Here is a 54,315-nt window from a genome sequence, read left to right as displayed (position 1 = left end):
GGGAGTCAATAAAGATGGGCCTGTCATTTCTGATAATGGGAATTTCATCCTTGACGCTGATTTTGGAACGATAGAGGACCCGCTTACCCTGAGCGAGAAGCTTTCGCAATGTTCCGGCATCGTGGAGCACGGGATATTCACAAAAATCGATATTGTCTATGTCGGGAAAAAAGACGGTTCAGTAGAAATACTTGAAGATTAGGAGCCTTTTATCTCGTTCCCGAAGTCCTCATTTCCAAGGTTCTCCGTGACCCTGGTTCCATTCTTTACTCTTACTTCCGGCCATATCCTCACCTGCGAGTTAACCGTGACATCATTCCCGATTATTACCCGCGGACCGATGACAGTACCGGTTTCAAGTATACAGGAATCCTTTATCTTGGTGGCATTATCGATGGTCGCACTGGAAACAGCTGTGTTTTCGCCGATTTCCACATTATCATAGATATACGATGAAAGTATCCTTGAGTTATTGCCGATTTTACAGTTTGACCCGATGGACGTATAAGGGCCTATCAATACATTATCCCCTATGGAGGTGTTCTCTCCTATCACTATCGGCCCGACAATGGAGGAATTCGAGCCCAGCGAAACATCATGGGCGATGTCTATCGGCCCAGTCACTTTTGCGTCCTTGATATTAAATCGCCCGGATATCTTTGTCCCGGGCATCTGCTCAAGCATCCACCTGCATGCTTCCCTGTAAGCCTGCGGGTTCCCGATATCAGTCCACCTCCCATGCACAAGGAAACCGTTGATTATCTCGCCTTTTTTCATGATATCAGGGAAAAGGTCTTTTGCAAAATCGTATTTCTTCCCGGGTATCAGATCAAGGATCTCGGGATCGCAGACGTATATGCCTGTGCTTGCAAGGTTGCTGAAAATTTCACCTGGCCCGGGTTTTTCAAAGAACCGGTTGATCCTGTTATTGACATCCATATCCGCGATGCCGTATTCGCGCGGGTCGTCTATGGGGATTAAACCGATCGTCACGATGGCATCGTTCTCCTCATGGAAGCGCACGAACTCCCGCAATCCAAGGTTCATGACATGGTCTCCCCCGACCACCATGAAAGGCTCGCCCTCGAAGAGTTCCTCTGCATTCTTTACACCGCCTGCGGTTCCCAGTTTTTCTATTTCATGTACATATTCGATATGAACACCGTACATACTCCCGTCGCCCAGCGCATTTTCTATTTCCCCGCCGAGATAACCCAGGGTGAGCACAATGTCGTTGAAACCTTCCTTGGCAAGGTGTTCCACCAGATGCACGACCGATGGCTTGTTCAAAAGCGGGATCATTGGTTTTGGTCTGTCAAAAGTAAGAGGCCGAAGTCTTGTTCCCTCGCCGCCGCACATTATGCATGTCTTCATTTCAGGTACCCAGTTGAAATTAATCTCACAGTATATAGAGGTAACGAAATTATAATATGTTAGATTAAGGAGTAGGGGTAAAATAACCTCGGATTTAAAACATTAAACCTCCAAACCATCTAATTTTGTTAGGTATTTGGCTTCCTCAATTTGGTATACCCCAAAGATGAACAAAACATTAAAAACCAACACTGAGTTAAATAAAGTTTATGCAGTATATTATATATACAAAAAAGAAGTAATGATAATAAAATGAAAATTCCTGAAAAAGAATATTCAGTGGGTGAGTTTTTAGATTATCTCATGGAACACTCCGATGAAATATTTGAAGAGGAAAGAAAGAATTGGCTTAAAATTTATTGCATTCTTGTTTCGGATAATTCATGGCAAACCACCTTGTTTAAAATAGATGAGATTACGCAATTAGGCGCAATTTTTAAAGTTACACCAGAGGTAGAATCTTCTGATGAAATTGAAGAAATATACTATGCTTTGGAATATAGTCCGGGTTTATTATTATTATTCACAACAGCAAATAACGAGAGATATAAAAAATCTGTAGAAAATAAAATAAAAAAGTCAAGAGGCACCACTCCTATGTGGATAAAACCAGACTTTTTTAGACGTTTTTGGAAAGAAACAATTGAACAGAATAATGGAAGTTTTGTGTATAGATTCACTAGTAAGAGAAAGTTATTGGATGATACACCAAGCAGAATTAGGCCTAATTATGAAAGACGATTCAACTATACAGGTGATGACGGTACGCAAACAATGTTGGAAATTGAAGAATTATATGGGGTTTTACCCACTTCCATTTATATCCAAGTGAATGAAAATTTGAAACTTCATCTTACAAATGAGGGTCTATTCTCAGCACAAGAACCATCATCCCCCGCGCTTTCATTATTCTTCAATTACTTAGATGAAATAAAAGACCCAATTTTAAAAATGAGAAACATCTCTAAATCGTTGAACTTTAACATCGCTTCTGGAGAATCAAATCTAAAATCTGCATCAGTCGATGTCGGAGTAATTAAACTCCATAAACGAGAAATTGACGCTTATACTGTAGAGAGTTTAGCAAAGGAGCTTAAAGATTTTTCATTTATTGATAAAAATATTGAAATCGGGTCATTGAGTTTTACTTCCACAGTAATTGATGAAATTAAAGGTTCAGTGTTTGATATTAGCGCAAGCGAGTCTGAAATCCTTATTGTACCTAAATATCGAATGACTTTTGAGTCACTTTTGGGTTTCTATCGAGGAATAGCAGAATCTATTGATGAACAAGCAGAACTCTCTACAATCGATGAAAGACAATAGGAGAGATAATTTTTGGACGACGAGGAATTTATCAAGTTCCTACACTCTCCAAGTCTAATAGAAGCATATAGAGAAGAAAAGAAACACCTATTATACCAAGTGGAACAAAATTTCAACTCTAAAAGAGATTTTCTCGAGAAAGCTAAAAAAAATGCCATAGAAATTGACCGAAAACATAGAGTGATGATAAATGTTTGTGTTGCTCCGTTTACTGAGAAGGGAACATTAAGAAGTATTGATTATCGGTTTATTCGAGCCAGCCCTTTGGCTGAACTTAGTATTCCAAACGTAGATTTTCTTCTTTATAAATCGACAGAAAGAGTAAGAATTGCAATTTTCGGAGAAGCAAAAGGAAGTATTTCAAAAAATCCTGATAAGATAATAAATGAGTATAAGGATAGAATTATTACAATAACTCAATACACGGATTACATAAAAACCAAATATCTCAAGATACCTATAAATGAAATGGTATATTTCGAATATGTAATCGCAGTACCTTCTATAGATGCGCCAAACATTTTAAGAAAAACAATTGATAAAGGTGGCGGAATTGTTGTTTGGCATGCTCCTATTACAGGATTAGAAGGTATTTCTATAGCCTTCCCACCAAAAATAATTCCACCCACTATAAAAAATAGTATGATACACCGAGACCATGAACTCAATAAAAGAATGAAGAATCGTGTTTTATCAAATAGAAAGATGTTTAATTTTTTCCCACAAAGTCATCCAGTTTCTAAACTTGATTCTCTTATATTCGCTGCAAGAATTGAGGAAACCGGACTCACTGTGAGCGAAGATGAATTGATAGAAAATTTATCAAAAGAGCTTTTCTATCTGGATGATGGAGTGATAAAAAATGAAGCAAAATCAATTTTAAGTTTGGGTTTAAGAATTGATTTCTTAGAAAAAACAACTATAGAACCCAATCAATATCGCATAAAAGCTAAAAGCTATAGAGCAGATAAACTGGCACAGATATTTGAAGAAAAATGGATAAAAAATCAATTGGAAGAAGAACTTGATGGTATGAAGGAGACTGCTATTGAAGAAATTCAATCAAAGTATAAAACAGAGAGGCAAAAAGATAGAGAATTAGGTGATTTTGGTTTTGAAGTAAATTAAAAAAAATTTTTATATTTTTGAGAACTTTAGATAGTATTTTACATACTCATTAACTTAACAGTACCCGAAATTATAATATGTTAAAGCCATGTAAGTCATTGAACATTCAGGGGAAAATGACCAGAATAGTGATTGCAATTGGTGGTAACGCGATATTGAATCCCGAAAAGGGAAGTCCGGTTGAGCAGCAGCGAATGATCGATGAAGCCTGCAGGGAGATCGCGCAGATCATCCAAAATGATTTTGATGTGGTTGTGACCCATGGCAATGGCCCTCAGATAGGGAATATCCTTGCGATGCAGGAAGAGTGCGGTCTTGTTCATCCGCAACCCCTTGATCTTTGCGGGGCCCAGACGCAGGGGATGCTTGGATATTTGCTTCAGCAATCCCTTGATAACCGGCTGAAAGAGGAGGGAATAGAGAAAAAGGTCGTGACGATCCTCACGCAGGTGATTGTGGATGAGTCATGTTGCTCGGTTCCCACCAAGCCGATCGGCCTTTATTATCCCGAATTCAGAGCAAGGAAGATGATGGAGAAAGGCATGAAAATGATAAAGGATAAAAAAGGTTACAGGCGGGTCGTGGCTTCACCACTGCCCAGACAGATAGTTGAGGAAGAAATTATAAAAAAACTGGTTGAGGAAGGTGTCGTAGTTATAGCCGGAGGAGGAGGCGGGATCCCTGTCATTAGAAAAAACAATTTGCTTTCTGGCGTCGAAGCGGTCATTGACAAAGATCTTACGGGCAGCCTGATAGCGACCGCGGTTGGGGCAGAGATCCTTCTCATACTAACCGATGTTGAGAAAGCGGCCCTGAATTTTGGAAAAGAGGATCAGATAGACCTTGATAAAATATCTGTTTCAGAGGCTGAAAAATATATTGAGGAAGGACATTTCGGAAAAGGCAGCATGGAACCAAAGGTACTTGCAGCGCTCTGGTTCGTCAGATCCGGAGGGAAGACTGCCATTATCTCAAGCCTGGATAAGGCGCTGCCTGCTCTCGCGGGCAAAACAGGTACAAGGGTAGTAGCATAACCTCCCCGGCAGCAACTCAAAAAATTTTTAATCCCGCAGATAATTCATCAGAATTCCACACGTAGCTTATGCCAAAAGATTATTTCTTTCTCGCCGATATGACCTTATTCAGGTCTTCCACCAGCGCATCCACGTTTATCCCGTGCGCCGATGCACCATCTTCTATGCTCTCGAACGCGGATACGTGGCATCCCACGCAATGGAGGCCGTGCCTCATAAATACCATCATGGTCTCAGGATACTGGCTGACTACATCCTCTATTGTTGTATCTTTTGTTATGGTCATAATTTCTCCATTCATTCGTATATTAACGAACATTAATAAAGCTTTCTAATAGCTCCATTACTGTCTTTTTCCAGACATAAAGCCTCTCAATGATGCGTCCCCTCGACGACCTTCACTCCTTTTTTAAGTATCATCTGCTTTATCTCGTCTATATGGGGGCATTTTGGATAACCGCCTTCCATCAACATGCATGAACTTATGTGAATCGCATCCACGCCGTGCTTCTGAAGACTGTCCACAAGCCTGAAGACCCGCCTGCCAGGGCATCCTCCGCATGTGAAAAATCCAATGATCTCAGCTTCGCCGTACCCGCTGAAATGAACTTTCCTTTTATTGAAAGCCTTGAAGCATGCCACGCCGGGGCAGGTCTCACTTACGATATCACACCTGACCACAGCAATCTTCTTTGCCTTTTCATCCTTTTCCATTAAAGCGCCAAAACGCTCCGCAGCTTCTTTAACATCGCCCAGGGTTACAATGTTTTTTCCCTTCTTTTCTACAGATGCTTCGATACCCATTTTTGCCATTTTTCGTACATGCTCGGGTACTTTCTCAAGCTCTCTGGCCGCATCGGTTTCCCATTCCATTTTATCACTTACAGCTTTATTCTTTGACAATATATTGTTTACTTCTGGACTCATTTGAACGCGTATGTCGTGACTTCCATATCTGCGTCCATCAGGTAATCAAAATCGACCAGCTTATCCCATCCTGCTTTCTGGAAAACCCCGCCGATGCAGACCCCAAGTATCTGCTTTCCGGAATGCCCATCCGTGACCTCATTGATCAGTGTCTTGAGATCATTAACATCAACTTCCATCTTGGGCATCGCAAGGCCTCCAAGAAGTACCACCGTGTCAGAGGAAGGATCGGCTTTCTCTCCGAGCTGCATGCCGTAATCTGTCATTATTACCTTTACAGCCATACCTTTCCTCAGGTTCGGAATAAAGACCATTTCTTTCCCTGCATCGCGCAGGACATAACCAAGCAGCTCAGCGAAAGGGTTGCACCAGCCCGGGCAGCCTATGAAGGTTATCTTTTCCCTGCCCCGTACAAGTTTCCTGAATGCCGTGAGCATGCCGCCTATGCCTGAGGATTTTTCTATCGGTATCATGGGGGATATGGATTGTTGGAGGGGGGATATAAGAGTTTATTATATCGATGCTAAAGTCTGTCGGTCACTTTTGGCCAATAGTGACCTCTGAACCTGAGCAAGCTATTAGAATAATAAAAGAATTATTGATATTATAAATGATGGATTTAGAAGAACTCAGGAAAAAAGTCAGGGAAACCACAGAAAAAGAACTGGTACGCGATGCATTCAGGGCAAGGAAATTCTCTGGTCTTGCAACCCTTCGTCAGGGGATGGACCTGATCGATTTCGCCTTGCGAGTAAAGAAGGCCCAGCATGAGGAAAATTGAAGACATTTTAAATCTGGTGTGTAATTTCCTGGACGAGAATAGCATAGAATACGTCATCGTAGGAGGGATAGCAGTCCTGTTCTATGGCAATCCTAGGACTACAATGGATATTGATTATGTTATTCAGTTTTCAGATAAAGATATACCTGTCCTAATGAAGTTCCTGCAAGAAAATGGGTTCTACGCATCTGAAAATGATATGCGAGCTGCGCTTCTGGAAAAATCTCACAGCACAATTGAAGATAAAGAAACAATGCTCAGACTGGACATTAAGGGAGTTTACAGCGAGTTGGATGAAAGAGTGCTCAGAAATAAAAAGAAAGTAAGGCTCGATGATACTGTGATTTACATAGCCTCTCCAGAGGATACAATTGCAAACAAGTTACTTTTTTCAAGGGAACAGGATATCAAGGATGCTCTTGGTATTTACATAAGACAGTATAATTCTCTTAAAATGGAGTATCTTGAGAGGATAAGCAAAAAAATTGGGGTTTATGAGGGCCTTCTGGATTTGAAGAAGATGTACAAGAAGTATGAAGAAAAATGATAATGGCAATCACGATAACTTAAAGCCCATCAACATCGGCCATCTCTCAACCGTCTATCACACCTCTTTTATCCTGATGGGCACGGACTGGCTCGATAAAGCTGGCATCCGGGCGAACTGGAAACTCTTTGCCTCAGGTCCTGATATCGTGAAGGCTTTTGAGAACAAAGAAATAGATATAGGATACATCGGTCTCCCTCCCGCAATCATAGGCATTGACCGAGGCGTGCCGATAACATGCGTGGCAGGGGGACATGTCGAAGGCACGGTGTTGATAGCCCAAAAGGAATACAGGATTTTTGATGACCTGAAGGATTTCAATTCTGCACTCTCGCAGTTTAAGGGAAAAATCATCGGCTCCCCCCCCAGAGGCTCAATTCACGACGTCATTATCCGAAATGCTCTGGAGGAAGCGAAACTTGACATTGGGGTGAAGAATTTCGCTTGGACGGACTTTGTGCTGGAGGCGCTGGCGGATAGGGAGATAGATGCCGCTGTCGGGACGCCATCACTTGCTGTGGCAGCAGCGCGTGCGTGCGGGGCTAAGATAATCATTGCACCGTACGTTCTCTGGCCCAATAACCCAAGCTATGGGATAGTAATCAGAAGGGAATTGATGCAGGATCCAGATTTGATATTGGGATTCCTGAAGCTGCATGAAAAGGCGAGTAATTTTATCCGGAAAGATCCCATGAAGGCGGCAGGGATAGTATCGAAACTCACAGGTATCGTTGATGCGGATTTTGTTCTTGATGCTTACTGTGTCTCGCCCAAATACTGCGCTGCATTGTCGTGCGAGTTTGTCGCCTCAACTATGGCTTTCGTGCCCGTGCTTCATAGCTTAAAATATATTTCAAGAAGATTACCTGAACAGGAAATATTTGAGTTCAGGTACATCAAGGAAGTCCATAAAGAACCACCGCATTATGATAACCTGTCAGAATACTTTTTTAACCTTCACCAGTAATTAAGATAGCATGATATTGTTCGGTGTCCTTGGTGACCCTGTATCACACAGCCTTTCCCCGGTCATGCATAATGCTGCCTTTAAAGCCCTGGGATTGGAGTGCGAATACCATGCATTCAGGGTGAGTCCTGAAGCCCTCCGAGATGCGATACACGGAGCATGCGCTCTTGGGTTTGGCGGGTTGAACCTGACCATTCCACTGAAGGAAAAAGCCCTGGAAATAGTAAAACCATCAGATCTCGCAAAGCAGATAGGCGCCGTGAACACGGTGGATTTCAAAAATGGGATCCAGGGATATAACACTGACGGCATCGGTGCCAAAATGGCTCTTGAAAGCAACGGCATCAAGGTCAAAGGGAAAAATGTACTTCTCCTTGGCGCGGGGGGCGCTGCGCGTGCAATTGCGTTCCAGCTGGCAAAGGATGGCGCCAGTGTCACGATCGCCAACAGGACAGTCGAGAGGGCGGAAGCTCTTGCGAAAGATGTAAGAAATGTTGGAAAAGCCAGGGGTTGTGGTATTGATGATCTGAAGGAACGGATTTCAAACTGTGATATTCTCATAAACTCCACCGCTGTTGGCATGCTTCCGAAAATTGAGGAGACCATGGTAACTTCGGAAATGATGCATAGCAGCCTGGTGGTTTTCGATATCGTCTACAATCCGATGAGCACGAAACTGCTCCAGGAAGCCAGGAAAGCGGGTGCAAGAACTATCGACGGGGTAATGATGCTCGTATACCAGGGTGCAGAAGCATTCAGGATATGGACAGGGAAGACACCGCCAGTTGATGTCATGGAAAAAGCAGTAAGGGAGAGACTGGCATGAAAATATTGATCATTGGCGGTACGGGCGAAACGGGACGGTGGTTCGTTAAATTTTATAGCAAGCATGGTTTTGAAGTCGTGATATGGGGGATCAATAAGAGAAAAGATATAGCTGAGGCTTTGGGTGTTCGGTTTGCCGAGGATATTGACAGTGAGATAAAAACAAGCGATATAGTGATGATCTCGGTCCCGATAAATATAACCGGAAAAACCATAAGTGAAATAGCTCCGAAAATGTCTGCTGGTAGCCTGCTTATGGACATAACATCAATTAAGAAAGGTCCTGTTGAAGCAATGCTAAAATACGCGCCTGTGGATATTGAGATACTTGGAACGCATCCCATGTTCGGGCCTTCAATACCTGATATCAGGGGACAGATAGTCATTTTTACTCCTGTTGAAGGGAGAAGTTCCAGGTGGTTCCCGGTCATAAGGAGCCTGTACGAGGATAATGGTGCGCATATCGAGATAATGGATTCGGCGCAGCACGACAGGACGATGGCTGTGGTGCAGGGGCTCACACATTTTGCATATATCTCAATAGGCTCGGTTTTCAGGGAGCTGGAGTTCGATGTGGCAAAATCCAGGCGGTTCATGAGCCCGATGTATGATATAATGCTTGACCTTGTGGGAAGGATACTGGCCCAGAACCCGTATCTTTACGCCATGATCCAGATGAATCCAGAGGTGGCGAAGGTTCATAAGGCCTATATAAATCAGTGCAACCAGATGGCTGAGATCGTAAGAAATGGGGATATCGAAGGATTTGTGGCTCTCATGAAAAAAGCCGCAGTCCATTTCGGGGATACCGAATCGGCCCTACGGGGCTCAGAAAAACTCATCGGCTCCAAGATAGCGGAGCATGAAGAACTCGTCCGCTCTATAGGTCACGCGCGCGCGCTAAGGCACATTTACTCTGGCGTGATACATTTCGGTATTGTAAAAAAAGTAACACCAAGAACGGTTTTTTTAGAGAGGGCCGGGAAGACCACCGAGCTTTTGATCGAGAATGTGAGACTCTTGAACGAACAGGAACTTCTCACCTGGAAAGCATCCAATCTGAGAAATGTGACACGTGACATCTCAGTTTTTATTCCACAGGATTCAGACCCGGATATTATAAAACACGTTGTCTGCAGGTCAGATGGTGTGGTCTCGGTTGAGATCGTGGATATTTATAATAAACAGAATACAAAAAGTGTTACATATAGGGTCACAATATTTGGGGATCATGATGCTTCGGTTGTCCAGGGAAGTGTTGAGGGTATTCTAAGAGGGATTGGCTGTACGATCAGGTAAGATTTAATATTAATGAACACACGCAGACAGGAATAGTGATAGTATGGTGGAGAAAACAACGAAAAGACCGGATCTCAGAGGTTTGAAGATCGGAGACGTTCTACATGTTGGAACGGAAGATAAGGGCGAGATATTTAAAGTGACAAAACTAGGCGAGAATACTTATATCCTTGACCGCGGAGGAGAATTGATCGAATACGGCAGGGCTGTAATGGCAAAGAATATCTACGGTTTTGCGGAGCGGTTTAAAGCGCTTTACTGGATAACCCGCGAAGAGGAGTAATCCTCCCAGCATTACTTTTTCACGTTCTCCATCGCAGCTTCAACAAGTTCCTGCCTGATTTCAGGCAGTTTCCTGCTTATTCTCTTAGGCTTCCTGGGTTTGCAGTTCTCAAGGGCATAAGCGAAAATTATTGGCACACCAACAGTTGCGTCAATGTAAGGTATTACATTCCCTTCCCCGGCCTTCGGGATCTTGCCCCATGATTTGCCTTCATTTATCGTGGCTCCTGAGAGACCGCCGACATCAGGTCGGTCCACGGTTACCTGGATGACATAATTCTCACCCGGACATTCCATACCCAGAATCTGGGAAATCGTGGGGGCTGTCTGCTGGAGGAAGTTCTTTGGCACGCCTCCACCTACCTCAAGGACACCGCGCGGGATATCTTCCATCATGCTGTGGTACACGATTGCAGCGCTTTCCAGAACATCCATCGTGGGGCTTGGGTCCATGAAATCCAGGGGATCAAGTTCCTTCGAGCCTGATTTTGCGCAGGCTATTATCGGGAGGTAGCTCGTACCCATCCCCACAGAGGAATCAGCAAATGCGGGCACAAACACCGGAATATCATTTTTTGATGCCGATGCGATGAAAGATAACTCAGGAGCATTCGCTGTTTCCAGTATTCCTTCACCGAGAGTTTTATAATAATGTGCGGATGAGAATTTCTTAGGGAATTTATTTTTTTCAATAGCTTTCTGGGTCAGTGCCTGGACAATCTTATCCTGGGCAATAAGCGTTCGCTGCATGTCGATGTAAACATCATAGATCCTGACCACATCGTTGTCTGCAAGTTCATTATCATCTGCTGTGTAATCTCCCTGATGCACGGGTAGCTTATATGCAAAATGCATATCATGATAGGTATTGGCGCCTGTCGTTACTATCCAATCTATGAAACCGCGCTCGATCATTTTAATGATTCCTCCACCCATACCTACGGGGCTCATCGCACCGGCCAGCGTCAGGCACACTGTCGAGTTATTATCTATCATGGTCTTGAACAGATGACATGCCTCAGCCAGTCTTTTTGCATTATATCCCATCGCATCGAATACATCGTCAACCAGCTCGGTAACGGTCATATTTCCGGCAAGAGGTATGGGAGAAATGGGCTTCCCATCCCAATAATTATGTTTCATATAATGCATGGTGTTATCTCCGGAATTTAAATTTGACCCATATTTTTTTGATTTCATTTCAATACGCTATGGAATATTTAAGAATTTGCTAATGTTTTTTCTTCAACCTGGGCAGGATTTATTCCTGTGATTTGGGTGCCTGAATTGATATGCCAAAGTTCCAATGGGAAGTCCATGCATAATTTCCAGGTGGATGTTTCTTAAACGGCTATCTCGCTCTTGGAGCCTCGATTCTGCAAAAAAAAGATGATGGCTATATGAGAACTTTGATATCTTTCAATTTTTGGTGAAATTCCAGATCAGGATATCTTTTCATTTCTCTGGTTCATCTGTCTCATGGCCTCTTCATACTCAAGAGGATGTTCATGTTTCATCTGCTCCTCAGATAGGTTCCCCGTGATCCAGGCTTTTGACATTGGAAATACCTCGGGACTATAATGAACATTCCACCAATGGACTATGAAGATGAAAAGGGTCGCCAGCAGCGCCTCGTCGCTATGTACGATGGTTGAAAGTTGCACATACGCATAAGGAATATATTTCATTGCCACGAAAGGGAACATCATTATCAATCCGGTAACGCAAAGCATCACCATTCCCCAGAAAGCTCCCCAGTAATCGAATTTTTCCTTCCAGCTATATCTTCCATATTTGGGGGGCTCTGCTTTTCCGATGTAAAAGAGTATCGTTTGCCAGAAATCCGTTGCATCCTTCACCGTCGGCCAGACTTTGCGCTCAAGCAGAGATTCCTTATCCACAAAAATATGATATGTAACATGGTATATCCCCAGAAGAACCATCCCAATGCCCGCTGCATGGTGTATCTGCGTCCGCATTTCAAATCCGCCAACAAGGCCTATGATCATTGGAGACCACCATGAGTCAGGGAATTTGACAGCCATACCTGTGACCACTAAAAGCATGAAAGTACCTATCATTACCCAATGCTGTACAAGCTGGTTGAATGTGAACCGCTTAAAGAAAACTTCACCCATAGTACTATCTCCTGCTAAATCGTTAGGAACTGAGACTTCCATTAGCTTAAGTCTTGACATCAGTTACCATCTCTTTTGAATCTTGAATCTTGAAAAGAAATCCAGAAGCACCATGCCCGCAAATATGCCTATGACGCCAGTTGTCAATATCTTGAAAAATAGGGCTATCCAATATGCAAGATCAAATGGCCCCAAGAAATATGAATCCATCTGTGGGTCCATGCCTGTCTTATTGAAACTGAGTTCTCCTGTGTGCAGTGACTCCTTATCATGAACCAGACCAGCGGCGATCTTGACATCTAATATAGCTCCAGGATGGCAGTTCGCTTTACCACAGGTCTTGGGGAGATTTTCAGGATAAGTGCTTGAAGTGGGATCAGTTGTAGATTTCGTGAGATGGTTGTTGTGGCAGTCAGCGCATGTCGCCACTACATTATATCCATTGCTTAAAGCCTTCCAGTGAAAGGATTCCTTATAGGTATCCAGCCGGTCTGTCTTGATTCCATAATACCATGCGCTCATCATCTCTTTGTTGGAATGGCATTTTGCACATGTTGCCGGGCTGTTCTGATGGTTTGAAGAGGAATTGGGATCGCTTATCGCACGAATTTCATGTATGCCGTGGCAATCGGTACACGTTGCGGCTTCGGTATGACCTTTTTTGATCTGTTCCCAGTGTATGCTCTGCATGTAGTCATTGGCTTCCTTGATGTGGCACTTTGAGCAAACATTCGTTATATTCTCGCGCGAGGGCCTGCCTATGAAATTCCCGGACATTGCCTCCACAGATACAACAGAAACATTTGATTGGGCATTCCCTCCATGACAATTCGCACAGGTGAAACCCATCTGGTAATGGATATTATTTCTGAATTCACTGACCACCTGCGTGTGGCAGTGGTAACAGGATACGTCCTGCTGAGCAGAAACAACAGGAACCAATAAAAAGAATGCTGCGGCTAAAATACATACGTATTTGTTTTTCATTTCAAAGCCAAAGCTGTGCCATGTAGATGACATTGATCGTTGCCTCACTAAATTCATTTCAGATGTTGCCTATCCTATATAATACCGTACCCCGTTTTTGTCCCGTTTTTCGGGCAATCAATGTTCTTATCCCTGCAGGCTTAAATAATTTGTGATATATTGCGGCGATTTTGACTATTTAACCATTACAATTTCCATTGTAGAGATGTTTGATTCTCATCTTTCCGAAGGCATTTTTTCAGTGCCAATCCTTATTTCCTTTATAATGGCTTCGGTCAGGAACCTGTTCCGTGTTACCTCAGCTACATCAACAGCTCTTGATATTGCCCTTCCTCTTGATTTAATGGTAACTTCTCTGGCACCATTATTGAACTGCGTAATCACTGCGAGAACATAATTAATCACAGGTTTGTTCCCGATAAGTACTACATTATCCTCTGTCATTCAGTCATCTCTGAATTCACAAAATGATTACAATCAATCCAGATATATTTAACGAATCTATTGTCTAGAATATTTGATTCGCATATCCATACCTGAAAAATGGGCAGTTTCATATACCAGCACGGCGAACAGACAATAAATGATAGAAGTCGAAGTGAAAGCGTATGTGGATGACCCCAAGCACTTAGAGAGGTCTATAATCGCACTTGGTGCAGCACCTATAGGAATAGAGACCCAGGCAGACACTTATTACAACGCACCATACCGTGATTTCGGAAAGACGGACGAAGCATTGAGAATAAGGGTCAAAGGCAGTGAATATTTTTTGACCTACAAAGGCCCCAAAATGGACAAGATATCCAAAACGAGAAAAGAATTCGAGGTGGGGATAAAGGGCGGTCATAACATGGGAGAGATTTTAACATCTCTTGGTTTTTGTCCCGTTGCGACCATAGTGAAGAAAAGGAAAAATTACAGGCTCGGAGAATTTTTTATTGCCCTTGATGAGGTAAGGAATCTTGGAAATTTCATTGAGATCGAGATATCCGCGATGAAATCAAAGAATCATGAAGAAAAAGTTGAGAGTATCTTTAGATTGCTTGAAAAGCTGAACATAAGCAGGGAATCGACCATCCGCAAATCCTATCTGGAAATGGTTCTCGAAAGCGGAAAAGACGGCAATTGTTCGTCTGTAATAGAATAGATATAAATAGTTTTATTTTCTTTTCACGTCCATGAGCGTGTTCAGTCTACTCAATCCCCGGATCCAGGATGCACTCGCTAAACAGGGATTTAATACCCCGACTGAGCCCCAGGTAAAAACAATTCCGGCAATTCTTGCCGCAGAACACGTATTGCTCATTGCACCCACAGGCTCGGGCAAAACCGAATCTGCAGTGCTCCCGTTATTTGATAGCATCATGCAAAAAAAAGAAGAAGAAAGACGCGGGATATCTGCGCTATACATCACTCCGCTGAGAGCACTTAACCGTGATATGCTTTCACGTCTTGAATGGTGGGGGAAAGAGCTGGGCATAAAGGTGGCAGTGAGGCACGGGGATACAACCACATATGAGCGGCAAAAGCAATCCCTTAAGCCTCCGGATCTCCTTGTCACCACACCTGAAACGCTCCAGGTAATGCTCACCGGTAGACGGCTTCGCACTAACCTCAGAACAGTAACGCATGTGATTATTGATGAAGTACATGAACTGGCTACTTCTAAGAGGGGAGCACAACTATCCATCGCCCTTGAACGTCTTATCGAAGTGTGCGGGGAGTTCCAGAGGATAGGTCTATCTGCGACTGTGGGGGAACCTGAAGAGATCGCACATTTTCTTGCAGGGACGAACAGAACAGCCCGCGTTGTCGAAGTCTCCCTCATAAAGCAGCTTGATTTCAATGTAGTATGCCCAAAACCCGGTTCGCAGGACCACGATTTTTCAAAAAAACTGATGTGCACGCCGGAAATGGCTTCACATCTTCGGGTGATCTCTGACATTGTTGGAAATCACAAATCCACACTTATATTCGTGAATACTCGAGAATCCGCTGAGATGCTGGGTTCTAGGTTCAAGATGCTGAATATTCCCATCGGGGTGCATCACGGCTCTCTTTCCAGGGATACGCGCATTGAAGCAGAAAATAATTTCAAACAGGGTATACTTTCAGGTCTTATATGCACTTCCTCCATGGAACTCGGGATAGATATCGGAGATGTGGACCATGTGATCCAGTACATGTCCCCACGGCAGGTCACCCGACTTATCCAGAGGGTGGGAAGGGCAGGACACTGGGTCGGAGAACCTTCGAGCGGGACGATAATAACAACAGGTGCAGATGATGCAGCTGAAACCAGCGCGATCACGCGGAGGGCAAAGGCCGGTGAGATTGAGAAAATAGATATTCATGAGAACAGCACGGATACATTGGCGAACCAGGTATGCGGAATGGTGCTGGATTTCGGGGAGATTTCAATTGAAAAAGTTTATTCGATTGTTAAAAGGGCATATCCGTATCGCGATCTCAAGATCGAGTTACTGCGTGAGGTTGTCAAACAATTGAACGACAACAGGCTCGTGTGGTTTGAGAACGACACTGTGGGAAAGAAACGGAAGAGCTGGCAGTATTTCTATGAAAATCTCTCCATGATACCGGATGAGAAGCGTTTTGAGATATTTGATATCGTGAGCGGAAAGACGGTGGGTGCACTGGACGAAGCATTCGTGGTGGATTTTGCGGAAGCAGGCGCAGTATTCATTGCAAAAGGCGAGATGTGGCGCATCATCGAGATAATTACTGATAAAAGCAGGATAAAAGTGGAGCCGATATCGGATCCGGGCGGTGAGATCCCGAACTGGGTGGGAGAGGAGATACCCGTGCCCCATGAGGTAGCAGAGGAAGTGGGAGGGATAAGAAAGCGCATAGCTGCGAATCTAACGAGCGGATTGAGTCCAGAAAGAATTGTAGAGGAATATAGAAAGGATTATCCTGCTGATAGCGAGGCAGCAGGCGAGATACTTGAATTGATCCAGAAACAGCAGAAGGCGAAACTCACGGTGCCGACCGATGAAACAGCAATCATAGAACAGGATGGGAAATCCATTGTGATCAATATCTGCGGCGGTCATAAAGTGAACGAGACCCTGGGGCGCGTGCTCACATCCCTTCTCACCGCGAGGTTCGGCTCAAGCGTGGCAATGGAGATAGATCCTTACAGGATAAAGCTTGAACTTCCCCGGATGCTCAATGCAGAAAAGATAAAGGAAATGATACTGACGACCAGCCCGGATCACATAGAGCCGATAATTGAAATGACGCTCAAGAATACCATGCTGCTCAAATGGAAGATGGTGCATGTGGCGCGGAAATTCGGCGCGCTGAGCCGTGACGTGGATTATGACCGCATAAGTATGAGAAGGCTGCTTGAGGTTTTCGAGCATACGCCCATGTACGATGAAGCGGTGCGGGAGATATTCCATGATAAGCTCGATATAACACGTGCCAGGTCCGTATTGAGCGCGATCCAGAGTGGCAGCGTGAAGCTCATCGTTCAGCCCGTAAGCCCGATAGGCGAGGCGGGTTTTATGGGAGGGCGGGAATTGATGGCGCCTGAGAGGGCGGACAGTTCCATAATAATGGCGCTGAAGAGCAGGATAATGGATGACCATGTTATCCTTTTCTGCGTGAACTGCAAGAAGTGGCGCTCCCATACTGCGGTTAAAAGAGTCCCCGAGCGCCCGGAATGCCCATTATGCAGCAGTCGTTTGATCGCTGCGCTCAAGCCTTGGGAAGAAGATGAGATAAAACTCGTGAAGAAACCTGATAAGGAAAAAACAGAGGAGGAGAGAAAAAGAACCGCGCGGGTTTATCGGAATGCGAACATTGTGCTCTCACACGGGAAGACTGCGGCTATTGCGCTTGCGTCGAGGGGGATCGGGCCTGAGACTGCTTCGCGGGTAATCGGGAAAATGAGGGAGGATGAGGAGGAGTTTTACAGGGATATTCTGATTGCTGAGAGGAATTATGCGAAGACCAAGAGGTTCTGGGAGTAGTGGAAATTTCAGGGATGGTAAAGCTTTATCCCATCATATAATCTATAGAGCTATAGATGATAAAATGGTAACAACCATTCAGGTGCATGAAGACCTCCTGAAAGAACTCAGCGCTTTGAAAAAGGAGCTGAACCTCAAGAGCTATGAAGAAGTTATCCGGGAGCTTATCAAATCCAAGAAGAAGTTTAAGAAATCGTATTTTGGAGCATTTCCGGGACTTAAGGAATTTAAGAGGCACGAGGAAGAAGATGACCGTCTTGGTTGATTCCTGGGGCTGGATAGAGTATTTTAATGGAACCACTCATGGCGAGAAAGTAAGGGAATTAATTGAAAATCCCAGAGAAAAAGTGATAGTAAGCGCCATCAATATTGCTGAAGTATATAATTCATTCCTGCGGGATTTTCCTTATCCTGATAACGAGCGTCTTGCTGAAGCTTCACGGGAGGCGATGAGGCAGAGGTCATACATCTTTGAAGTGGATGAAAATATCGCCGTTGAATCGGCGAGGTTGAAACATAAGATGAAATGGGGTCTTGGCGATTCTATCGTTTATGCAACTGCAAAAAGGGAGGGCGCCATGCTCATGACAGGTGACCCGCATTTTAAAGGCGTGAAGGATGTCGTGTATTTGGGGGAGTGAGGAAGGTGAAGGTTTTCCGATGATTTCAAGTTCAGTCATTCTGATACAGAAGTTCTGAGGAGTTTTGCAGGGGATATTCTGATCACAGATGGAAATTATGCGAGGACGAAGTGGTTCTGGGGAGTAGGGTTTGAGGGTTGTTATTGACAATTAGAGAATTAAGACTTACGATATATTTATCAACTATAGAATTAATGATTTAGACAGAGGGATAAGTATGGTCGAAGAAATTGTTAAGAAAACTTTAAGCGAAACTTCAAGATTGTCTGGTCTGGGAATAGAAAAATTTCTAATGCCGAATGAAAGCGTTGTATATATGACAAAAGGTAGTCTATATGTTGGCAATATAGCAGGCTTCAAAGGCTACGTAACGAACAATCGAGTTATTTTTTATACACGTAAAAGTAATTTAATTGTTTTCAAATCTGATGTACTCAATGAAATACCAATTGACCAAATAAAATCTTATAAAATGGTTGAAACAGGTACTATTTTAAAGAAAATGCACCTTGATTTAAATGAATTCAAGGTCAATGGGAATAGATCAGACATCTTAGAGTTATATCGTGCTATACAAGCTGTAAAACAAAAATGAATAGGCAACAGCATTTAACTATAGGTGCTATCGCCTTTATAGTGTACACTTATCTCATTTATTTAATCATTAGAATTTCTACAGATGTAGTCGTATATGCATTTATAGCTGTTGTTTTAGGTTCTATTATCCCAGATATTTTAGAAGCTCCTGCAAGCTGGATGCACAGAGGTTTAGGTCATAGCAAAAGAGCTTTAAAATTAATGGGTAAGATATTGATTATAACAGCTTTGATAGGTTTACTTATTAATATCTTTTATATTATTTCGAGTTTTTTCCTCGGCTATGTATTTCATCTCTTGGCCGATGCAACAACCGAAGTGGGGCTTCCAGATTAATTCAAATACCACAAGTTCTTCGCCGCCCCCCTGCGCCCATCCCGCAGCCTCCGCAACAGGAAAGCGCGCCGCCCATGGGCACTCAAAGAACGGCGCCGATTCAACCCTCGAGATAACTCAAATCATAACATCGTATTGAATTCTTCAACAGAAACGCCTGCCTGCTTCAAGATCTTCCTTAAAGTCCCTTACTTTAAAGGATTATGAAGGTACTACAAACACTCGAAAACCTTTCTTGAGAACAACATGGTCACCCCTTCCCATTCTAACCTCAAACACCAATTTTACCAGCACTTTGACTGTCTCTTTTCCAGAGATAACAGGCAGCTTTTCAGACACTTACTTCCACCGCAGATATTTCAGCAGCATTCCCCAGTGTCTTTACTTCTTCATTAATCACTTCCAGAACCAGCTCTATCGCCTCTTTAATATTTCGAAGTGCTTCCTGTTTTGTTTCACCCTGGCTGATGGCGCCAGGCAGCTCAAGACACTGGGCAGAGTAGCCGCCTTCTTCCTCTTTTTCAAGTATGATTGTGTATTTCATCGTCTGGAAATATACCGTTTATGAGTTAAAATGTTTTCCCAGCATGAGATGCAATGCTACCCTTTATGTTGCACTGAATCCTGTCCAGAATACACCGCGTGCCGCCCATGCGCATTCAAAGGACGGCGCCGGTTCGGGAATAAACCACGCCGAAAGCTCTGGTCACTTTTTATCTAAAAGATCCTCAAACCTTCCGGCATCCGCGCTGCACTCAATCGCTCTATCAAGCAGCTTTTTATCCTCGGTTACAAGGACATCCTTCATTGAAATTGATGCATAGAGATACGAGGCGTCATAGTAACTCAAATTGTTATCCACCGCTACCTTGAGAACTTCATTCTTGATCCCGATTTTTAAAATCTCCATCAAAGAAATGACCTTCGAGATAAATTTTATCAATTTTGCTCCTTCGCTTTCTGATATTTTCTTTCTTGTAACCTCTTTCCAGACCACGTTCCCAAGCTCATATTGCGCTAAATCCAGAGTTTTTCCTTCCAGCAGCTTATTAAAATCTCCAATTTCGATAGCTCTATAAATGGAACTTGCATCATAAATCATCTCTCCCTATCCTCCCGAATTGATTTTGCAACCTGTTCGCTCTTGATTTTATTGATAATTGGTTTTAGCAATTCTGATTCTTTTTTGAGGTTCATAATCTCAAATTTTTTAATTTCATTCTGTATAGCTTTTCTTATAACTTCGGATGGTTTTATTCCATACTCTTCAATTTTATGCTTGACTTCTCTTGGTATCTTTGCTGAAACAGTCGTGTAATCCATATATGTAGTTATTATATGTAGTACATATAAAGATTACTAAATGTAGTAACAGCCTGAACTATTTCACCTGCTGAGAAACATCCGAACTCATTCGCCCTCGCGCCCATCCCGCAGCCTCCGCAACAGGAAAGCGCGCCGCCCATGGGCACTCAAAGAACGGCGCCGATTAGGGCTGGTTGGCTGCGCTGGAAGCTTTTCGAAAAGCTATTTAAAGTCTCGTCTCCAATTGTAATTCAGTGATACAAAAATGGAAGCATTAGACTATCCGGATATAAGCGAAGAGCTTGATATTCTCGTAAAAAAGGGATACTATCCTTCAAAATCCGATTTAATGAGGGATGCTTTCAGAGCATTATTAAATACAAAAGCAGAATTGAGGATTTCTTTAGCTATCGAACTGTACCTCAAAGAAAAAGTCTCACTCGCAAGGGCTGCCGAGCTTGCAGGCATGACAACAATCGAGTTTAAAGAAGTCATGGCGGGAAGGGGTATAGTTAGAAGAACTGAAGGTAAATCGGTTAAAGAAATTGACAAAAAACTAAAAAAGCTCGGGTTAGTTTAATGTTTTTTGCAGATGCGGATATTCTGAGTGCCTTTGCCAAGGCAAATGCGGTAAAGTATCTTAAGGAATTCTTCAGAGAACTGGGTATTTCTCCCTCCATTTACGAAGAACTCATGCGCTCAAAGCGCGCCGGCTACTCTTTTGTAGATGAAATTTTCCAAAATGTCGAAATTATCCTTCCTTCTGAAGATGAATTCAAGGATTTCAGGAATCTGCTGGAAAGCAGGAAAGACCTGCATGAAGGCGAATGCCAGTTGATTGTGCTGTGTAAATCAAGAAATGGAATTTTGCTCACAAACGATAGATTCGTGAAAAAATTTTGCAGACAAAACAACATTAATTTTCTGGATATGGAAGACATTTTAAGGGCTTTGAAACTAAGAAAAATCCTTAAGCACGACGAACTGAAAAAACTTATTGCAGATATTGAAAAGAAAGATTTTACGATAATAAAATCAAAAGAGGCTATTCTTGGAGATTAACGTTTTGTTCCAGAAGAAGCTATTTGGCTCCAGTCGCCCAAACGCCTCATCGGCTTTACTCATAACGCCGCCTCCGCAGCAAGAAAGCGCGCCGCCCATGCGCACTCGAAGAACGGCGCTGATTCACAGTAACCATATAAGTACATATATGCAAAATAAACACCATGAAATTTAAAGTCGTTATCACAGAAGGCGAAGATGGCTGGTACGTTGTCGAAGTTCCTTCGCTTCCGGGCTGCATTTCTCAGGGAAAAACAAAAAAGGAAGCTCTTGAGAACATAAAAGAAGCCATAGAACTCTACCTTGAACCTGAAGAAGATATTTCCCTCATGGGTGCAGGACAGGTAGCAGAGGTAACGGTTTGAAGTTGCCTGTTATTTCTGGAAAAGATACAATAAAAGCGCTGGAAGGCGCTGCGCTGGAAAATACAGACACCGCCCAAAGCATTTATATACTTCGTCTTCGTTTAAAGCGGAAAGTACGATGCGTGTATCATAACGCACGTTGAAGTCGATCAAAGTCGGATTTGATGAATTGCAGGGGCCAATGCGGTTTTCGTAAGCCCGTAAATGCATGTAAGTCAAAATCTATTTGTGAAGACCTATTGCAGACATTCTGCAGCGTGTAAACATCCTCGTATCAGTATCATATATAGTCGATAAAGGAGAAACAAAATGTCTCATCCACACAGACCAAGGCGCGGGTCTATTGCATACAGTCCGCGCGTAAGAGCACGAAGTGAAATCCCCCGTGTGAGAGCATGGCCCATCAAAAAAGAGGCGAAGCTAATGGGATTTGCGGGCTATAAAGCGGGAATGACGCATGTAGTAATGACAGACAATGTCCCGAACAGCCTGACTTCAGGGATGGAAATCTCAGTCCCTGTAACCATTCTCGAGGCTCCACCAATGAAGGTCGCAGCTATACGGGTTTACAAGAATTCCACTTACGGTGCCAGTGCAGTCGCAGAGGCATGGACGACCGAGCTTGATAAGGAGCTCAACCGTGCTATGGCCGTTCCAAAGAAGCACGACCTTCCCAAAGCTTTAGCGAAGATAGACCAGCTTATTAAAGATGGTTTCGCCAGCGATCTCAGGGTCGTTATGTACACACTACCTGAAAAGGTCACAGGTATTCCAAAGAAAAAACCTGAGATCATGGAAAATAATATCGGCGGCACTGACCTGAAGACGAGGTTTGAGTATGCCAAGACCCTTCTTGGAAAATCCGTCAATATAAGCGATGTGTTCAACAATGGCGATACCATCGATTTGATTGCTATAACCACGGGAAAGGGATTGCAGGGGCCAGTGAAGCGCTGGGGTATACAGCTCCAGAAATCCAAACACTCAAGGGCAGGAAGCGTGCGAGAAATCGGGACGCTCGGGGCCTGGCATCCCTCGCATGTGAGCTGGAGGGTACCGCAGCTTGGCCAGACCGGATACCACCAGAGGACTGAGTTCAACAAACAGATAATGCAAATAGGTAAGGATGGCAAGAATGTTACCCCCGATGGCGGAATTTTAAACTACGGCATTGTCAGGAACGATTACATTATCATCAAGGGCAGCGTGCCAGGCCCGGCGAAGAGACTTGTTCGCATGCGCCCTGCTATAAGATCAAAGAAACAAATACCGGCTCCGGAGCTAACGTATATAAGCCTCGAGTCAAAACAAGGGTGATCCTAATGGAAGCGAACATAATAGATTTAGCAGGAAATTCAACTAAAAAGATCTCATCAAAGCTATTCGATGAACCTTACCGCCCTGATCTTATTAAGAAAGCGGTTCTTGCTTCCCAGGCGAACCGGCAGCAGCCATATGGACCACATATGTATGCAGGTCTCCGGACATCGGCTGAAGGGTGGGGACCTGGAAGAGGCGTCTCGAGAGTCGCCAGGCTCAAGAACGGCAGCAAGGCTGCCAGAATCCCTCAGGCGGTCAAAGGCAGGGAAGCACATCCTCCAAAGCCGGAAGCCGACAGGACAGAAAAAATCAATGATAAAGAACGAAGCAAAGCCATAAGATCAGCCATTGCGGCAACTGGAGATAACCAGCTGGTCCAAAATCGCGGCCATAAGTTCCAGGCACAGTTACCGTTGATCGTTGTTGATGAACTTTCCTCACTTACAAAAACAAAAGATGTCAGATCCTTCATGGAAGCGGTCCGTGTATGGGATGATATAGAGAGGGCAAAAGATAAGACCATAAGGGCAGGAAAAGGCAAACTCAGAGGCCGGAAATATAAGAACACGAAGAGCATATTGATTGTCACAGCCGAGGATAAGGGGATTGGAAAAGCCGCCCGCAACCTTGCAGGCGTAGACATCGTAACCTCTGACCAGCTAAACACCGAATTGTTAGCCCCGGGAACTTCAGGCGGGCGTCTGACGATATATACAGAATCTGCCATAACAAAACTCGAGGAGGTATTCCAGTGATCCAGCATCCATACGTGACAGAAAAAGCTACGACCCTGGCTGAAGCGAATAACGCTCTCCAGTTCATCGTTGATGTCAATGATACGAAAGATAAAGTGAAAAAGAATATCGAGGCCCTCTATAATGTAAAGGTTGCCAGCGTTAACACTATGATGACACCTAAGGGTAAAAAGAAAGCCATCGTGGTTTTCCAGGACCCGAACACTGCAACGGAGTTAGCCTCAAGGTTAGGGATATTTTAAGGTGATAATATGGGACATAGAATTATTTCTCAAAGCAGGGGAAAAGGTTCTCCTACATACAAAGCTCCTTCTCATAAATTCAAAGCGAACCTTGAACATCTGAAGGTCACCGAAGGAGTGGTCACAGGAAAAATACTTGAAATCATACATGATACAGCACGGTCAGCCCCAATAGGACGTATATCTTTCAGCAATGGGGAGGAGAGGCTGATGCTTATCCCGGAAGGTGTATCGGTGGACCAAACCATCCAGTGCGGAATATCAGTTCCCGTGGAGCCAGGAAACACATTGACACTTTCCGAGATACCAGAAGGAATACCAATCTGTAATATAGAGTCACAGCCAGGTGACGGCGGGAAATTCGCAAGGGCATCAGGGATGTACGGGATACTTATAGCACATGACGTAGGGAAAACCGTAGTTCAGCTTCCAAGCGGTGAGATGAAATGGCTCAATCCCAAGTGCAGGGCTATTATCGGCGTTGTCGCAGGCGGCGGGCGTACTGAGAAACCCTTTGTAAAAGCAGGAAAGAAATTCCATAGAATGAGAGTGAGAGCGACCAAATGGCCAAGATCAAGAGGCGTGGCTATGAACGTCGTGGACCATCCTTTCGGAGGCGGCGGGCAGCAGCACCCGGGAAGGCCAAAGACCGTAGCCCGCGGTACACCCCCGGGCAGAAAAGTCGGATCAATTGCAGCACGAAGGACAGGAAGAAGGTGACGTAGTATGGCAAAGAAATTATTATCAAAAGTACCCAAAAGGAAAGGTGAATTCACATATCGTGGAAAGACATTGGAGGACCTCAAGAAGTTGAGTCTTGAAGAGTTCGCAAAGCTCGTACCCGCAAGGCAGCGCCGCACAATACTGCGGGGATTCTCTGAAGAGCATAAAAAATTATTACATAAAGTTAAGATAAATGACCCGAATATAAAGACGCATCTGCGGGATATGATAATCCTGCCAGAGATGGTAGGGATGAAAATTGCCATTCATAGTGGCAAGGAGTTTACACCGGTAGAGATGATCCCGGAGATGGTGGGTCATTATATGGGTGAGTTCGTACTTACCCGTAAGAAAGTATCCCACGGTGCAGCAGGTATCGGCGCTACGAGATCGAGCAAATTCATTCCATTGAAGTGATGCACATGAAATTAAATTACTCTATTGAACCAGTCCCTGAAAAAACCGCGAAAGCCATTGGTAAAGAACTTCCGATCTCAAGAAAACATGCACATGAGATATCATCCGCAATAAGAGGTATGAAGATCGATATAGCACGGGGATTTCTTGAGGATGTCTCCAATCTGAAGCGGGCCGTGCCGTATAAGAGGTTTACACGAAATGTTCCCCACAGGAGAGGGATGTGTACCGGCAGGTACCCGCAGAAAGCAGCTAAAGAATTTCTCAAAGTGTTAACAAATGTCGAGAGCAATGCGAGGTACAAAGGGCTTGACTCGGAAAATATGAGAATAATACACGTAGCCACAAAAAAGGGCCATACATACAGGGGAAGATTCCCGAGAGCCCAGGGAAGAGCTACACCTAAAGACCATGAAACAGTCAGTGTTGAAATGATACTGGAGGCGCAATAATGGGAGTAGAACGGAAATTCGTGAAGAACGGTCTCGATAAGGCGCAGATGGCTGAGTACTTCCAGAAACAGTTAGAACGGGCTGGTTACGGAGGTATGAATATCAACCGCACTCCCATGGGTACCCAGGTTACCATATTTGCTGAGAAGCCCGGTATGATCATAGGCAAGGGTGGAAAAACGATACACAAACTCACCCACGACCTTGAGGTAGTTTTCAAAGTTGACAATCCCCAGATAGATGTCCAGGAAGTAAAAGTCCCGGAACTGAATGCACAGATGATGGCTTCAAGGCTGGCGGCCGCAATCGAGCGCGGGCTGTACTTCAGGAAAGCGGGTCATAACATGCTCCGCAGGATAATGGAATCCGGTGCACTTGGCTGCGAGATAGATATCGCGGGGAAACTAACAGGTCCGAGAAAAAGGACGGAAAAGTTCGTCGCGGGTAACATGCTCCATGCAGGAAATCCGGCAATGGAACTTGTGGATAAAGGATTTGCAATAGCGATAAAAAAATTGGGAATAATCGGATGCCGTGTGAGAATCGTTCCGCCCACTATCACACTACCAGGTAAGTTCAAGACGGTACAGGTTGCTGCCGCTGCAGCACCCGAAGCAATGAAACAGGCAGGTATGGAGGAAATTGTGAAGGCATCAGGGGAAAAGAGACCTGAAGCAGCACCTGAAACACCTGCCCCTGTCGTTGAGATAAAACCCGAAGCTCCAGTGTCGGAACCTGAAACACAGGATTCAGAGATTGCCGGAATTCACGATGAGAATATAGAAGAAAGGATGCATGGCGATGTCATGGAACACAGGCATTCAGGCTATGAGTACTGGCACCCAGTACCGCGTATCCATAAGAAGGAGGAAAGCTGATGGCCATACTTCGTGCGGATGAAATCAGGAACATGAATCCTACAGAAAAGCAGGAAGAATTAGACAAACTCAAACTGGAATTAATCCGGGAGCGTGCGATCGCCTCAGCAGGCGGGGCTCCTGAAAATCCCGGCAGATTGAAAGCGATCAGGAGAACGATCGCCAGAATTAGAACGATCCAGAAGGAACCTAAAGAATAATGAAGCTGACACCACACAATATCATACACCATGAACTCATAGGTCTCGATACAAAAGTAGTGGACAGCACAAATAGCTCCCTCATTGGAATTGGGGGACGGATAGTTGATGAAACAAGAAATATACTGACAATAGAAGCTGGTGAACGGATAAAAAATATTCCTAAATCCCGTTCATCTTTCATATTTACTCTTCCATCTTTTGACGGCAAACGTTACTTACCGTTGAATATTAAAGTTGATGGAAGATTATTGCTCTCGCAACCCGAAAATAGAATTCAGACTAAGTTCAAAAGGAAATTCAGGAAATAAATGAGGTAATGATTATGTCACGCGATATCGGGCTGGATGTTCAGCCACCCACAAAAGAATGCACAGATCCAAATTGTCCATTTCATGGAGAACTGCCTGTTAGAGGGCAGGTCCTCAGCGGAGTGGTTGTAAGCGATAAAATGGATAAAACTGTGGTAGTGCAGAGAACATTTGAGAAAAAGATTGTAAAATACGAGAGATACGAAAAGAGAAAAACCAAAGTACATGCTCACAATCCTCCCTGCTTAAGCGCAAAAGAAGGCGATAATGTGACAGTTGCTGAATGCAGACCGCTTTCCAAGACAAAGTCTTACGTGGTCATAGAGGTGGCAAAATGAGAGGAATGAAGGCAAAAATCCCGCGCTCTATGAACTCTGCTGCCAGGATGGAATGTGCCGATAACACAGGTGCGCGTGTGGTTGAGGTGATTTCAGTGTTAAAATACCGCGGTGTGAAGAACAGGCATCCCAGGGGCGGTATCGGGGATACTTTTATAGTGAGTGTCAAGAAGGGAACCCCGGAGATGAGAAAACAGGTCTTCAGGGCGGTTTTGATACGCCAGAAAAAGGAGTTCAGGCGGCCCGATGGTTTGAGGGTCTCATTTGAAGATAATGCATGCGTGATAGTTGATGAGGAAGGCGTGCCAAAAGGCACAGAAATAAAAGGACCGGTTGCACGGGAAGCCGCGGAGCGTTATTCAAAAATAGCATCTGCGGCCTCGGTCATAGTGTAGGTGAAATTCATGGTATCATCACAACCAAGAAAACAGAGAAAATCCAGATATCAGGCCCCGCTTCACTTAAGGCATAAATTAATGGGTGCGATGTTAAGCGATGAACTTAAAAAGAAACATGGCGTAAAAACCATACCAGTCCATACAGGAGATACTGTCAAGGTATTGCGAGGCGACCATAGGGGCACAGAAGGTAAAGTGGCGGCGGTAGACCTTAAGAAAATGACCATCACAGTTGATGGTGTCAGTGTGACCAAATCGGATGGCACTGAAGTACCAAGGCCGATACAGCCCTCAAATGTAATGATCACGAAATTAGAACTCAAAGATGAAAAGCGCCTGGGTGATTGAAAATGGGAAGACATCAAATTAGAGTGGCGGCCCCAAGGTCATGGCCAATTACAAGAAAGACACATGCGTGGGTAGTTGGCGCGAATGCAGGGAGTCACTCAAAAGAAACTGGAATTCCACTGCTCGTGGTCGTCAGAGACATGCTCAAAATAGCAAATAACAGCAGGGAAGCAAAGAGGATCATTAACGAAGGGAACATTTTAGTTGATGGGATAGCGAGAAAAGATTACAAGTACATGACAGGGCTTTTTGATATAGTATCCCTACCAGCGGTGAATGAGTATTATCGCCTCCTTCTCGATGCTAATAACAGGTTCAAACTCTTTAAAGAAAGCCAGGGTGCACTCAAACTATGCAGGGTCAACAATAAGACCGTCCTGAGAAAAGGCGGGGTTCAGCTCAACTTGCATGATGGAAACAACTTGCTTGCGTCCAATGAGTACAAAACGTTTGACACTATAATGCTATCCTTGCCGGATCGAAACATCGCAAAACACATAGCTTATAAAACAGGAAATCTTGCCCTGATCGTGGGAGGAGAACATTCCGGAGAGATCGGGAAGATTAAACAGATCCGTAAGGTCCGGGGTTCAGGAACAAACATGGTCGTGCTTTCAAACGAAAACGAATTTGAGACAATCGAGAATTATGTCTTCATGATAGGTGAATCAACGCCTGAGATCAAGGTGGTTTAAATGGAGCCAATGAGAACACCTTCAATTGACAAGATCACCGTTCATATTGGCACAGGAGAGAGCGGAGAACGATTGACGAACGCGGAAAAATTGCTCGGAACAATCGTCAAACAAAAAACGATACGTGCGGTTGCAAGAAAAACGATACCAACCTTCTCCATAAAGAAAAAGGAACCCATCGGATGCAAGGTAACATTGAGATCAACTAAAGCAGGCGAGTTCCTGAAAACTGCCTTAAAGATCGTCGATAATAAATTGAATGAATCTCAGTTCGATGATAATGGCAACTTTTCATTTGGGATTGAGGAACATACAGATTTTCCAGGGATGAAATACGACCCTTCCATTGGCATCTTTGGAATGGATGTCAATGTGGCTTTAAAAAGACCCGGATACAGGATAAGCAGGCGAAAGATCGAGAAACACAAGATACCGCAGAACCACAGGCTGACAAAAGAAGATGCGATCTCTTTTGTAAAAAGTAAGTACAATGTGGAGGTAATTTAGATGGAAAGAAGTAACAAAAAATTCGGTAGGGGCGCTAATGTCTGCAAACGCTGCAGCAGAAAACAGGGACTTGTCCGAAAATACGGCATATACCTCTGCAGGCAATGCTTCAGGGAAATTGCATACAACATGGGCTTTGAGAAATACACATAGGTGATTCATATGTTATTAGATCCACTCGCAGATGCGATGTCAATAATAAAAAATGCAGAAACTACAGGTAAACCTGAGTGCACGATTAGCCCGGCATCCAAACTCATAGGAAGTGTGCTTAAGGTCATGAAGGATAAAGGATACATCGGTGAATTCGAATTCATCGATGATGGTAAATCCGGCCATTTCAAGGTACAGCTTAAAGGAAAGATCAACAAATGCGGAGTAATCAGACCAAGGCACGCAGTCAAGAACATCGAATTTGAAAAATGGGAAAAACGGTTCCTGCCTGCAAGGGGCTTTGGATCCATAATCATAACCACCCCGGATGGTGTTATGACCCATGATGAAGCAAGAGAAAATGGTATTGGCGGGGAATTACTCGCTTATGTATATTAGGTGAATGTCATGGAAACAAAGAGAACGGTAGGGATTCCAGAGGGCGTGAATATCACTATCAGTAACACTACTGTGTCTATTTCAGGCCCTCTCGGATCACTCCAGAGAGAACTCTGGTATCCCAGAGTCAGTATCAAGAAAGCTGATTCAGAAGTGATTATTGAGACCGATGAAACGAGAAGAGAACAGCTTGCAATACTGGGCACGTTTGAATCCCATTTGAAGAATATGATAACTGGAGTAACCAAGGGATATGAGTATAAGATGAAAATGGTTTATTCGCATTTTCCTATCCAGTTAAAGACCGAGGGGAACCAGCTATTAATAGCCAATTTCCTTGGCGAAAAGAAATCAAGAAAAGCAAATATCCTGGGAAATACCAAGGTCACAATAAAAGGGGACCAGGTAATTGTCAACGGGATAAATAAGGAAGAAGTCGGACAGACGACCGCCAATATTCAGCAGGCCACAAAGATCAGAAGATTTGACCCGAGGGTGTTCCAGGATGGAGTATACCTCGTTGAGCGGTCCGGACGGTGAGAAATATGGAAGATGATGCGATTAAACAGCTCACGACCCTCGATGGTGTGGGAAAAGCGAAGGCCAAATTACTCTTCGATGCAGGATTCACCACTATTAAGTTGATCAAGAAAGCAGATGTGGATGAAATTGCTGGTATTAAGGGAATAGGCGAGAAACTCGCACACAAAATAAAAGAGTCTTCTGATAAAATCGTTATCGAAGAAGAGAAGCCCGAAGAGAAAATGGAAGCACTGGAAGCTCCAAAGATCACTATCGCTATCGATGAAGAAACAAAGAGACTACTTGAAGTGAGGAAGAAACAGAAAAGCAAAAAGCCGACCTTCAAGCAAACGGATTCCCACAAGAAGAAGAAACTCGCTGATTACTGGAGAAGACCCGACGGTATTCATAATAAAACGCGCTATGCTGTTAAGGGGAAATGCCCGCTTGTGGAAGCCGGATACGGCAGCCCGGCGCTCGTCAGGGGTCTGCATCCATCAGGATTTGAAGATGTTATCGTGAACAATACTAAGGAACTCGAGTCCCTGAAGGCAGGGAAGCAGGCAGCCAGGATAGCCCGTACTGTGGGATCGAGAAAGCGTATACAGATAGAGGCGAAGGCCGCCGAGTTAGGGTTGAAGATTTTGAACCCCTCAAGGAGGGAAGAATAATATGACAGACCTTGCAAACCAGCGACGATTGGCTGCTGAAGTAATGGATATCGGAGTAAACAGGGTATGGATGGATCCGGATGCCTCCAAGGACATAGAAGCAGCCTTAACGAGGGAAGATATCCGTAAACTGATCGAAGAAAAAAAGGTCGGTAAAAGGGATATCAGAGGGGTCAGCCGCGGAAGAGCCCGAAAGGTGGATGAGACCCGGGCTTACGGGCACAGAAAAGGGCATGGCTCCAGAAGCGGCGCAAAAGGTGCTCGAAGACCAAAGAAAGAACAGTGGATGAAAAAGATCCGGGCGCTGCGCAGCCGGCTCAAGGAACTCAAAGATAACAACACTATAGATGTGCCGACATACAGGAAATTATATCTCAAAGCAAAAGGCGGAGAATATAGAAGCAGGGCGCACCTGAATGCTCATATTGAGCAGCTCAAGGAGGCTTGAATTTTATGGCGACAGGAGCACGATACCGGGTACGGTTCAGACGGGCCAGGACGGGCAAGACGGATTACAGGGCTAGAAAACAGCTTCTCATATCCAGAAAACCCAGGCTCGTAGTCAGGAAAAGTCTAAAGAATACGATCATACAGTTAGTTTTACTTGATAAAAAAGGCGATGTTACCATCGCTTCAGCGAACACCAGCGAGTTAAAGAAATACGGGTATGACGCAGGTACAGGAAATATTCCCTCGGCTTACCTCACAGGGTTATTGCTGGGATACCGTGCGAAGAAAAAAGGACAGACCGAGGCAATACTTGACCAGGGCATTTGTCATACCACGAAAGGCGGCAGGATATATGCTGCTTTGAAAGGAGCAGTGGATTCAGGTCTGGAAATACCGCACAGTAAAGAGATTTTCCCATCAGAGGACAGGATAACGGGAAAGCATATCGATAAATACAGAAAGACCAACATATCAGGCCAGCTTGAGGCGGCGAAACAAAAGATTCAGGGCGAGTTCAGGTGAAAAAATGAGAGACAGAGAATTCGAAGAAGGACGGGTTGAATGGATACCACAGACAAGACTGGGTAAACTCGTCAAGGAAGGACAGGTAACAACCATGAGCGAAGCCCTTGAGTCCGGGTTGCCGATAAGAGAATCCCAGATAGTGGACGCATTGATCCCGGAAATAAGGGATGAAGTCCTGGATATAAACATGGTCCAGAGGATGACAGACTCCGGAAGGAGGGTGAAGTTCAGAGCCACGGTAATAGTAGGTAATGGAGATGGCTTCATAGGCCTGGGAGAAGGAAAAGATGTCCAGGTCGGTATCGCAATAAGGAAGGCAATAGACGCCGCAAAAATGAATATGATTGGCATCAAAAGAGGATGCGGTTCCTGGGAATGCGGCTGCGGTCAGGGGCATACGGTGCCGTTCGGTGTAAAGGGCAAGTCCGGAAGCGTTGAAGTAGAACTCATACCTGCTCCCAGAGGTCTTGGTCTGGCTTCAGGGGGAACCGCCAAAAAGGTCCTTGAAATCGCCGGTATAAAAGATGTATGGGCAAGAGCAGCGGGCGAGACACGAACAACGGTCAATTTTGCGAAAGCGACATACAACGCGCTTATGAGAACCACTACTATGAAGGTGAAATAAATGTACGCAGCAGTCAGACTCCGCGGAGGCGTGAAAACAAGGCGGGATATAAAGGATACACTCTCCATGCTGCATCTTGACAGGATAAATCACTGTGTCATACTTCCTGATACCCCAAATTACAATGGTATGATACGGAAAACTAAAGATTTCATTGCATGGGGCCCCATTGATCCTGAGACACTTGCACAGATGCTGGAGAATAGGGGAAAACTGGAAGGTGGAAAGGCATTGACCCTGGATTACCTTACAAAGAACACGAAATTTAAATCATTTCTTGAACTGGCAAAGGCTATCTGCGAGGGAAAAGCCTCGATATCTGATATTCCGAAATTGAAACCGGTTTTCAGGATGCATCCGGCGAGAAAAGGTCTCAAGGGAACCAAGAGGAACTTCCTGGAAGGCGGAGACCTTGGATTTCATGGGGATGAAATAAATACTTTGCTTAACAAAATGAGGTAACTATTATGCCCAAAACGAAAACAAAGAAATTCAGGGGAAAAAGAACATTCGGCGCAGGCACACATAAGAATAGAAGAGGTGGAGGAAGCCGCGGCGGACGAGGCAATGCTGGCACATGCAAGCATCATTTTGTCAGGTCAATGCAGCGGGGTTTAAGCTTCGGGAAGCATGGATTCAAGAGACCGGAAGTTGTATCTCATGACAAGTTCATCGTGAACGTGGGCGAGCTCGATGAAGCTATCGAGCAGCTTGTGGCAGACGGCCTGGCTGAGAAGAAAGGCGAGGCTTTCCATATCAATCTTTCAGGCATTGGGATCGAGAAAGTTCTTGGCAATGGAAGGGTTACAAAATCAATCTTTATCACGGCCGGCGAGTTTTCCTCCGCAGCAAAGCAGAAAATTGAAGAAGCCAAAGGAAATGCGATAGTTCTGTCCGAAAAGACAGCGGATATACCTGAGTAAAAAATATGGCTTTTGAAAGTTTTGCCCCACTGCTGAACCGCCTTCCTGCAGTTTCGCGCCCCGAAGGCCATGTACATTTTAAGAAAAAACTGGGATGGACGCTGGGAATTCTTGTCCTTTATTTCGCTCTTGCGAACATCCCCCTGTTCGGACTTGATAAAAGCTCCATAGATCTTTTTGAGCTTTACCGTGCATTCTTTGCAGGCGCATCGGGTTCGCTGATGGTCCTGGGAATAGGACCGATTGTGACAGCATCAATAATTCTGCAGTTACTTGTAGGGGCGAATGTCATCAAGATGGATCTTAGCGATCCGCATCAGCAGGCTATCTTCCAGGGGTTGCAGAAGCTTCTTGTCTTTGTAATGGTAGCTCTGGAGGCCCTCCCGCAGATCCTGGGAGGTTACATGCGTCCGGATGCGGGGCTGGCCGCACAGCTCGGGGTAAATGTCAGTTGGATCACTTTATTGTTGTTTATCCAGATATGCATTGGAGGCATATTGATCTTATACATGGATGAGATTGTTTCCAAATGGGGTATAGGATCAGGCGTAGGGCTTTTTATTATTGCAGGTGTTTCGCAGCAGATCGTTACAGGAATATTTAATTGGAAAGCGGACGAGACGGGTTTCCCTATAGGGCTTATCCCGAAATGGATATATATAGCGAGCCCATCATCGAATATCGGACTGGATTATCTCCTTACGGGGGACGGGATGCTCTTTTTGCTCGTTAAAGGAGGAATACTGGCCCTTTTCAGTACAGTTCTCATATACCTCATGGTCGTGTATGTGGAAAGTACGCGAATCGAAATACCGCTAGCTCATGCCGCAGTGAGAGGCGCTCGGGGCAGGTTCCCAGTCAAGCTCATCTATGCCAGCGTTCTGCCCATGATACTTGTCAGGGCGCTCCAGGCAAATATCCAGATGATAGGGCTTATTCTTTCAAGCCGTGGTATTACGATATTAGGTCTATACAAACAGGCGACCCCTGTGAGCGGCCTGATGTATTACCTCTCCCCTATCAGCAGCCCCAATGACTGGATACCTTCGCTTGTCTCGTCAAAGTTCACCAGCCTTGGTGTGGCAGCGCCGCCGGGCTGGCAGATCGTGCTTCACGTATTCACGGACGCAACTCTCCTCATCGTAGGCGGCATTGTATTTGCACTGTTCTGGATCGAAACCACGGGCATGGGAGCAAAGAGCGTGGCCGAGAAGATACAGAAATCAGGCATGCAGATACCGGGATATCGCAGGAGCAGCGGAACGCTTGAACGCGTGATGCAGCGGTATATCCCCAAGGTGACGGTGATTGGCGGTGCGTTCATTGGATTGCTCACGCTCATCGCAAGCCTTCTCGGAACTCTGGGAGGCGCGGGCGGAACGGGCTTGTTGCTCACTGTAAGCATCATGTACAGGCTGTATGAGGACATCGCCAGCCAGCAGATGATGGAGATGCACCCGATGATGAGGAGCTTCTTCGGGAAGGAATAGAGGCGAAACCCTGAATGGCCTTGCTTTTGATGATCTTGAAGAACAGTTGAAAGTATCAGAGCATGAAGATTCTGAAAAATGGGACGACTATATTGAATGGAAAGCCTGCTTCAAGGCACATTCTTACTGGAAATCCATTCACGAGGAGTCGTCCCGATGGTTGTGGCCAGAACCATGACAATCCTGAGAAGCCTCAGTGTTGTGGCAGAGCTGCATATTTTAAAAACGCTTGTTGATTCTGATATCAAGATGATTAAAAAGCATAATCCATAGCTCATAGTTTATAATTCAATTAATTTTCTGCGCCTCTTGCAAACTTATTCAGCAATCTTTTCACTCGATGTCCCTGCAAAAGTATAGTCATATTTCATAATAATCGAACCGCGGATAAACGCAGATGAACGCAGATTGATGGCCAGTGAATCTGCATTCATACCTATTCGTCCCCTGGCTAATATGCACAATATTAGATAAGTTTTGCTTGGATCATGTATACCGTAGAACTCAATTTTTTTAACAATCATAATTAATTCACATGAACAATTTCGAAAGGATTAAATAACTTCAAGTTTCACCCCCTCCATCAGTGGGACTGCTTGAGATTCATCGTTGCGGTCGTCATGCATAAAGGACAGGTGGTTAAAAATGGATTCAAATAAAATATCTAGAGGGCATGCCCTACTCGGAAGAGTATTCGGAATAACTATATTGTCAATTATATTGCTGGCAAGCAATGTGTATGCGGCTTATACAGAAGTTCAATTGACAACTAATCCTGCTAATGACAATAATGGAGTATGGTCACCAGACGGGAAAAAAATAGCTTTTGTTTCTGATAGAAGTGGCACTGATGAAATTTGGGTAATGAATGCAAATGGTAGTGGACAGACTAAACTAACAAACCTTGGAACGGCAGAAAAGCCGGCCTGGTCCCCTAATGGAAATGAGATTGCATTTTATACAACAAATCCCTATAATATATGGAAAGTCTCTGCAGATGGCTCTGTTGTATCTCAATTAACTAATACGGCAGCAGATGAATATGAACCGGTATACTCTCCAGATGGAAAAAAGATAACCTATCAATATGGTTTTGGTGGATAGCCCCATGTCTGGATAATGAACTCAGACGGGACTTCACAAACACCAATGGCAACAGATCATAATATGGACTTATATGCTTCTTGGTCGCCTGGAGGAACAAAAATATCATATGAATATGGTTCAAATTATAATGCGCCATTAAGTTTGGCATTAATGAATCCAGATGGATCAGGGAAAACAACAATTGCAAGTGCTCCAAATACATATGGGGATTTTCAAGCATGGTCTCCCGACTCCTCAAAAATTGCTTTCGCATTATCCTCTGACCCCGCACAGCTCTTTGGTAGCCGAGGAGTGTATGTTATAAAAGCTGATGGAAGTGGTTTAACAAAAATAGCGAATGGGGATATTGCCGAGCAAACGCAATCCTGGCAGAGCGAGGTCTGGTCACCAGATGGCTCAAAAATTGTATATTTCTCTAAAGATTCTGGCAATATTGATATTTGGAGGATGAATCCAGATGGAAGCGGTAAAGAGCAGTTAACTACAAGTTCTGGAGATGATGTTAATCCTTACTTTTCTCCTGATGGCAAGCGGGTAATATTTGAGTCAAATCGCAATGGAAATTTTGATATTTATGCGATTGAGCTTCAGCAACAAGGTAATGGACTTGTAGCTGAATATCATTTCGATGGAGATGCAAAGGATTCAAGCGGAAATGGGAATGATGGGACGATTTATGGTAATGCTACCTTCGTTCAGGGAGTAAGCGGGCAGGCTTTGAGGTTTGATGGCGTGGATGATTACGTTAAAAAAATATCAGCTAATGGAGTTCCGCAAGGTCGTAACCCCATTACTATCAGTTTTTGGACTAAACCACCTAATCAAGATACAGATGGATATTTCGTTCTGATTGGGCAAATTTGGGACTCTAATGGGATGAATGATGGGCAGTATGCGGTATATCAATATCATTCAAGTCCAAGGTTAGGTTTTGTCGTTGGTATAACTCAATTATTAACACCTTTTCCAGTACTTACAGCAAATGAGTGGAACTATATAAGCGCGACTTATGATGGAACATATAGAAGATTATATTTAAATGGAGAAGAGATTGCAATGGATATTCCAATTATTCCTAATATAAGGGTATCGAATCTATATGTTGGAAACGCTGATTCCAGTCTACAAAACAATAAATTTAAAGGTGTCATTGATGAAGTCCGCATTTACAACAGCGCTTTAAGTGCTGATGAAGTTAAGGCAGAGTATGAAAAATACGGACCATCAACCATCACATCCATCACAGTATCCCCCTCCTCCGCAACCGTGGTCGCTGGCAAGACCCAGACCTTCACAGCCACAGACCAGAACGGCAACCCTGTGAGCGTGATTTGGAGCGTCAGCGATGAGAGCGTGGGCACAACAGATGCGGGCGGGGTGTTCAAGGCGCTGAAGGCGGGCACGACAACGGTGAAGGCGGCGAGCGGAGGGGTGGTGGGGAGCGCGAGTGTGACGGTGGAGCCAATTCCATTAGAAGCTACTGCGTCAGCCAATCCTACTGAAGGGAACGTTCCTCTAGAAGTATTTTTCACAGGTTCTGCAAGCAGTGGAGTATCGCCATATTCATTTTCATGGAACTTTGGTGATGGAGAAGCGAGCACGCTACAGAATCCAACTCATAAATATAAATCCACAGGCGTGTATGACGCTACGCTTACCGTTACAGACTCTCAAGGAAATAGCGTATCAGCTTCGCCACTTCAAATTAAAGCTTTTACTCAATGGGCTGTGGTTATTGGAATAAACGAGTATACGGATGATGAGGGGGATAAAAATTCGGGTACACATTGGAATAATTTAGATTTTCAAATTGACAATGCCAAGAGAATCTATTCAACGCTCACTAAATACTATGGATTCCCTAAAGAAAATGTTCATCTTTTGAAAGATGAGGTAAAAAATTCAAAAGACAACATTGAGCCTGAAGACATATTAAAAGAAATGCAATGGTTAGCTGATAATGCAAAAGAGAACGATGTTGTCACATTTTATTTCGGAGGTCACGGGAGTGGGCCAGTAAATGGAGAACCAGAATATCTAAGAGCCCATAGCAATCGATTGTATGAAAATGAATTCTCAGCGGTATTAAACCAAATCAAATCTAAAAAGCTGGTGGTAATTTTAGATGCCAGTTGGTCTGGTGGTTTCATAGTAGATAATGGCCAATACTCAGACTTAGCCTCAAAAGATTCTAACGGCAATTATCCTGCAGGAAGGATAGTTACTACTGGTTGCACCGAAAACACAGGCATCACAGATGAAGACTGCGCAGAGTGGGGTCTTTTGAAATTCTATACAACGGAAGATGGATTATCCAACGTATTCACAGGAACAGGCGGAGTATTCACAGGTTTATTTGACTTAGGTTTAAGAGGTGGCATTTCCAAAAAGTTCGGAAATCCAGACTTAGATAATAATGGGAGAATAAGCGTGGAAGAAGGATTTAAATTTGCTAAGAGAAACGTCGCTATTGTTGATCTCATGGGGCATGAACTCTTACCATCGCCTACACATTTTCATCAAAAACCGCTTATATATAATGGCATAGGAGAAGATTTTATTCTCAACCAAGCATACCCACCGACTACTGTAAAAATCACAATTTACTCGCCTGCAAACCCATTAGTTATAGATGATTCAGGTTTCAAAGTGGGCTTCGACCCAATGTCCGGCTCATCTTCAATTGAAATACTTGGCGCATCTTATACTGGTTCGCAGACAGAGCCGCAGGTTCTGACAATTCCAGGAGCTCTTCCGGGAGATTATACAGTTCAACTATTCGGAACCGCCACTGGCACATATACAGCAGATTTAGAACTACTATCAACTTCAGGAGAAATCATCTCATCTAAGACTTACAAAGGCTCGATTCTTCCAGGCCAAGTCCAAACAGCTAGTATGAGCCTCTCAGGAACGGAAATGCAATCAGTAGCCCCAATCAGAATGCCTCCATTAATAGCAAACGATAAACTTGCTTTGGCTAAGTACACAAAACTTGAACTTGTATGGCTGAAAAATACAATTGCTCAGATGAATATTCCACAAGATGTTAGGGATGGTCTGAATGATAAGCTTAATAGCGCTATTGCGAAGCTAGATAAGATAATAAGTGAGCTTGAAGCCGGGAATGATTCTAATGCGAAGCAATCAATAATCCCAGCAAAAAATATAATTCAGGCATTTACGAATCAGGTAAAGGCGCAGCAGGGTAAAGATATTTCGACTGAGGATGCGAATGCACTTCGGATTAATGGTGCCAACATACTTCAAGACCTTGAAGCTCTGAAAAGTCTACTGGTATAGGGATGCTTAAAGCTTGAACATCAGGTCATATTCAAACCTGATGTTCTCGGCTGTGCTTTGCGTTCTTTGCGAACTTTGCGGTGATGAGAGCTTCAATCTTCTGAAATGGTATGGTTTTTTGTTTCAGGTAGTAGCGCATGTACCCTATTGGCGCCGAGGGTTTAATATTTAAAGAGTGATAAATCTGCGTTTTTCTGGATTCATCTGCAGTTTTCATTTGAACATGGTCATTTTATTTGATGCGTATTCACCCCTCAGCCTGAGCGAATGAAATCTCAACTGGTAATTCGATATGTTCTTCTTTTAATTCTTCGAACCTTTTTTTAAAATTTAAAATCGCAAATCCCAGGACATTTCCTGTGCTATCCACTCTTTCCCAAATATCGTTTCCCACATCTTTAAAGAATCCTTTCTTAGATGGAACTGTGGTCACCTCAAGAAAATCTCCTTCCTCGTCAAACCAGATATTTACTTTTCCCATATTGTTGTACCTTTCTTAATTCTGTCTGTATAGAATGCTGTTATTATGAATCCATTGCCATCGAGTAATCTTACCGCAACGAGCAAATACTTTTCCGTTACAGGCGTTATGTTATAAAAGCGATAAAAAAGCCATACGGAGCTGTCTTGGTTGCTTTCTTTTATAAGATCCGGGTTTGCTAATGTTTCTTTGATTCTTTCAAGTTGCCTGGACATTTCTGGTCGTTTTAAAATATGTTCTAATCTTTTTTCAGTTAATCTAATAGATTTTTCAAACACATCAATTACATCAACCAGAAAATCACCTACTTCTTTGATGCTTACTTTAAATATAAAATCCTTGTATAGATATAAATGCACAGCGTAAGCATAATGTACAGAATATATTTCCTATCTCGCCACCAGCACCGAGCACCTTGCCTTCTTCACCACGGCGAGCGCCACGCTCCCGAGCTCGGGATTGATCTCGCTCTCTCCCTTGCCTCCAAGCACGATGGTATGCGCCTTGTACTTCTCCGCAGCATCCAGAATGGCACGCGCTATCGTGTCAGCCATCGCTCCCTGCTGCGGCATCCGCTGCATGCTCACCCCGACCAGCAGCTTGTTCACCTCAACGCCCATGGAAGCGCCGGTCTCCACCACGCGGTTCAGAACTTCCTCGCCTTTTGCCACGCGCTCCTCGCGCTCCGAATCCTTGCTGCCCACCGCGACATAGATGGCAGCAATGCGGATATTATATGACCTAGTTATCTTCATCGCTGCTATTTCCGCTTTCTTTCCATATTCAGAGCCGTCCGTGGCTACCAGTATCTCGTACTTTGTCATGCCTTTACCTCCATTTTCCTAATCTTCTGATCAAGCTTGTCAAGAGCCACCATGAGCCCGAATATCACGGCCTGTGGCCTGGGCGGGCATCCGGGAATGTACACATCCACGGGAATAAATCTGTCCACGCCGCCTCCGCTAGCGTAAGTATCGCCGAAAATACCACCGTTGCAGGCACACGATCCCATGGCAGCCACGAGCTTCGGTTCAGGAGTGGCATTATAGGTCTTCAGGAGCGCAAGTTCCATGTTCCGCGTCACGGACCCGGTCACGAGCAGCATATCTGCATGGCGGGGGGATGCCACGATATGGAGACCGAAGCGCTCGATGTCGTATATGGGATTGGATAAAGCGTTCACCTCCACTTCACAGGCATTGCACGAACCCGCATCCACCTCGCGTATATGCAGCGATCTCCCAAATATTTTTTTTATCCTCTCGTTGAGGTGCTGACCCATAATCCCGATTTCAGCTTCGACCGTCATAACTTCCTCGATATACTTGTTAGAAGATCATCTTTGGTCTTTGACGCCAGCTCATATTCCTGCGTGAGCCTGATGGCCCCGTAAGGGCAGACCTCTTCGCATCTTCCGCAGAATATGCACCCGCAATATGATAGTATGAGCGTTTTTCCACCATTTTCTTCTTCAAGCCAGATAACACCCGGAGGGCATACCGTTGCGCATTCTCCGCAGTAGGTGCATTTGTCAGAGAGAAGCTGCGGTTTTCCGCGGAACCCCACAGGCGCTATGTCAGGTTTCTTGGGATAATTCCTAGTTACGGTGCCTGTTTTTAAGGTCTGTTTCAGGATCTCGAACATCTTTCCACCTACATATCATTGCCAGAATACGATAAACTTAAGCTTTTATTGATTATCGGAAAGTCAGGAACGATGTTGTCCAGAACCGCATACTCTATGGCGAGCCAGTTGCAAAACGACGGGTCTCGCACCTTGCATCTCTCTATTCGGTTATTCTCGATCATTACCCAGTAGAGTGTTTCTCCCCTTGGCGCCTCTGCATATCCCAGGGCATACCCGTCAGGGATTTCTTTTACCTTTGATTTAATATCACCATCAGGGAGACGGGAAAGCGCCGTCTCGATCATGCTTATTGATTCATACACCTCATCAGAGCGTATTCTCGTCCTGGCATTGACATCGCCTGCCTTGAGGACAGGCACCTTGAAATCCAATTCGGCATATGCAGCATAAGGATGGTCGCGCCTCGTGTCCCTGTCGATCCCGGAGGCACGCGCCACAGGGCCCACTACGTGCAGCTCTCTTGCTATATCATTGTAAAGGCGTCCCGTAGTTTCTATCCTGTCCGCAACAGAAGGCGAGCCAAAGAGAAGCTCCATCAAATCCCTGAAATCGTTCCTGAAGGATGAGAGTTTTTTTGAAATTATCTCTTTTTTGTCACCGATATCGCGCCGAACGCCGCCTATGGCATTCATACCCCGCAGAAGCCTGCTCCCTGTAACTATTTCATTCAATTGTAATATCTCTTCCTTGAGCAGGTTGGCATGCGCTGCCCCGAAAGCATACGCCACATCGGTCGCGATCCCTGCCATATCCCCGATGTGATTATACAACCGCTCAAGTTCCATTAGGATTACCCGGATGTACTTTGCGCGGGGAGGAATATCTACACCAGCGATCTTTTCCACGGCCTGACAGAAAGCCACAGCATGCGCAACGGAGTTATCGCCAGATATGCGCTCGGCAAGGAATACAGCTTTGTCGAGGGATATATTCTCAAAGAGTTTTTCCACGCCTTTGTGTGTATAGAAATGCCTTATCTCGAGATTGAGTACGGGCTCTCCGGCCACACTGAACCTGAAATGCCCAGGTTCAATCACTCCTGCATGCACTGGTCCCACCGGGATCTCATATACCCCTTCACCTTCCACCCTGCGGTACGTATATTCTCCTGTAACGCGCTCAGGTTTTGTCCTTATGTCAAAATCCTTCCGCAGTGGATATAATTTAGGAGGCCAGTCCTCAAAATTGACGAGCCTCCTCGGGTCGGGATGGCCTACGGGTGTCAAACCGAACATATCCTGGATCTCCCGCTCATACCAGTTGGCTGCAGGAATCCTGGGTGTAATAGAGTGGAAATGCGGCGCCTTCTCATCGATATTTATCTGTATTATTAAGAATGCGTCTGCCGTCTTGGGGTCATCCTTTCCAGAGGGGTTGATCAAAGAGAACACATAATATATTTTGAAGCATCCTTCCTTTGTTCTCCGGTCCGTGGCGAAGATGGAAACAAGGGCAGCGCCAAGGTGGTGGTACAAATGATCGCAGATTCTCACGGCCGCATTTTCTTTTACTGTGAAATAGGTCTCGTTGCCTGAAACTTTTTCATCCAGGATATCACTGCCGAAATCTTTTCTTATCCCATCTATTAACTCATTCATACTCTCATCTCACAATCTGTACGACTTTCATTATCATCTCGTAGAATGAAGGCGGGATGTAAACCCCGAGCACGACAACGAAAACAATCAATATAGCCATTGCGCCCAGGGTCCATCTGCTCACCTCACCTTTTTCAATTCCGGGTTTTGGTGTCCCGAAAGCCATTTTGCTCACGTTGTTGAAAAAGCCTGCGAATATCATTATTATAAAAAGCAGGAACAGTACTGCGGCAATTATGTGCCCCTGTGAGAACCCTGCCGCAAGTATGGTAAATTCGCTTATGAATATGGAAAAAGGCGGAGAGCCCGTGATGGCAAGCCCCCCGATCACGAACATGGCGCCTGTGTATGGCATTGATTTTACAAGTCCGGTCACATTGAATATCTCTTTCGTATCATGTTTTAGCAGCACATTCCCCGCGCCAAAGAACATGAGGGATTTCGTCATGGCATGGTTGAACATGTGCAATATCGCCCCGAAGATTCCAAAAACACCTCCGAAGCCTATGCCGATCGCAATGATTCCCATATGTTCCACGCTTGAGTATGCAAGGAGCCGCTTGTAGTCTTCCTGAAGGAGTATGAAAGGCACGGCGATGCCAAGCGACAGGAGCCCGAATATGATCAGCAGATTGCTGGTAAAAACTGCACCCGTTGATTTCGTGGCGATCGTGTAGAACCTGATAATGCCGTACATGGCGCAGTTAAGCAGCACGCCTGAGAGAAGCGCGCTTACAGGCGTGGGAGCTTCACTGTGGGCATCGGGAAGCCAGGTATGCATGGGTGCAAGGCCTGCTTTTGTGCCGTAACCTATGAGAATGAAAATAAAGGCAAGCTTCATGATCGTCGGGTCGAACTGGTCAGCGACAGCGACTAGTGATGTCCAGTTGAGCGCATCTCCGCTCTCGCCCAGGATCTTGACAGCAGCAAAGTAGGTGAGTATGGTTCCGAAAAGCGCGAACGTTATTCCTACGGTACATATGATCATGTATTTCCATGCCGCTTCAATGGAGGATTTTTTCGAGTAAAGTATCATCAGGAGCGCAGAAACGAGGGTGGTCATCTCTATGGCGATCCAGAGACCAAGGTTGTTCGTCACACCCACAAGCAGCATGGTGAACATGAATACGTGGAAAAGACCGTAGTATATTCTCAGTCTTCGGAAGTCTATGGTGCCGTGTTCCAGTTCATGTCCCATGTAGCCCACAGAGTAGAGCGAAGCCACAAAACCCACGATAGAAACAATAAGGACAATGAAGGCGCTGAACATGTCTGCGAACAGGGCATTTGTCCACGATATTATTATATTGTTCTTGTACACCTGGGCCACAAGTACCAGGCCAAGAATAAGCGTGGCTATGGAGCCTGTTAAGCTCACGGTCTCCACCTGTTTTCGCGTTCTTGTGAAAAAGCACAGTATGCATGTGAGAACCGGGGCGAGAAGAAGGTATTCAATCATGGTATCAACCTATCAGAGTTTTAAGCATATCAGTATCGATGCTCTCGAATGTCTTATTTATCCTGAATATCAGGATACCCATGATCAGTGCGCCTATCAGTACATCGAAGAATATCCCCAGTTCGACAAGCAGAGGCATGCCGTATGTCAGAGATATCGCTCCAAGAAAAAGCCCGTTTTCCATTATCAGGATGCCCAGCATCTGCATTATGGCTTTCTTGCGGCTGATCATAATGAAAAGACCGATTGATACCAGTGACATGGAAGCAGAAAGGGCAAAACTTGACAGCTCTGTGATAAGGTTTATGGAGCGTATAAGATAGTATGAAATGACCACCAGGATGCCGCCTATTATAAGCGAAGGGGAAATATTCACGTACAACTGGACTTCCCTTTTCACTTTGATCTCGCGGATTATGTAGATGAAAATATAAGGGATCACCAGCGCTTTTATTATCAATGTCAGGGCGGAAACAATATAGATGTCATTTTTTCCAGTTGAATAGGCCACTATCCCGGCCACGCATGCAAGCAGGAATGACTGGATCCCGAAGGCTCTCACGCATGAATAAAGGCGCGTGGAACCCAGGATCATAAAGGTCGAGACAAGTATAAGTGAGATAAGCAGCTGCATAACATTTGACCCGAAAACGATCTCTGACATATTCTATCCTCCTTTTACGATAATAAATGAAACAAGTGATAGGAATGAAAGCATGAGAGAGACGGAGAGGAGATCCGGCAGCCTGAACATCCTCCATTTTGCGGTTGAAGTCTCGACCATTGCCATGGCTGTCCCCAGAATCCCGATCTTTATTACAAAGGCTATAAGCGCCACGCCAATACCTCCCACGGTTGCCCCTGATGCTATGCCCCAGGGGAAAAAGATGTTTGCAAGCAGCGAAAATACCAGCAATTGTTTCATCATGGCACTGAGTTCCACCAGAGCGAGCTGCTTTCCTGAATATTCAAGTATCATGGCTTCATGGATCATCGTGAGTTCAAGATGCGTGGCCGGGTTATCTACAGGTATCCTTCCCGTCTCGGCAATCGCAATTATGAAAAGCGCCACGAACGCAAGCAGGTGGTAAGGAGAGATTGCGGCGAGCCCCATGGATGAAACTGTCTGGGAAATATAGCTCAGGTTCGTTGAGCCCACATTGAGGGCTATGGCGAATATCGAAAGCATCATGGCAGGCTCGACCATGGATGCCACGAACATCTCCCTGCTCCCTCCCATCCCGCCAAAGGAACTTCCGGTATCAAGGGATGCGAGTGCGGTAAAGAATCTTGCAAGGGCGAGAAGATAGACAACAGCTATGAGATCCCCCGCAAAGCCAAAAGGCATATCCGAGATGTAAATCGGGATAAGCATGCCTGCTGTGAGTATTGCGACAAATGAAATGACTGGCGCAGCATGGAAAATCCAGGATGCATTCTCAGATACCACAGAATCTTTTCTCAAAAGCTTGGCGATATCGTAGTAAGGCTGGAAAATGCTCGGTCCTTTGCGTATCTGGAAGAAGGCCTTTACTTTTTTCATTATGCCGCTCAGGAGCGGCGCAAGTACGATTATTACGATTATCTGGAAGATCGCAATGGCAATGGGGTTCATTAGTTGCCTCCTAAAATTATAAACATCATAAGAATTACCAGGGTCCCGAAGATATAGGTGAGGTAGGCATGGATGCTGCCTGTCTGGATCATCTTTACAACTCTCGATTTTGCAAGAACTCCGTCTACCACCGGGGTATAGAGATAACGTTCAAATATCTGTTCTATCTGCGAATCGAACTTGAAGGATTCTTTGAAAAAGGGCGAGACCGAGTAGATCGTCCGCAATTCCCTTACCGGGCGGTAGATGTTCCTGAACCACATCTGTATGGGTTTTGAAAAGGCAGTGGCTGTATACTCGTTCCTTGCCGTGGAAACGGGCTGCCCGCATCCCCAGGTTTCATTCTTCCTGCTATTATACATCAACATAATTATTAACGGGAGCGGGAGCACCGCAAGCATCAGGAGCGCTATCGCAGGGGTTGAGACTGATATCTGCCCTGCGGGCATGACGATCGAGCCGAAAATGCCTGATGAAAAGGAAGCGCTCGCCCCTGTAAAGGTCTGTGTGATCCTGTCAAGAACGGGAAGGGCATAAAAAGGCAGGATACCCAGAAGCACGGATAATATTGCGAAAATTCCCATTCCGAGCAGCATGGGCATATTTGCCTCCTTCGCATGTTCAGCGTTCTCACTTCGCGGTAGCGCCAGGAACCCTATTCCGAAAGCCTTCAGGAAACAGAAAGCTGCAAGGGCGCCGGTGAGGGCAAGGACTGCGGCGCTGACAGGAAGTACTATCCTTACAAGGGAATCGCCTGAACTGAAACTCATAAGCAGCGACTGAAGGGTGAGCCATTCGCTCACAAAACCAGAAAATGGCGGCAGGGCGGAGATGGAAAGCACTCCTATCAGGAAAAGGAATGCCATCAATGGCATCTTCTTGATCAGGCCACCCAGTTTCTCGATATTCCTTGTATGGGTTGAAAATATGACCGAGCCTGCGCCCATGAATAATAGTCCCTTGAATACTGCGTGGTTTAACAGGTGATACAGCGCTGCGATAGCCGCGATTGCCGCCAGGGCGGCATTTCCCTCTTCAAAAAAGATCATCGATGCGCCAATTCCAAGAAGGATGATCCCCATATTCTCTATGCTGCTATAGGCAAGCATCCGCTTTATATCGGGTTCAACGACCGCATACATTATACCAAGTATCGCCGAGAGTGCGCCAACGGACAGCACCAGGAATCCCCACCACATAACGCCCGCGCCCAGGAAATCAAAGAAAACACGGATGAACATATAGATCGCGGTCTTGATCATCACGCCGGACATGAGGGCTGATACATTGCTTGGCGCGGCAGGGTGGGCATAGGGAAGCCAGATATGAAGTGGCACGATACCCGCCTTGGCGCCAAAGCCTATGAGAGCGAAAAGGAACACGAGGTCTTTCAGGAGCGGGGTCATTCTTGAACCAGCGCCCATGAATGATTCGAAACTGAAATTGCCGCTTGAACTTGCAAGGATCAGGAATGAGAGGAGTATGAATCCGGTCCCGATATGCGTCATCACTATGTAGATAAAACCCGCCTTCCTTGTTTCCGGTTTTTCATGTTCGTATATCACCAGGAAATAGGATACCAGGGACATCAGTTCCCAGACTATCAGGAACATGACTGCATTATTCGCGCTGACCACAAGGATCATGGATAGAATAAAAATGTTATAAAGGAAGCCCAGGTAGCCGATATTCTTTTTCCCGAAGTATTCTCGCACGTACCCGATCGAATAGATCGAAACCGCGAACACTGCAATGGATATCGCAAGAATGAAAAATGCTGCAAGCCTGTCCACGGAGAATCCGAAGTTCAGGAATGAAGAACCTGATAAGGAAAAGCTGAAAGTGTCGCCGAAAATAACGGAAAACGAGAAAACAATCCCTAACATGGATGAGATTGCTGCGCTCAAGAAAGAGGCATAAGAGGAAAGCCTGTCTTTTCTATTGAATATGATCGATAATGTTGCACCGATCAAATAAAAGATGATGAGTAACAAAAATAAATATTTGTCAAGCATGTATCCACCACTCTATTGCACTTCGATTTTTACCGAAAATTTGGATAGCATTCTTAAATACCAGCTTTTTACTTCAGGAATAACAGAGCCTCCCATTACTCTAGTGTTTGTATTTAAGATTAACCTGAAAAAATGTGAAAGTGGATATTGATTATTAATGTAGGATTTTGCCCGAATACATGTCTCCCTATGTTTTACCCTCCACTTCCCACGTATATCAGTGCGATAACCAGTGTGATCAGGATGTAGAGCAGGTACAGGTGTATGCTCCCTGTCTGAATGACCCTCAATATTCTGGATACCAACAGTGCAATCCATACGACAGGTCCATAGAGATATTTCTCGAAAATTGGCTCTATCTGCGTATCGAAGACAAATCTCTCCTTGAAGAAGGGTGAGCCGGCGTAGCTTGTCTGTATCTCCCTGTGCGAGCGATAGATGCTGCTGAACCACATGCGTATCGGCTTTGAGAACCCGGTGGCTGTGTACTCGTTCCTGCCTGTTGTAGCTGGCTGCCCGCATCCCCAGGTCTCATATGTTCTTGCATGTGTCCTGCCACCCAGGGCGAGTGCCAGTAGAAAGGGAATGGGAACCAGAACGAAAAGCAGGAGGAATAACCACAAGGTAGAAACGCTTCCTGCCTGGGGGCTCAATGCGGCGAGCGAGAGGTCAAATGTAACCTTTGAGATTATACTTGTGCCCGTAAGCGGCGAGGCTATCGAATCGAGGATCGGGAGGAAGTAAAAACTTAAGACCCCGAGTGCAATGCAGAGAAGAGAAAGAATCCCCATCCCGAAAAGCATGCTTCCCGGAACCTCCTTTGCGTGCCGTGCATGATCGCTGCGCGGGAGGGCCAGGAAGCTTATCCCGAAAGCCTTGACAAAGCACGCAGCTGCAAGAGCGCCGGTGAGAGCCAGCGCAGCTCCGCTTGAAAGCACAAGTATCTTTATTATATTCTCCGAGAGATTGATGCTCAGGAGCTGTGTATGGAAGGTGAGCCATTCGCTCACAAAACCGTTAAAAGGCGGAAGCGCAGAAATGGATATTGAGCCTATGAGGAAAAACAAGCCGGTCCAGGGCATCTTTTTCAGAAGTCCGCCCATTTCCTCGATGTTCTTTGTATGCGTTGAAAAAATAATCGAACCTGCTCCCATGAAAAGCAGGGACTTGAACACTGCATGGTTTATGGTATGATAGAGACCAGCGATCAACCCGAACGCGGCAAGCTCCGGGTGTCCGGTGGACATGAATATCATGGATACGCCCAACCCGATGAGAATGATTCCAATATTCTCGACGCTGTGATATGCTAGCAGGCGTTTCATATCGTGCTCCATCAGGGCGTACATCACGCCAAGAAGCGCGGATGCGGATGCAATAATTAAAAGCAGCACTCCCCACCACAGAACACTGGCGCCCAGGAAATCAAAACAAACCCGGATGAGCATATAGATCGCTGTTTTGATCATCACACCGGACATGAGCGCAGATACATTGCTTGGCGCGGCAGGATGGGCATAAGGCAGCCATATATGCAGCGGGACGATCCCCGCCTTTGTCCCGAAGCCTATCAGGGCGAACAGGAATGCTATATCCTTGAGAAAAGGTGACATTGTCAGGCCACGGAATGTCCCGAAATCGAGACTGCCGCTTGAGCTTGCCAGGATAAGAAGCGATATGAGGATGAATCCCGTCCCGATATGCGTCATCACGATATAGATGAAGCCTGCTTTTCTTATCTCGGCTTCTTCATGCTCGTATATCACCAGGAAATACGAAACAAGTGACATCAATTCCCAGACGATCAGGAACATCAGTGTGTTGCTGGAGGAGACCACCAGGATCATTGAAAGGATGAATATGTTATACAGGAAACAAAGGTAGCCGATATTCTTTCTCCCGAAATATTCGCGAACGTACCCCAGAGAGTATATTGAGACTGCAAAAGCCACGATCGAAATTACGAGTATGAAAAATGCAGACAGCTTATCCACAAAAACGCTGAAATTCAAGAAAGTCGGGCCAGGCAAAGCGAAAGTAAAGGTCTCACCGAAGAGAACGAAGAATGAAAAACCTATTCCCAGCAGCGATGCCAGGGCTGCGCTCAAGAATGAAGCATACGTGACCAGTCGGTCCTTCCTGTTTAATATAACAGATAGTACAGCCCCGATCAGATAAAAGATTACAAGTCCAAAGAACAAATAGGTATGAACCACCATCAGAATACCTTCACATTTTAAATGAAAACATGGATTATTACCAGCTTTTTAAGAACAACAGAGCCTCATATTACCTTAGTTTTTATATTTAAGATTATCCTGAAAAAATGGGAAAATGGATATTTTATTATTAGCGTGGATTTTGGTGGAATGATCGAGTGCAGCAATTCTTGATTTATTTTCGCATGCTGAAAGAAAATGTTTAAAAAAATTGGATGAAACAATTCGATTTATAGAAATGATTCAAAATTTTCAGGTGCGCTGATTTTCAGTTTCTAAACAATCTCCTTCGAAGAATCTATTAGTACTTTTCCCTTGATGAAAAACTTGATGGTATCGGTTGCCGCGTTGATATTCTTAGCTTTAGTTATCCTAAGTTCATTTATTATTTTATCCGGATCCCTCACACAACTTATATCAAAAATAACATCACATTGCCACATGATTTCATTCTCGATCTTGCTATCAATCGTATTCCTCAATGAAAGCAGGTAAATTATGGCATCATTATTTTTGGCAAAGTTATAAAGAAAATTCACAAATTCCTTTATACTGTCCCTTCCTTCATTCAAGAGTGGGAAAAAATTAAAAGTGTCTATAATTATTGTTAAATCTTTTTCTTTTATACCCTGCAACTTGCTTTTCACAAATTCCAGTGACTTGTGGTCAGTTTCGTTTACCAAATAAGAATGATGAACGCTGAAAATATCTATAAACTCAATATTTGAGATATCAAAACCGAGTTTTTCTATTTCTTGAATGACGTACTTGGATTCTCTCTCAGTGACGATGTAAAAGCACTTTCTGGGTTGAGTAAAGTGAAATAAAAAAATCTCTGAATCGATCTGCGGGTCAGACAGTATATACACCAGGGAACCTGAAAAAAGCCCCCCATCCATCATATTATCCAGCACGTTTAAACCCGTGGGCTTAATCCATTCTTTCATTTTTATAGATGGTCGTATTTTTTCATACCATTTTATTCTGTATTTCCCCATCATTTTCATGAACGCAACTACATCAATTGGTTTTGATAAATAATCAACAAAACCTGCTTCGAGTAACCTTTTTTTATTCTCTTTGAGAGGATATGCCGTTAATGCTATCACTGCTACATCTTTGTACTGAGGCTTGCTTTTGATTATTTTTGTAGCATCAAAGCCATCAATACCAGGCAGCGCTATATCCATCAGTATCAAATCATAAACTTCTATTTCTGCCGCCTTGATTGCCGCCTCTCCATCTACAACTCCGTGAGCTGTATAGCCCTGCGCATTCAGTATTTCAAGCGCCAGTTTCATATTGTCTGGGTTATACTCAACCACGAGCACTTTCATAACCTAAATCCCCCTTCTTTGCTTTAACGGCAATAAAAACGTAAAGGTACTGCCTTCACCAAACTTGCTCTCTGTAGTGATTCTACATACGTAAATCTTAACCAGATACTTTGAAATCACAAGGCCAGTCCCATCGTATTTCTTAGAGATTCCCATGTCGAGCTCCAAATATTTTGAACAATTTTCTCATTTTCGAATCCGTCTCACACGTATCATATAATCATTATTATATAAATAAGTTTCACCAGTATTAAATTTTTTCATACTCTTATTTGGAGTTCATGCTCTATGCAGGATCGATTGACATAGTGATTAAACCCACTAAGGGTATTAGAGGCTATAAATTCATTTTATATAGAATGACCAGCCTCTATTTCCCCATTATTATAATTCTATTTGTGCCCTAATTTTGGCGCCACAATTGTTATTCATGTTCAATATGTATAACGGAAGCACGAAACACCCATCGCCTGCAGTCACAAACCCTATACCATGTACGAGGCCTGCACACAGCGCTTTTACATGGCACTCTCCACACCATTTCTTCGAAAGTGTGCAACTCCAGGGATTTCAATAATCCAAACTTTTAATTTCTTTGCACTCTTCATTTCATGATCAATGCGTCTAAAAGCGATGGCAGTTATGATGTTGATTTTGTGGCAGCGCGCTGGAGAGATCGGAGAGCCACAGACAAAGCATCCCTTTCCATTGACGTGATTTCCTTCCTTTCTCCAAGGTTTCGCAGCAGCACGATAGCAGAGCTGTAATCTATTCCCCCTGACTCTCTTATGAAGAATTGCCCTTGAACATCCTGCATGTATATACCATTCCTTTCGATTCCTGCACTTTTGATGATTAATTCCATAAATCTCACGCTCCTTAGGTATAGAAAAAGTATTTTCTGCAGATATATTTGATGTAAACGGGGTGAAACTAATCGGTCGATTTCCTGGTTTTCATGGATAATTTTGGATATCTATCCGAGCACGGTGCACGATAATGCTTATGTCCCCCATTCAATTTGCACATAGGTTTTTTCGGGACACAAAAGAGATTAATAGAACCATCGACATAGACTGTATCAAGGGAGGTCAGGTAATGAAAGCACTCGTTCTAAGCGCGGATAATTTTGAAGATATGGAACTCTTCTATCCACTCAACAGATTGAAGGAAGAAGGGATCACAGTAAAGGTAGCTTCCATGAAAAAAGGGATTATCACGGGTGAGCATGGTTATTCGGTTGATGTCGATATATCTTTTGGCGAGGTGAAGCCGGAGGAGTTCGATATGCTCATCCTTCCAGGAGGAAAGGCGCCTGAGAAGGTCAGGCTTGAGGAGAGGGCGCTTGAGATCGCGCGGTATTTTTTCAGGGAGAATAAACCGGTGGGTGCGATATGCCATGGAGCGCAGACGTTGATATCAGCCGGGCTTCTGAAGGGAAGAAAAGCAACATGCTATATCGGTATCAGGGATGACCTGAGATCGGCTGGTGCGCTTTATGAGGACAAAGAGGTGGTAGTTGACCGAAACCTTGTCACTTCAAGGAATCCCCGAGACCTGTACGCATTCGGGCGAGAATTCATGGGGCGGGCCAAACAAAACATTCAATAGCATTTAAAGGAAGTATATCATTAATGCCCGTGAACCTCTCTTCAGAAATTACCTTTTTTATCCAGGCTTTTTTAGCCATATTTTCGATAATCAATCCGGTAAGCGGCGTAATGGCCTTTATTTCAATCACTTCGCGCATGAGTAAAGATGACAGGATCTATGTTGCCAGGCGTTCTGTGGTGATCGCCTGCATTATTGCCATCATCTTCGCTGTATTAGGTGTTTTTATCCTTGACCTATTTGCGATCACTGTGGATTCCCTGAGAGTGGCAGGAGGTGTTTTGCTTTTCCTGGTTGCAATAGACATGATATTCGCAAGACCAACACGCGAGAGCATCACTACGGAAGAATTATCGTATGCAGAGCACAGGGAAAACATCTCAGTCTTCCCGATGGCGATGCCCATGTTGACGGGGCCGGGGGCGATTACCATGATAATTCTGTATACCTCTACCAAAGCCCAGGAGTTCGGGATAGACATGGGGTTGACAAAATTAATGGTAATAGTAGCAATACTCATTACTTTTTTTATTACCTTTTTGATTTTCAGGTTCTCCGATTATTTTACAAGAGTGGTTGGAATGACGGGTATGATGGTAATGACTCGACTGATGGGCCTATTCCTGGGGGCGATCGCGGTCGGCTTTATTTCTGATGGAATA

General features: G+C 44.6%; 74 protein-coding genes and 2 pseudogenes (2 of these 76 running past the window's edge). 49 read left to right on the top strand and 27 right to left on the bottom strand.

Features of this window, described 5'->3' with window-relative positions; genetic code table 11:
- Positions 1–202 carry the 3' end of a ribose-5-phosphate isomerase RpiA gene (rpiA, locus tag O8C65_10515; protein MCZ7357356.1) on the top strand. Its footprint begins 482 nt before the window's first position, so 202 of the gene's 684 nt are visible here — the last part of the coding sequence; the start codon falls outside the window, past its left edge; its stop codon occupies positions 200–202.
- Here the strand turns inward: rpiA and O8C65_10510 are convergent.
- A complete protein-coding gene (locus O8C65_10510) occupies positions 199–1,374 on the bottom strand; it encodes an NDP-sugar synthase (protein ID MCZ7357355.1) in 1,176 nt (391 codons plus the stop codon). The two genes, rpiA and O8C65_10510, sit on opposite strands and share 4 nt — an antisense overlap.
- Before the next feature lie 252 nt (positions 1,375–1,626).
- Here O8C65_10510 and O8C65_10505 point away from each other — a divergent pair, with 252 nt between their 5' ends.
- From O8C65_10505 to arcC, 3 genes are all read left to right on the top strand, one after another.
- Positions 1,627–2,700, top strand: a complete 1,074-nt coding sequence (locus O8C65_10505; protein ID MCZ7357354.1) for a hypothetical protein — start codon at positions 1,627–1,629, stop codon at positions 2,698–2,700.
- 12 nt (positions 2,701–2,712) lie between these two features.
- Positions 2,713–3,828: a hypothetical protein gene (locus tag O8C65_10500; GenBank protein ID MCZ7357353.1), complete on the top strand. Its 1,116-nt coding sequence runs from the start codon at positions 2,713–2,715 to the stop codon at positions 3,826–3,828.
- 116 nt (positions 3,829–3,944) lie between these two features.
- Positions 3,945–4,862, top strand: coding sequence for a carbamate kinase (arcC, locus tag O8C65_10495; protein ID MCZ7357352.1), 918 nt, complete (start codon positions 3,945–3,947; stop codon positions 4,860–4,862).
- Positions 4,863–4,941: 79 nt separating this feature from the next.
- On the opposite strand, the gene O8C65_10490 is transcribed toward arcC, so the two are convergent.
- From O8C65_10490 to O8C65_10475, 4 genes and pseudogenes are all read right to left on the bottom strand, one after another.
- A complete protein-coding gene (locus O8C65_10490) occupies positions 4,942–5,148 on the bottom strand; it encodes a DUF1858 domain-containing protein (protein MCZ7357351.1) in 207 nt (68 codons plus the stop codon).
- A gap of 86 nt (positions 5,149–5,234) precedes the next feature.
- A complete protein-coding gene (locus O8C65_10485) occupies positions 5,235–5,576 on the bottom strand; it encodes a CGGC domain-containing protein (protein ID MCZ7357350.1) in 342 nt (113 codons plus the stop codon).
- A 33-nt stretch (positions 5,577–5,609) separates the two neighbouring features.
- Positions 5,610–5,735, bottom strand: a pseudogene (locus tag O8C65_10480) (PCP reductase family protein).
- Between the two features lie 50 nt (positions 5,736–5,785).
- The gene (locus O8C65_10475; GenBank protein MCZ7357349.1) at positions 5,786–6,262 is read right to left on the bottom strand and encodes a DUF2124 domain-containing protein; all 477 of its coding nucleotides are present in this window, start codon (positions 6,260–6,262) and stop codon (positions 5,786–5,788) included.
- Between the two features lie 137 nt (positions 6,263–6,399).
- Here O8C65_10475 and O8C65_10470 point away from each other — a divergent pair, with 137 nt between their 5' ends.
- Genes O8C65_10470 through O8C65_10445 form a run of 6 tightly spaced genes read left to right on the top strand, consistent with a single transcriptional unit; the run spans position 6,400 to position 10,491 of the window.
- Positions 6,400–6,570: a hypothetical protein gene (locus O8C65_10470; GenBank protein MCZ7357348.1), complete on the top strand. Its 171-nt coding sequence runs from the start codon at positions 6,400–6,402 to the stop codon at positions 6,568–6,570.
- Positions 6,557–7,117 carry a nucleotidyltransferase gene (locus tag O8C65_10465; GenBank protein MCZ7357347.1) on the top strand — a complete coding sequence of 187 codons (561 nt, stop codon included), beginning with the start codon at positions 6,557–6,559 and terminating at the stop codon, positions 7,115–7,117. Before O8C65_10470 ends, O8C65_10465 begins: the two co-directional genes overlap by 14 nt.
- A complete protein-coding gene (locus tag O8C65_10460; protein ID MCZ7357346.1) occupies positions 7,104–8,084 on the top strand; it encodes an ABC transporter substrate-binding protein in 981 nt (326 codons plus the stop codon). The genes O8C65_10465 and O8C65_10460 overlap by 14 nt, the downstream gene beginning before the upstream one ends.
- Positions 8,085–8,094: 10 nt before the next feature.
- Positions 8,095–8,910, top strand: a complete 816-nt coding sequence (gene aroE, locus O8C65_10455) for a shikimate dehydrogenase (GenBank protein ID MCZ7357345.1) — start codon at positions 8,095–8,097, stop codon at positions 8,908–8,910.
- Entirely contained in the window at positions 8,907–10,208 is a 1,302-nt protein-coding gene (locus tag O8C65_10450; GenBank protein MCZ7357344.1) for a prephenate dehydrogenase, read from the top strand. Before aroE ends, O8C65_10450 begins: the two co-directional genes overlap by 4 nt.
- A 43-nt stretch (positions 10,209–10,251) precedes the next feature.
- On the top strand, positions 10,252–10,491 hold the full coding sequence (locus O8C65_10445) for a hypothetical protein (protein ID MCZ7357343.1): 240 nt from the start codon (positions 10,252–10,254) through the stop codon (positions 10,489–10,491).
- Between the two features lie 11 nt (positions 10,492–10,502).
- Here the strand turns inward: O8C65_10445 and O8C65_10440 are convergent, their stop codons facing one another.
- The 4 genes from O8C65_10440 to albA form a co-directional block, all read right to left on the bottom strand.
- Complete coding sequence (locus O8C65_10440; GenBank protein MCZ7357342.1) at positions 10,503–11,633, bottom strand: deoxyhypusine synthase family protein; 1,131 nt, start codon at positions 11,631–11,633, stop codon at positions 10,503–10,505.
- Between the two features lie 299 nt (positions 11,634–11,932).
- Positions 11,933–12,688 (bottom strand): cytochrome b/b6 domain-containing protein, encoded by a 756-nt coding sequence (locus O8C65_10435; GenBank protein MCZ7357341.1) that lies wholly within the window; start codon positions 12,686–12,688, stop codon positions 11,933–11,935.
- A gap of 3 nt (positions 12,689–12,691) precedes the next feature.
- On the bottom strand, positions 12,692–13,648 hold the full coding sequence (locus O8C65_10430) for a cytochrome c3 family protein (protein ID MCZ7357340.1): 957 nt from the start codon (positions 13,646–13,648) through the stop codon (positions 12,692–12,694).
- A gap of 183 nt (positions 13,649–13,831) precedes the next feature.
- Positions 13,832–14,059: a DNA-binding protein Alba gene (gene albA / locus O8C65_10425; protein MCZ7357339.1), complete on the bottom strand. Its 228-nt coding sequence runs from the start codon at positions 14,057–14,059 to the stop codon at positions 13,832–13,834.
- Positions 14,060–14,198: 139 nt separating this feature from the next.
- Here albA and cyaB point away from each other — a divergent pair, with 139 nt between their 5' ends.
- The 6 genes from cyaB (at position 14,199) to O8C65_10395 (ending at position 19,187) form a co-directional block, all read left to right on the top strand.
- Positions 14,199–14,762: a class IV adenylate cyclase gene (gene cyaB, locus O8C65_10420; protein ID MCZ7357338.1), complete on the top strand. Its 564-nt coding sequence runs from the start codon at positions 14,199–14,201 to the stop codon at positions 14,760–14,762.
- Positions 14,763–14,793: 31 nt separating this feature from the next.
- The gene (locus O8C65_10415) at positions 14,794–17,613 is read left to right on the top strand and encodes a DEAD/DEAH box helicase (protein MCZ7357337.1); all 2,820 of its coding nucleotides are present in this window, start codon (positions 14,794–14,796) and stop codon (positions 17,611–17,613) included.
- Complete coding sequence (locus O8C65_10410) at positions 17,585–17,878, top strand: ribbon-helix-helix protein, CopG family (protein MCZ7357336.1); 294 nt, start codon at positions 17,585–17,587, stop codon at positions 17,876–17,878. The genes O8C65_10415 and O8C65_10410 overlap by 29 nt, the downstream gene beginning before the upstream one ends.
- Positions 17,862–18,254, top strand: coding sequence for a type II toxin-antitoxin system VapC family toxin (locus tag O8C65_10405; protein MCZ7357335.1), 393 nt, complete (start codon positions 17,862–17,864; stop codon positions 18,252–18,254). Before O8C65_10410 ends, O8C65_10405 begins: the two co-directional genes overlap by 17 nt.
- A 217-nt stretch (positions 18,255–18,471) precedes the next feature.
- Positions 18,472–18,849 (top strand): hypothetical protein, encoded by a 378-nt coding sequence (locus tag O8C65_10400; protein ID MCZ7357334.1) that lies wholly within the window; start codon positions 18,472–18,474, stop codon positions 18,847–18,849.
- The gene (locus tag O8C65_10395) at positions 18,846–19,187 is read left to right on the top strand and encodes a hypothetical protein (protein ID MCZ7357333.1); all 342 of its coding nucleotides are present in this window, start codon (positions 18,846–18,848) and stop codon (positions 19,185–19,187) included. The genes O8C65_10400 and O8C65_10395 overlap by 4 nt, the downstream gene beginning before the upstream one ends.
- A 201-nt stretch (positions 19,188–19,388) precedes the next feature.
- On the opposite strand, the gene O8C65_10390 is transcribed toward O8C65_10395, so the two are convergent.
- The 4 genes from O8C65_10390 to O8C65_10375 all read right to left on the bottom strand — a co-directional run bounded on the left by O8C65_10390 (position 19,389) and on the right by O8C65_10375 (position 20,510).
- Positions 19,389–19,526, bottom strand: coding sequence for a hypothetical protein (locus O8C65_10390; protein ID MCZ7357332.1), 138 nt, complete (start codon positions 19,524–19,526; stop codon positions 19,389–19,391).
- A complete protein-coding gene (locus tag O8C65_10385; GenBank protein MCZ7357331.1) occupies positions 19,519–19,731 on the bottom strand; it encodes a type II toxin-antitoxin system HicB family antitoxin in 213 nt (70 codons plus the stop codon). The genes O8C65_10390 and O8C65_10385 overlap by 8 nt, the downstream gene beginning before the upstream one ends.
- A gap of 162 nt (positions 19,732–19,893) precedes the next feature.
- Positions 19,894–20,289 (bottom strand): type II toxin-antitoxin system VapC family toxin, encoded by a 396-nt coding sequence (locus O8C65_10380; GenBank protein MCZ7357330.1) that lies wholly within the window; start codon positions 20,287–20,289, stop codon positions 19,894–19,896.
- Positions 20,286–20,510, bottom strand: a complete 225-nt coding sequence (locus tag O8C65_10375) for a hypothetical protein (protein ID MCZ7357329.1) — start codon at positions 20,508–20,510, stop codon at positions 20,286–20,288. Before O8C65_10375 ends, O8C65_10380 begins: the two co-directional genes overlap by 4 nt.
- Before the next feature lie 247 nt (positions 20,511–20,757).
- Between O8C65_10375 and O8C65_10370 the strand changes: the two genes are divergently transcribed.
- The 31 genes and pseudogenes from O8C65_10370 to O8C65_10220 all read left to right on the top strand — a co-directional run bounded on the left by O8C65_10370 (position 20,758) and on the right by O8C65_10220 (position 39,671).
- Positions 20,758–21,072: a UPF0175 family protein gene (locus O8C65_10370; protein ID MCZ7357328.1), complete on the top strand. Its 315-nt coding sequence runs from the start codon at positions 20,758–20,760 to the stop codon at positions 21,070–21,072.
- Positions 21,072–21,554 (top strand): hypothetical protein, encoded by a 483-nt coding sequence (locus O8C65_10365; GenBank protein MCZ7357327.1) that lies wholly within the window; start codon positions 21,072–21,074, stop codon positions 21,552–21,554. The genes O8C65_10370 and O8C65_10365 overlap by 1 nt, the downstream gene beginning before the upstream one ends.
- A 164-nt stretch (positions 21,555–21,718) precedes the next feature.
- Positions 21,719–21,919, top strand: a complete 201-nt coding sequence (locus O8C65_10360) for a type II toxin-antitoxin system HicB family antitoxin (GenBank protein ID MCZ7357326.1) — start codon at positions 21,719–21,721, stop codon at positions 21,917–21,919.
- Between the two features lie 309 nt (positions 21,920–22,228).
- Positions 22,229–23,236, top strand: a complete 1,008-nt coding sequence (gene rpl3p / locus O8C65_10355; GenBank protein ID MCZ7357325.1) for a 50S ribosomal protein L3 — start codon at positions 22,229–22,231, stop codon at positions 23,234–23,236.
- A 5-nt stretch (positions 23,237–23,241) separates the two neighbouring features.
- Positions 23,242–23,994, top strand: a complete 753-nt coding sequence (gene rpl4p / locus O8C65_10350; protein ID MCZ7357324.1) for a 50S ribosomal protein L4 — start codon at positions 23,242–23,244, stop codon at positions 23,992–23,994.
- Positions 23,991–24,236: a 50S ribosomal protein L23 gene (locus O8C65_10345; protein MCZ7357323.1), complete on the top strand. Its 246-nt coding sequence runs from the start codon at positions 23,991–23,993 to the stop codon at positions 24,234–24,236. Before rpl4p ends, O8C65_10345 begins: the two co-directional genes overlap by 4 nt.
- A 9-nt stretch (positions 24,237–24,245) precedes the next feature.
- Complete coding sequence (locus tag O8C65_10340) at positions 24,246–24,956, top strand: 50S ribosomal protein L2 (GenBank protein ID MCZ7357322.1); 711 nt, start codon at positions 24,246–24,248, stop codon at positions 24,954–24,956.
- Positions 24,957–24,962: 6 nt separating this feature from the next.
- Positions 24,963–25,376 carry a 30S ribosomal protein S19 gene (locus O8C65_10335; protein MCZ7357321.1) on the top strand — a complete coding sequence of 138 codons (414 nt, stop codon included), beginning with the start codon at positions 24,963–24,965 and terminating at the stop codon, positions 25,374–25,376.
- Positions 25,377–25,381: 5 nt separating this feature from the next.
- Positions 25,382–25,828: a 50S ribosomal protein L22 gene (locus O8C65_10330; protein MCZ7357320.1), complete on the top strand. Its 447-nt coding sequence runs from the start codon at positions 25,382–25,384 to the stop codon at positions 25,826–25,828.
- Complete coding sequence (locus tag O8C65_10325; GenBank protein MCZ7357319.1) at positions 25,828–26,706, top strand: 30S ribosomal protein S3; 879 nt, start codon at positions 25,828–25,830, stop codon at positions 26,704–26,706. The genes O8C65_10330 and O8C65_10325 overlap by 1 nt, the downstream gene beginning before the upstream one ends.
- Positions 26,706–26,906: a 50S ribosomal protein L29 gene (rpmC, locus tag O8C65_10320; GenBank protein MCZ7357318.1), complete on the top strand. Its 201-nt coding sequence runs from the start codon at positions 26,706–26,708 to the stop codon at positions 26,904–26,906. The genes O8C65_10325 and rpmC overlap by 1 nt, the downstream gene beginning before the upstream one ends.
- Complete coding sequence (locus tag O8C65_10315; GenBank protein ID MCZ7357317.1) at positions 26,906–27,217, top strand: ribonuclease P protein component 1; 312 nt, start codon at positions 26,906–26,908, stop codon at positions 27,215–27,217. The genes rpmC and O8C65_10315 overlap by 1 nt, the downstream gene beginning before the upstream one ends.
- Before the next feature lie 14 nt (positions 27,218–27,231).
- Positions 27,232–27,555, top strand: a complete 324-nt coding sequence (locus O8C65_10310; protein MCZ7357316.1) for a 30S ribosomal protein S17 — start codon at positions 27,232–27,234, stop codon at positions 27,553–27,555.
- Positions 27,552–27,950 (top strand): 50S ribosomal protein L14, encoded by a 399-nt coding sequence (locus O8C65_10305; GenBank protein MCZ7357315.1) that lies wholly within the window; start codon positions 27,552–27,554, stop codon positions 27,948–27,950. Before O8C65_10310 ends, O8C65_10305 begins: the two co-directional genes overlap by 4 nt.
- A gap of 9 nt (positions 27,951–27,959) precedes the next feature.
- A complete protein-coding gene (gene rplX / locus O8C65_10300) occupies positions 27,960–28,301 on the top strand; it encodes a 50S ribosomal protein L24 (GenBank protein MCZ7357314.1) in 342 nt (113 codons plus the stop codon).
- A 2-nt stretch (positions 28,302–28,303) separates the two neighbouring features.
- Entirely contained in the window at positions 28,304–28,996 is a 693-nt protein-coding gene (locus O8C65_10295) for a 30S ribosomal protein S4e (protein ID MCZ7357313.1), read from the top strand.
- Between the two features lie 9 nt (positions 28,997–29,005).
- On the top strand, positions 29,006–29,503 hold the full coding sequence (locus tag O8C65_10290) for a 50S ribosomal protein L5 (GenBank protein ID MCZ7357312.1): 498 nt from the start codon (positions 29,006–29,008) through the stop codon (positions 29,501–29,503).
- The gene (locus O8C65_10285) at positions 29,504–29,656 is read left to right on the top strand and encodes a 30S ribosomal protein S14 (protein ID MCZ7357311.1); all 153 of its coding nucleotides are present in this window, start codon (positions 29,504–29,506) and stop codon (positions 29,654–29,656) included.
- A 9-nt stretch (positions 29,657–29,665) separates the two neighbouring features.
- Positions 29,666–30,055 (top strand): 30S ribosomal protein S8, encoded by a 390-nt coding sequence (locus O8C65_10280; GenBank protein ID MCZ7357310.1) that lies wholly within the window; start codon positions 29,666–29,668, stop codon positions 30,053–30,055.
- A gap of 9 nt (positions 30,056–30,064) precedes the next feature.
- On the top strand, positions 30,065–30,595 hold the full coding sequence (locus O8C65_10275) for a 50S ribosomal protein L6 (protein MCZ7357309.1): 531 nt from the start codon (positions 30,065–30,067) through the stop codon (positions 30,593–30,595).
- Positions 30,596–30,600: 5 nt separating this feature from the next.
- Positions 30,601–30,765, top strand: a pseudogene (locus tag O8C65_10270) (helix-hairpin-helix domain-containing protein).
- Positions 30,766–30,819: 54 nt separating this feature from the next.
- Positions 30,820–31,248, top strand: coding sequence for a 50S ribosomal protein L32e (locus O8C65_10265; protein ID MCZ7357308.1), 429 nt, complete (start codon positions 30,820–30,822; stop codon positions 31,246–31,248).
- Between the two features lies 1 nt (position 31,249).
- The gene (locus O8C65_10260) at positions 31,250–31,696 is read left to right on the top strand and encodes a 50S ribosomal protein L19e (protein MCZ7357307.1); all 447 of its coding nucleotides are present in this window, start codon (positions 31,250–31,252) and stop codon (positions 31,694–31,696) included.
- A gap of 5 nt (positions 31,697–31,701) precedes the next feature.
- Positions 31,702–32,220, top strand: a complete 519-nt coding sequence (locus tag O8C65_10255; GenBank protein MCZ7357306.1) for a 50S ribosomal protein L18 — start codon at positions 31,702–31,704, stop codon at positions 32,218–32,220.
- A 4-nt stretch (positions 32,221–32,224) separates the two neighbouring features.
- Entirely contained in the window at positions 32,225–32,848 is a 624-nt protein-coding gene (locus tag O8C65_10250; GenBank protein MCZ7357305.1) for a 30S ribosomal protein S5, read from the top strand.
- On the top strand, positions 32,849–33,310 hold the full coding sequence (locus O8C65_10245) for a 50S ribosomal protein L30 (GenBank protein ID MCZ7357304.1): 462 nt from the start codon (positions 32,849–32,851) through the stop codon (positions 33,308–33,310).
- Between the two features lie 5 nt (positions 33,311–33,315).
- Positions 33,316–33,771 carry an uL15 family ribosomal protein gene (locus tag O8C65_10240; GenBank protein ID MCZ7357303.1) on the top strand — a complete coding sequence of 152 codons (456 nt, stop codon included), beginning with the start codon at positions 33,316–33,318 and terminating at the stop codon, positions 33,769–33,771.
- A 5-nt stretch (positions 33,772–33,776) separates the two neighbouring features.
- A complete protein-coding gene (gene secY, locus O8C65_10235; protein ID MCZ7357302.1) occupies positions 33,777–35,261 on the top strand; it encodes a preprotein translocase subunit SecY in 1,485 nt (494 codons plus the stop codon).
- A gap of 96 nt (positions 35,262–35,357) precedes the next feature.
- Positions 35,358–35,534 (top strand): hypothetical protein, encoded by a 177-nt coding sequence (locus tag O8C65_10230; GenBank protein ID MCZ7357301.1) that lies wholly within the window; start codon positions 35,358–35,360, stop codon positions 35,532–35,534.
- Positions 35,535–35,906: 372 nt separating this feature from the next.
- The gene (locus O8C65_10225; protein ID MCZ7357300.1) at positions 35,907–36,365 is read left to right on the top strand and encodes a hypothetical protein; all 459 of its coding nucleotides are present in this window, start codon (positions 35,907–35,909) and stop codon (positions 36,363–36,365) included.
- 15 nt (positions 36,366–36,380) lie between these two features.
- The gene (locus tag O8C65_10220) at positions 36,381–39,671 is read left to right on the top strand and encodes a PKD domain-containing protein (GenBank protein ID MCZ7357299.1); all 3,291 of its coding nucleotides are present in this window, start codon (positions 36,381–36,383) and stop codon (positions 39,669–39,671) included.
- A 31-nt stretch (positions 39,672–39,702) separates the two neighbouring features.
- On the opposite strand, the gene O8C65_10215 is transcribed toward O8C65_10220, so the two are convergent.
- From O8C65_10215 to O8C65_10150, 14 genes are all read right to left on the bottom strand, one after another.
- On the bottom strand, positions 39,703–39,888 hold the full coding sequence (locus tag O8C65_10215; protein ID MCZ7357298.1) for a hypothetical protein: 186 nt from the start codon (positions 39,886–39,888) through the stop codon (positions 39,703–39,705).
- 30 nt (positions 39,889–39,918) lie between these two features.
- Positions 39,919–40,152, bottom strand: a complete 234-nt coding sequence (locus O8C65_10210; protein MCZ7357297.1) for a hypothetical protein — start codon at positions 40,150–40,152, stop codon at positions 39,919–39,921.
- The gene (locus tag O8C65_10205; protein ID MCZ7357296.1) at positions 40,140–40,511 is read right to left on the bottom strand and encodes a PBECR2 nuclease fold domain-containing protein; all 372 of its coding nucleotides are present in this window, start codon (positions 40,509–40,511) and stop codon (positions 40,140–40,142) included. Before O8C65_10205 ends, O8C65_10210 begins: the two co-directional genes overlap by 13 nt.
- A gap of 30 nt (positions 40,512–40,541) precedes the next feature.
- Positions 40,542–40,976 carry a universal stress protein gene (locus O8C65_10200; protein MCZ7357295.1) on the bottom strand — a complete coding sequence of 145 codons (435 nt, stop codon included), beginning with the start codon at positions 40,974–40,976 and terminating at the stop codon, positions 40,542–40,544.
- Positions 40,973–41,461 (bottom strand): NADH-quinone oxidoreductase subunit B family protein, encoded by a 489-nt coding sequence (locus O8C65_10195; GenBank protein MCZ7357294.1) that lies wholly within the window; start codon positions 41,459–41,461, stop codon positions 40,973–40,975. Before O8C65_10195 ends, O8C65_10200 begins: the two co-directional genes overlap by 4 nt.
- A complete protein-coding gene (locus tag O8C65_10190; GenBank protein ID MCZ7357293.1) occupies positions 41,458–41,796 on the bottom strand; it encodes a 4Fe-4S binding protein in 339 nt (112 codons plus the stop codon). The genes O8C65_10195 and O8C65_10190 overlap by 4 nt, the downstream gene beginning before the upstream one ends.
- An 8-nt stretch (positions 41,797–41,804) precedes the next feature.
- A complete protein-coding gene (locus tag O8C65_10185; GenBank protein MCZ7357292.1) occupies positions 41,805–43,397 on the bottom strand; it encodes an NADH-quinone oxidoreductase subunit C in 1,593 nt (530 codons plus the stop codon).
- 4 nt (positions 43,398–43,401) lie between these two features.
- Entirely contained in the window at positions 43,402–44,856 is a 1,455-nt protein-coding gene (locus O8C65_10180) for a hydrogenase 4 subunit F (GenBank protein ID MCZ7357291.1), read from the bottom strand.
- A 4-nt stretch (positions 44,857–44,860) separates the two neighbouring features.
- Complete coding sequence (locus O8C65_10175; GenBank protein ID MCZ7357290.1) at positions 44,861–45,520, bottom strand: hypothetical protein; 660 nt, start codon at positions 45,518–45,520, stop codon at positions 44,861–44,863.
- 3 nt (positions 45,521–45,523) lie between these two features.
- Complete coding sequence (locus O8C65_10170; GenBank protein MCZ7357289.1) at positions 45,524–46,471, bottom strand: NADH-quinone oxidoreductase subunit H; 948 nt, start codon at positions 46,469–46,471, stop codon at positions 45,524–45,526.
- On the bottom strand, positions 46,471–48,486 hold the full coding sequence (hyfB, locus tag O8C65_10165; protein MCZ7357288.1) for a hydrogenase 4 subunit B: 2,016 nt from the start codon (positions 48,484–48,486) through the stop codon (positions 46,471–46,473). The genes O8C65_10170 and hyfB (O8C65_10165) overlap by 1 nt, the downstream gene beginning before the upstream one ends.
- A 194-nt stretch (positions 48,487–48,680) precedes the next feature.
- Complete coding sequence (hyfB, locus tag O8C65_10160) at positions 48,681–50,705, bottom strand: hydrogenase 4 subunit B (GenBank protein ID MCZ7357287.1); 2,025 nt, start codon at positions 50,703–50,705, stop codon at positions 48,681–48,683.
- A 275-nt stretch (positions 50,706–50,980) separates the two neighbouring features.
- Entirely contained in the window at positions 50,981–52,042 is a 1,062-nt protein-coding gene (locus tag O8C65_10155) for a response regulator (GenBank protein ID MCZ7357286.1), read from the bottom strand.
- A gap of 640 nt (positions 52,043–52,682) precedes the next feature.
- Entirely contained in the window at positions 52,683–52,907 is a 225-nt protein-coding gene (locus tag O8C65_10150; GenBank protein ID MCZ7357285.1) for a hypothetical protein, read from the bottom strand.
- A 233-nt stretch (positions 52,908–53,140) separates the two neighbouring features.
- Here O8C65_10150 and O8C65_10145 point away from each other — a divergent pair, with 233 nt between their 5' ends.
- Together O8C65_10145 and O8C65_10140 are read left to right on the top strand one after the other, a co-directional pair.
- Positions 53,141–53,653, top strand: coding sequence for a type 1 glutamine amidotransferase (locus O8C65_10145; GenBank protein MCZ7357284.1), 513 nt, complete (start codon positions 53,141–53,143; stop codon positions 53,651–53,653).
- Between the two features lie 23 nt (positions 53,654–53,676).
- Positions 53,677–54,315: the 5' portion of an NAAT family transporter gene (locus O8C65_10140; protein MCZ7357283.1), read on the top strand. It continues 24 nt past the right edge of the window; the window shows 639 of its 663 coding nt (coding positions 1–639); the start codon lies at positions 53,677–53,679; its stop codon lies off the right edge, out of view.

Origin of the sequence: Candidatus Methanoperedens sp., assembly GCA_027460535.1 — an archaeon.
Taxonomy (GTDB): domain Archaea; phylum Halobacteriota; class Methanosarcinia; order Methanosarcinales; family Methanoperedenaceae; genus Methanoperedens.
This window is presented reverse-complemented; position numbering and strand designations above follow the sequence as displayed.

Bases quoted from the DNA above. Each gene is read 5' to 3' on its own strand.
- arcC (MCZ7357352.1), top strand. From the start codon at position 3,945: ATGACCAGAATAGTGATTGCAATTGGTGGTAACGCGATATTGAATCCC.
- O8C65_10285 (MCZ7357311.1), top strand. From the start codon at position 29,504: ATGGAAAGAAGTAACAAAAAATTCGGTAGGGGCGCTAATGTCTGCAAA.
- O8C65_10175 (MCZ7357290.1), bottom strand. From the start codon at position 45,520: ATGTCAGAGATCGTTTTCGGGTCAAATGTTATGCAGCTGCTTATCTCA.
- secY (MCZ7357302.1), top strand. From the start codon at position 33,777: ATGGCTTTTGAAAGTTTTGCCCCACTGCTGAACCGCCTTCCTGCAGTT.
- O8C65_10405 (MCZ7357335.1), top strand. From the start codon at position 17,862: ATGACCGTCTTGGTTGATTCCTGGGGCTGGATAGAGTATTTTAATGGA.
- O8C65_10180 (MCZ7357291.1), bottom strand. From the start codon at position 44,856: ATGATTGAATACCTTCTTCTCGCCCCGGTTCTCACATGCATACTGTGC.
- O8C65_10490 (MCZ7357351.1), bottom strand. From the start codon at position 5,148: ATGACCATAACAAAAGATACAACAATAGAGGATGTAGTCAGCCAGTAT.
- O8C65_10485 (MCZ7357350.1), bottom strand. From the start codon at position 5,576: ATGGAAAAGGATGAAAAGGCAAAGAAGATTGCTGTGGTCAGGTGTGAT.
- O8C65_10465 (MCZ7357347.1), top strand. From the start codon at position 6,557: ATGAGGAAAATTGAAGACATTTTAAATCTGGTGTGTAATTTCCTGGAC.
- aroE (MCZ7357345.1), top strand. From the start codon at position 8,095: ATGATATTGTTCGGTGTCCTTGGTGACCCTGTATCACACAGCCTTTCC.
- O8C65_10370 (MCZ7357328.1), top strand. From the start codon at position 20,758: ATGGAAGCATTAGACTATCCGGATATAAGCGAAGAGCTTGATATTCTC.
- O8C65_10265 (MCZ7357308.1), top strand. From the start codon at position 30,820: ATGGAAGCACTGGAAGCTCCAAAGATCACTATCGCTATCGATGAAGAA.
- O8C65_10385 (MCZ7357331.1), bottom strand. From the start codon at position 19,731: ATGAAATACACAATCATACTTGAAAAAGAGGAAGAAGGCGGCTACTCT.
- O8C65_10460 (MCZ7357346.1), top strand. From the start codon at position 7,104: ATGAAGAAAAATGATAATGGCAATCACGATAACTTAAAGCCCATCAAC.
- O8C65_10435 (MCZ7357341.1), bottom strand. From the start codon at position 12,688: ATGTCAAGACTTAAGCTAATGGAAGTCTCAGTTCCTAACGATTTAGCA.
- O8C65_10220 (MCZ7357299.1), top strand. From the start codon at position 36,381: ATGAACTCAGACGGGACTTCACAAACACCAATGGCAACAGATCATAAT.
- rpl4p (MCZ7357324.1), top strand. From the start codon at position 23,242: ATGGAAGCGAACATAATAGATTTAGCAGGAAATTCAACTAAAAAGATC.
- O8C65_10440 (MCZ7357342.1), bottom strand. From the start codon at position 11,633: ATGAAACATAATTATTGGGATGGGAAGCCCATTTCTCCCATACCTCTT.
- hyfB (MCZ7357287.1), bottom strand. From the start codon at position 50,705: ATGGTGGTTCATACCTATTTGTTCTTTGGACTTGTAATCTTTTATCTG.
- O8C65_10360 (MCZ7357326.1), top strand. From the start codon at position 21,719: ATGAAATTTAAAGTCGTTATCACAGAAGGCGAAGATGGCTGGTACGTT.
- O8C65_10290 (MCZ7357312.1), top strand. From the start codon at position 29,006: ATGAGAACACCTTCAATTGACAAGATCACCGTTCATATTGGCACAGGA.
- O8C65_10325 (MCZ7357319.1), top strand. From the start codon at position 25,828: ATGGGAGTAGAACGGAAATTCGTGAAGAACGGTCTCGATAAGGCGCAG.
- O8C65_10145 (MCZ7357284.1), top strand. From the start codon at position 53,141: ATGAAAGCACTCGTTCTAAGCGCGGATAATTTTGAAGATATGGAACTC.
- cyaB (MCZ7357338.1), top strand. From the start codon at position 14,199: ATGATAGAAGTCGAAGTGAAAGCGTATGTGGATGACCCCAAGCACTTA.
- O8C65_10510 (MCZ7357355.1), bottom strand. From the start codon at position 1,374: ATGAAGACATGCATAATGTGCGGCGGCGAGGGAACAAGACTTCGGCCT.
- O8C65_10295 (MCZ7357313.1), top strand. From the start codon at position 28,304: ATGGGAAGACATCAAATTAGAGTGGCGGCCCCAAGGTCATGGCCAATT.
- O8C65_10330 (MCZ7357320.1), top strand. From the start codon at position 25,382: ATGAAATTAAATTACTCTATTGAACCAGTCCCTGAAAAAACCGCGAAA.
- O8C65_10445 (MCZ7357343.1), top strand. From the start codon at position 10,252: ATGGTGGAGAAAACAACGAAAAGACCGGATCTCAGAGGTTTGAAGATC.
- O8C65_10280 (MCZ7357310.1), top strand. From the start codon at position 29,666: ATGTTATTAGATCCACTCGCAGATGCGATGTCAATAATAAAAAATGCA.
- O8C65_10375 (MCZ7357329.1), bottom strand. From the start codon at position 20,510: ATGGATTACACGACTGTTTCAGCAAAGATACCAAGAGAAGTCAAGCAT.
- O8C65_10395 (MCZ7357333.1), top strand. From the start codon at position 18,846: ATGAATAGGCAACAGCATTTAACTATAGGTGCTATCGCCTTTATAGTG.
- O8C65_10305 (MCZ7357315.1), top strand. From the start codon at position 27,552: ATGAGAGGAATGAAGGCAAAAATCCCGCGCTCTATGAACTCTGCTGCC.
- O8C65_10315 (MCZ7357317.1), top strand. From the start codon at position 26,906: ATGAAGCTGACACCACACAATATCATACACCATGAACTCATAGGTCTC.
- O8C65_10240 (MCZ7357303.1), top strand. From the start codon at position 33,316: ATGCCCAAAACGAAAACAAAGAAATTCAGGGGAAAAAGAACATTCGGC.
- O8C65_10275 (MCZ7357309.1), top strand. From the start codon at position 30,065: ATGGAAACAAAGAGAACGGTAGGGATTCCAGAGGGCGTGAATATCACT.
- O8C65_10400 (MCZ7357334.1), top strand. From the start codon at position 18,472: ATGGTCGAAGAAATTGTTAAGAAAACTTTAAGCGAAACTTCAAGATTG.
- O8C65_10365 (MCZ7357327.1), top strand. From the start codon at position 21,072: ATGTTTTTTGCAGATGCGGATATTCTGAGTGCCTTTGCCAAGGCAAAT.
- O8C65_10415 (MCZ7357337.1), top strand. From the start codon at position 14,794: ATGAGCGTGTTCAGTCTACTCAATCCCCGGATCCAGGATGCACTCGCT.
- O8C65_10230 (MCZ7357301.1), top strand. From the start codon at position 35,358: ATGGAAAGCCTGCTTCAAGGCACATTCTTACTGGAAATCCATTCACGA.
- O8C65_10410 (MCZ7357336.1), top strand. From the start codon at position 17,585: ATGCGAAGACCAAGAGGTTCTGGGAGTAGTGGAAATTTCAGGGATGGT.
- O8C65_10505 (MCZ7357354.1), top strand. From the start codon at position 1,627: ATGAAAATTCCTGAAAAAGAATATTCAGTGGGTGAGTTTTTAGATTAT.
- O8C65_10430 (MCZ7357340.1), bottom strand. From the start codon at position 13,648: ATGTCATCTACATGGCACAGCTTTGGCTTTGAAATGAAAAACAAATAC.
- O8C65_10450 (MCZ7357344.1), top strand. From the start codon at position 8,907: ATGAAAATATTGATCATTGGCGGTACGGGCGAAACGGGACGGTGGTTC.
- rpmC (MCZ7357318.1), top strand. From the start codon at position 26,706: ATGGCCATACTTCGTGCGGATGAAATCAGGAACATGAATCCTACAGAA.
- albA (MCZ7357339.1), bottom strand. From the start codon at position 14,059: ATGACAGAGGATAATGTAGTACTTATCGGGAACAAACCTGTGATTAAT.
- O8C65_10185 (MCZ7357292.1), bottom strand. From the start codon at position 43,397: ATGAATGAGTTAATAGATGGGATAAGAAAAGATTTCGGCAGTGATATC.
- hyfB (MCZ7357288.1), bottom strand. From the start codon at position 48,486: ATGCTTGACAAATATTTATTTTTGTTACTCATCATCTTTTATTTGATC.
- rplX (MCZ7357314.1), top strand. From the start codon at position 27,960: ATGGTATCATCACAACCAAGAAAACAGAGAAAATCCAGATATCAGGCC.
- O8C65_10340 (MCZ7357322.1), top strand. From the start codon at position 24,246: ATGGGACATAGAATTATTTCTCAAAGCAGGGGAAAAGGTTCTCCTACA.
- O8C65_10475 (MCZ7357349.1), bottom strand. From the start codon at position 6,262: ATGATACCGATAGAAAAATCCTCAGGCATAGGCGGCATGCTCACGGCA.
- O8C65_10170 (MCZ7357289.1), bottom strand. From the start codon at position 46,471: ATGAACCCCATTGCCATTGCGATCTTCCAGATAATCGTAATAATCGTA.
- O8C65_10260 (MCZ7357307.1), top strand. From the start codon at position 31,250: ATGACAGACCTTGCAAACCAGCGACGATTGGCTGCTGAAGTAATGGAT.
- O8C65_10225 (MCZ7357300.1), top strand. From the start codon at position 35,907: ATGGATTCAAATAAAATATCTAGAGGGCATGCCCTACTCGGAAGAGTA.
- O8C65_10335 (MCZ7357321.1), top strand. From the start codon at position 24,963: ATGGCAAAGAAATTATTATCAAAAGTACCCAAAAGGAAAGGTGAATTC.
- O8C65_10195 (MCZ7357294.1), bottom strand. From the start codon at position 41,461: ATGACGGTCGAAGCTGAAATCGGGATTATGGGTCAGCACCTCAACGAG.
- O8C65_10245 (MCZ7357304.1), top strand. From the start codon at position 32,849: ATGTACGCAGCAGTCAGACTCCGCGGAGGCGTGAAAACAAGGCGGGAT.
- O8C65_10155 (MCZ7357286.1), bottom strand. From the start codon at position 52,042: ATGAAAGTGCTCGTGGTTGAGTATAACCCAGACAATATGAAACTGGCG.
- O8C65_10250 (MCZ7357305.1), top strand. From the start codon at position 32,225: ATGAGAGACAGAGAATTCGAAGAAGGACGGGTTGAATGGATACCACAG.
- O8C65_10200 (MCZ7357295.1), bottom strand. From the start codon at position 40,976: ATGACAAAGTACGAGATACTGGTAGCCACGGACGGCTCTGAATATGGA.
- O8C65_10470 (MCZ7357348.1), top strand. From the start codon at position 6,400: ATGATGGATTTAGAAGAACTCAGGAAAAAAGTCAGGGAAACCACAGAA.
- rpl3p (MCZ7357325.1), top strand. From the start codon at position 22,229: ATGTCTCATCCACACAGACCAAGGCGCGGGTCTATTGCATACAGTCCG.
- O8C65_10190 (MCZ7357293.1), bottom strand. From the start codon at position 41,796: ATGTTCGAGATCCTGAAACAGACCTTAAAAACAGGCACCGTAACTAGG.
- O8C65_10380 (MCZ7357330.1), bottom strand. From the start codon at position 20,289: ATGATTTATGATGCAAGTTCCATTTATAGAGCTATCGAAATTGGAGAT.
- O8C65_10215 (MCZ7357298.1), bottom strand. From the start codon at position 39,888: ATGAAAACTGCAGATGAATCCAGAAAAACGCAGATTTATCACTCTTTA.
- O8C65_10210 (MCZ7357297.1), bottom strand. From the start codon at position 40,152: ATGGGAAAAGTAAATATCTGGTTTGACGAGGAAGGAGATTTTCTTGAG.
- O8C65_10255 (MCZ7357306.1), top strand. From the start codon at position 31,702: ATGGCGACAGGAGCACGATACCGGGTACGGTTCAGACGGGCCAGGACG.
- O8C65_10310 (MCZ7357316.1), top strand. From the start codon at position 27,232: ATGTCACGCGATATCGGGCTGGATGTTCAGCCACCCACAAAAGAATGC.
- O8C65_10150 (MCZ7357285.1), bottom strand. From the start codon at position 52,907: ATGGAATTAATCATCAAAAGTGCAGGAATCGAAAGGAATGGTATATAC.